The organism is Aquiflexum lacus, assembly GCF_015476655.1.
Classification (GTDB): Bacteria; Bacteroidota; Bacteroidia; order Cytophagales; family Cyclobacteriaceae; genus Aquiflexum; species Aquiflexum lacus.
On the sequence record NZ_JABFHF010000029.1, the window covers coordinates 1 to 57,671 of the forward strand.

Below are 57,671 nucleotides of genomic sequence, written 5' to 3' on the forward strand. Positions count from 1 at the left end.
GTGACATCTAGGTGGGCTGCAGACCTCTCCTGACGTCGAGGTGACAAGGCAAAGTTCTTTATAGTCTTGAATGCATTTTTCAGTTCAAGGGTATAAATCTCAAATTCTGTCATTGGTACCATAGGGAGAAATCTCTAACAATTCCGGAGAAACAGATTTCTCTCTACGTTCGAAATGACAAAGTTGAACCCTTTGACGCGATTGACCTTCTGATTGCTTCTAATATTTTCAATCCCTCTCCATATACTTTTTCAATAGGGCCCTCGACTGTTTTTGAATTTGTTTTTTCATGAGGGAAGTCCAACCCATTAGCCAACCTTTCCAACCCAAGGCCTGAGTGGCCCACATCCAAACATCAAATCTGTCCCTGTGCCTGATGATTTTACCGTCTTTGAATTCGAATGTTGCACTTATTTTGTTGACCACTTTCCTTTTGTCAGGTCCAAAAATATAAGCTGCTTCCCAAAGTGCACTTCCCTTTTCAGCATCCGCCTCTACCTGAGAATGACTGATTTTTATATTTCCTTTACTCCGTTCGATCAGCATTTTCCACATGGCTTTGGCTTCTTCTCCTTTCAATTGCCCAAAAGCCGGATCTTCAAAGACAATATCTTTATGATAATGCGATACCATCTCATCTACTTTTCCCTTTGAAAAAGCCTCATAAAAGGCAGTGATGATTCTTTTCTGATTTTGTGACATAGCCAAAAGTTACAAAATATTTAGCATCAATCTGCGCCAATCCGCGAAATCCGTGGTTAAGAATTTATTAACCACAGATTTCACGGATTCTCGCAGATAAGGTATTCAATTCTTTCTGGCTTCATTTCATCCTGAGTCCCCAACATTATTAAAATGTTCAGAAAGGGTAATGACATTGAGGTCAGTCTAATTTGGTCTCGGCAAGCTCGACCACCGAGGGGTCTTATATGGAGGGGGGAGAGTGAAAAGCGGCGAAGCCGCTTTTCACTCTCCCCCCTAATACAACCAGATTTCCGTTCCCCGAGCTTGCCGAGGGGTATTTAACATTTATGTCAATGGTAGGATCATTAACCAACTTACACTGGATATTGAAAATATTTCTTTGCGCCTTAGCGTCTCCCGAAAAAATCGGGACAGGTTTTGCGGGAACAAACCAAAAAACCTTTTAATCAAAAAACATATGATACAGTTCCTTCAGCGGTAACTCCTCCAAAATTTCCCTTTGGGAAACCCCTTCGATCTCTGCCCATTTGACCAACCTCACTTTACCGTCCGCAATCTCAATTCCTGAAATACTGTCATCACTGAAGCAGCAGCAACCTGCGTTGAAATAAGTAGGACGGTATTGTGGCAAGTCGGCATCACCCAAGGCACACTGACTGGGATGCCGCTCGATTCTGTCCTCCAATTCTTGTATCATTTCCTCGTTTCCCTGAGTTTTGGCTTCTTCCAATTGTTGTTTCAACACCTTGATATGGCTGTAAGAATGAAAAATAGGTTGGTGGGTATGGCCTGTCACCAAAATCAGGTTTTTCTGTTGCTGACTCCATTCATACATCAACCTGTTATGCAGTGTTTTTTCTTTTTTCCCAACAGCAGGAGTATTGATGTTGATGTCCAAAAAAGACTGTAATGGGCCCCAAATATAGGCTACAAACCAAATGGAGAACTTACTGCCATCGCTGCGCTTGTCACCCTGATGTCCATGGGTACAGAATACATCGATATATTCTCCGTTCTCGTACTTTACCCTAATGACGATTCCACCGTAAATGTTAATGGCTTTGTCATAAATTTCCCTGAGGTACATTTTTGAAAAGGGATCTATTTTCCAAAACAAGTCATGGTTACCATAGATTTTAAAAAAGGCTTTCCGATCAATAAATTTCTTTTCAGCCTCAAAAGTTGCTTTGTTGTGCTGCATGATGGAAAAGATATTGAACTTCCAAAACTCCTCAGAATCACCTAAATTCACATAATAAGCCCCATTTTCATTGTAATAATCGAGTGCTGCCAAGTAATTTTTCTCTGCATTCCGGAATTCATCCCTTCCTTTTCGGTTTCCCTTGTGCACATCACTCAGGATGATAAAGTTATTGGCCCGCATATCCAAGTGGTACAATGCCCCGTCGGCAGGTTTTGGATTTTGGGTAATGTCCTCATAGATTTCAGTCAGTCTCTTAAACACAAATTCCTTATCAGGAGAAGAAGATACTTTTTTGGAAAACCAGATAATAGGCTTCCGTAACACAAAAACGATAGGTGCTTTGATCCAAGCAAACAGCTTATCCAACATCAAACAGCTTGTTAAAAATGGGTATTGGGTATGGGATACAAATTATGGATTTTTATTTACTTGAACCTAATTAGGTCCAATAATTCAATAAAGAAGGTCTGTTTGAAGAATGAAGGATAAGGGATGAAGGATGAAGGTCGGGGAAAAATCAACCTTTGAGGTCTTTTTCAGACCTCGAAGGTTTTTATTGGTGCAAGAAATTTTCCCCTTGTCTGAAGATTGTACCTTTGGACCATCTAGTCAGGAGGTTCCACCCCCGCAATACTTGAGCCAGAGACTCAATACCCAAAGATCCAAAGCTACAGGCTTCGGATAACTGAAAGTTGCGACTTATAATAACCTAACAACAAGGTTCCTCCTCCATCTTGACTCTTGGTTCTAGCACTAAAATCTCTGTTTCTCGTCTCTCGCTTCTTTTGTCTCACCTCTAAATTCTCCCATTCACAAAGTACATCTTCATATTCCCTTTGTTTTTGACAGGAATTTCTCCCCGGTATTCACAATCAAAGGTTTCGGATATCAACTTATAGGTATGTTCAGATACATTGATTCTCCCTTCTTGTGAATTCTCTTCCATTCTGGCAGCAATATTGACCGTGTCACCCCAAATATCATAGGCAAACTTTCTATCACCCACTACTCCTGCTACTACGGGACCTATGTGGATGCCAATCCTAACTTCAAAACAGGCCTCAGCTCTACTTCTTTTCTCCTCGTTGTATTCTTTGACAAAATCTATGATTTCAAATGCGGAAATAATAATTCTTTCCAAATGGTCAGCGCTTGCCACAGGAATACCGCCCGCTGCCATATAGGCATCTCCGATGGTTTTGATTTTTTCCAATCCAAATTCTGTGGTAATGGAATCAAATCCTGAGAAAATTCTATCCAAATTTTTGACAAGGTCATCAGGAGTCATTTTATCAGCGATTTGGGTAAAACCCATGATATCGATAAACATCACAGAGACACTTTCATACAACCTTGCCGAAGCTTTGCCTTTTTCCAACAATTCTTGGGCAACTTCCTTGGGCAATATATTCAAGAGTAAATTTTCACTCTTGTGCTTTTCCTGTTCAAGTTGGTAAGTTCTTTCCCTAACCTGATTTTCCATGTTTTCATATAACAGCGCATTTTCAATAATGGCCCCAATCTGTCCTGCCATTAGGCGCATCAGACTTACATGTTCCTCCTTGAATGCTTCAGAGGTCTGACTGTGTGTCAGGTATATAATTCCTGAAATTTTGGATTGGTTGATAAACGGAATACAAAGCACTGATAGAATATTTCTAGCCCTGACAACCCTGTCTTCATCAAACGGCTTGGTCACAGAAGCATTGGAAATGACCAAAGGTTCCTTGGTTTTTTTGGTATAATTAAGAATCGCCTGACTCACCGCTTTGCTTTCCTGAAGCATCGTCCTCGGAAAACTGGTATGTAAACTGTGGTTGGCAGTGGTAGAAACTTCAACTACCCAATCGCCATTTCTGTTGATGATAAAATGTCCTTCCTGTGCACCTGTATTTTCCATGGCATAAGTCAGTAGCTTCTCCAAGAGGCTTTCTACCTTGATTTCTGTAATCAAGGCCTGCATGGTTTTAATCAGGGTTTTGGTATCAATCGTTGAGAGCTCTAAGGAAGAAGTAGAAGATCCCCTGCTTGTGCTTTTTTCTTTGCCTGTGGTCGGCTTTTTACCTTCCAAGTCACTCATCAGTAAATATGATTTTGAAAACGCATTCATCTCCTTGGATTTGATGATGGCACGGTTTCTATAGTATTCATATTTGGCTTTATCTGACGTCTTGATGTGATCAGAATAAATTTCGCAAAAAAGAACATCCAACTTGATATTTCCAAACTCTTCCAACATTTCAATACTTTGTTCAAAATATGGATGATTTACCTTATTAGTCGTAATCAAATCCAATTGCGCCTGTAAAAACATCCAAAGCGGCTGACAGGTCACCGGATTCAGCTTTGCACTTTCCTTTAAAACTTTGATACCATCTTTGATGAATTTGATAAGGTTTTTCCCTTTATATGAACTGTCCCCTGATTGTAAGACCAACAAGGATGCATTCAATAATCTTGAAAAATTGTAGCTATGGATAAAATAAGTCGGTACTTGATGTTTGGCATAAGACCAATAGCTTTCAAATAAATCATAGGCTTGATGGTATTTTCCATACCATAAATTGACAATGGCATTTATCCCATAATATGAATACAGGTAAACATCGTTCTTTTCTTTGATAGCAGTGGTATAATACTCGTCTTTGGTTTCATTGAATTTTCGAAGTCCGACTTCCAGATTTTGTGGTTCAACAGTCATCATCTTCAAGGCATTGAAACTTGCACTGTTGATTGCCTCCTGATTTCTGAAATTGTACTGTTTTTGAAAATTCCCGACTTCTTTTGCCTCCTGAATCAGTTTTAAGTAATCACATCCCAAGTCGAATTTTATGAGAAAGCCAAAAAGAAGGTTCCAACTGGCATATTCCATATTTCCTGCCACCACTCCTTTTTGGAAGCCTTCATGGCACATAGGAATTTTATCCCGGATATTTTCCTTGACAAAAGATGTGAAACTGATATCCACCATAATATTGGTAGCGGCATGTTTTTCTGCGCCTTTGATAGAAAGGAGTTTGAAAGACTCCTTGACCACCTGATACCCATCGACAGGCTTTTTCATGGCACCGGAAAGAATCAGGCCATAAGAAGCAAATCCCGGACTGGACTCCGGGGCACAGCCCTTCTTCAAGGTAAGTTCGATCATTTTAAATATCAATAGGGGGTAGGTATCGATATTGACAAAAAAGTACGGAGGCAAAGAAACCATCAGAACCCTAAATATGCCTTTAACTAAGTCGTCTTCCACTAAGGGCAGATTGGCAATTTGTCCAAACTTGCTTGGGGGCAAAAAAATCTGAAGCTTGATGGCCTGAAAGATTATCTGCCATTTCTTTGCCTTTTCAGGTATGCTGATTCCAGCTTCTGAAAGTGCTGTTCTTGCCATCTGTACGGCCTCTTGAGGATGGTTTCCATAATCCAATCCCCGAATCAGGTTTTCATACACAAGTAATCTTTCAGGAAGTGTATCGGCAAGGGACATTGCGGCTTTCCTGTATTCAGTTTGTCTTGGCTCATTTTTGATCAAAAATGAATATTCAAGCAATTTGACCAAGATCAGGAATTTGTCTTTTCTGCAAAGACCGTCTTTCAAACACAGCAGCGCATTTTCGGTAAATCCCAAAGCTACTTCAAACGAAGCTGCCTGTGCAGCCATCCTTCCTGCGGCCAAAAGAATCTTGCCGATTTGAAATTTATCATCTGAAGAAGGGACATGTGCAAAGCCAATTGAAAAATGCCTTGCCATATCAATTATCCCTATTTCAACATCTGTTTCCTGTTTCTTTTTTAAATAGATGAGACCTAGATTAAAATGGAACGTGCTCTTTTCTTCTTCATCAAGCAGGTCATAAACAGCCTGTTGAATCCTCGGATGGGCAAATTTAAACCGAACATCCCTATTGGATTGTTCATAGAATTCTGGAAGGTAATGGTAATCATTGCCTACAGGAAGTAGTGACATATCCTTGATCAAAGGCCAAAAATCACGGTGTATGGCAGCCGGGCTTTTACCACTTATGGATGAGACCTGTTCCAATGAAAACTCAAATCCCAAGACGGCAGCAATCTTAACCATTTTAAGCGCTTCATCATCCAAGTCTTTGATGGTGTATAAAAGCAAATCTATGATGTTGTCACTGATGTTATGATTGGCGATTTTGGCCAAATCCCATTTCCATATTTTCCGCTCATATTCAAATTGAAGGAGCTTCTGCCTGTAAAGTGATTCCAGCAATTTGGTCAATGCAAAAGCATTTCCCTTGGTTTTGCTGTAGACCAATTCTGACAATAAAGAAACTTCAAGATGTCCCATTCTTAGGGTATCACTCAGCAATTCCGACACATGTTCCTGCTTCAAAGGCGCAAGTTTGATTTCTTCGATCAACAGGTTTTCCTCACTGTGACTGGATTTGATGTCGTGGATAGTCTTGCTGAAGGGATGGAAATCAGTGGTTTCATTATCCCTGTAAGTAATCAGGATAAGCAGGTTGGAGAGAGAATAATTATTGAAGAGACTTTTCAATAATTCATAGGAAGCCTCATCAGCCCATTGAAAATCATCCAAAAAAAACACCAACGGGGTTTCTGAGGTAGCGAGACATTTGATAAAAGCATTGAAGGTATATTGTACCCGCTGTTGATTTTCAAAACCACTGAGATCTACCAATTCAGGTTGCTGGGGAAGAATATATCCCAAGTTGGGGACAAGGTCAATGATGATATTCCCAAGCCCTTTCAATTCTCGTTGAAACTTATCTGCCCAGGATTTCTGCACCTTTTCAGGCTGTGCAATCAGCCAATCTGCAAACTGTCTGAAGGCTTTGATCCAGGCAAGATAGGGAGTTTGCTTGTCCAATGCATCAAAATTTCCGCTTAGGAAAAATCCGTTTTTCAGGATGATAAACCGGTGCAGTTCAAAACAAAGCATGCTTTTCCCTGTGCCACTGTAGCCCCCAATGGTTACCAAGACTTTTTTGTTTTGGCAAGCGCGATCGAAGCTTTCTTTCAAAATCTCTATTTCCTTTTCTCTTCCGTAAAGTTTTTGGGAAATAGTCAATTTGGAGGCAACATCTGTAGTGCCCGCCTCAAAATCCGGAATGGTCCCCGATTCTTCCCAATGCTTCAAACAAATTTTGAGATCAATCAACAGTCCCTGTAAGGACTGATACCGGTCCTCTGCATTTTTGGAAAGCAATTTTAAAATAATAGCATCTATTACTTTGGGAACTGAAGTCTTGAGGGCACTAGGATATTGGGGGTAAAGTGCAAGGTGGCAATGGACCATTTCCAAAACATCCTCATTTTCAAAGGGCAATTTGCCCGTAATCATCTCATAAAAGGTCACGCCCAATGAATAAAAATCAGACCTATAATCCATCTTCCTGTTCATCCTTCCCGTCTGTTCCGGCGACATATATTCTACCGTTCCTTTGATGGTCTGTGCCTGTTCATACGAGATCTCAATGCTATTCAAAACAGAACTGAACTCAAAGTCAATCAAATGACATTGATGTTCATTGTCAAAAATGATGTTTTTGGGATTGATATCATGGTGCAAGACAAATTGTTGATGGAGATTTTGAAGTACCGTAGCAAGCTGTATAGCGGATTTCAGAAAATCCTTCAATTCCATTCCGCCTTTGGGAATCAGTTCCTTGAGTGTTTTTCCCGAAACATAATTCCGTAGCAAAACCGCATTTCCATTGTAAAGCATCATTCTGGAATCAAAATGACCCGCCTTCAGGGATGAAGAAATAAATACTTCATTGTGCAATCGGGATAAATCTCCCGAAAGGTCTTCTTTGATCAGCATTTGCTGACCGCTATCACCTTCCGCCAAATAGATCCGGCTTCTCTGATTTTCAGAGATTGTTTTCAATTGCTTTATTTCCGGAATTTCATTCATGAAAAGTGTTTGTAAATATGATCATTGAAGAAATCTTCCAAAAATTGCTTTTCTGCCTTTATGGGCAAATGGCGGATGACATCTTCATAATCGCCTTTGATCGATATGATATATTGCTGTTCACTTGGGGCTGCTTGGGGAAGCCAAGAGGTATGTAAGGTAAATCCAAAAACCAGTTTTTCATGACCCATTTTACAAATTGGGCCTTTGGCAATATCCTGGGCATCAAAAATCCAAAATTGACTGGTGAAAGACCAGGTACCACCACTCTCAATACCAACCTCCACAGGTGCAAAAAGATAACCATCCATTTCCTCCGGAATGTTTGGGTTCGGTGTTTTCCTTGGGATAAATTGTACTCCTCTGATGTAGGTTTTCGGCGCACATTGGTAGTAATCCTCAGGCTGCATCGTTTCAAGATTGATCCTCGTGACGCTAAATGGAAGTTCTTTTTTGGTCACTTCTTTGATTACATCCAAACTTAATTTTCTATGAGGATAATTTTTGTAAAGTCTATATACAAATTTGGTCAACAGGTTATTGTCCGTACCGTCGCTGACATACCATAGCTGTTTGATGGTTGGAACCACTTTTTCACTGGAAATCATATCTCTAAAAGTATACAGCACGATAGTCCAGGTATTGGGCCCCAAATTCTCTTCTTTGTATTTTCCCGGATCTTCAAAAATGACTGAGTTTTCAATCTCTAGGTCCCAAGTGTTGGTATTGATTTTCCATTTTCCAAGACGGCTGATATCCATACTCCCAACTGCAAACAAACTGTAGTATTCCGGATCTACAGGCTTACCGTCCGTCGCCCTGCGATCAAAAGTCCTCACCCATTCAGCAACACAGGTAGCGGCATTATGTACGCCATATAAGGTAATGATGCCTCCGGGATTTGCATAATCACAGGAATAGTGAATGGTTTCGAGTGGAATAGGTTTTTTGAGTTTATAAGCAGTTACTTTTTCTGCACCCTCGATGATATCCGATTTTTTGATGATATAAGTATGGGTATAGGGTTCCATCCTCACCGTAGCCAATCTTCTGATAAGCCTTTCGATCAATTTATTTCCCGGAAAAGGATTGTCAAAAAGCAGGTCCATGGCAAATTTAAAAGCGCAATCAGTAAGAATGATAAAATCCTCAGTGATTCCCATTTGGTGCATGCATTCATCGATAATCAGATTTTCTCCGGTTTGGTCTACTACATCCCATCTTTGGATGGGACCATTTCCGTCCCATTTGAAGAGGTACATAAAAACTTCTCCTTTAACTTTTTGCTCTTTAGCAGCACCTTTTTTAGGAGCGGGGAGCTTTTTAAAGAAATCATGCACTTTGGACTTGATGTGCAAATGGTCGGGATGATCAACCAATTCCTCTGCCAAGCTTTCCAAGGAGTCTTTGAATGCAGCCCTATTGGTGCGAAGCTGATGGATGGTCTGTTCCATGTGGGTAAAAGAACTCTTATCCCTGCTGTAGTTGACTGTGAATAATTCTTTGGTTACGGGGTCAAAAACCGGGTGGGCCGAAGTCTGCGTAATCCCAAATGGCCAAGGTACCATAGCCGGTTGTGCATTCATCCAGTCGGAACATTTTCCGACAGGTGTGACGATTTCAAGGGATTTTGAGTCAAGCAAAAACGGCCTGCCCACGTCATAAGTCGCAAGGAGAGAGGAATTGTTTTGCCCTTTGAACTTTACGGGCACGGTAGCGGTATTCAGTTCATTTCTGGCACCGAATACCATACTCATCCTCGTAATTCCCATATTATGAAATCCCATCAGTCCATGGTGTTTGGTACCCCATTTGGTGGCCTCATCCGCATAGTAGCAGGGAGTTTTCATCAGTTTTGTTTTGACCAAAGGGGCAGGTACATGGTTGAGATCCACCAAAATCACTATTCCGTCACCATTCATGATGGGACTGCCATGTTCGGCATTGCGAGTGTCATCAGGGTTTTTGCTGACAAAAGGCAGACCACCTGAGTTGACCGAACCCACAGGAAGGGACACATAAAACGCACCGAAAATATCATCCGGTAATGTCCCTTCTAAAATTTGAAGTTCCGCTTCAAACTCTTCCCTGCTTGTGGTCAACAAGCCCTGTCTCCCATAATCTCCATCTGCCCGTTCGGAAAAGGCAGGTAGATTGCTTTCAGGATCCTTTTTAAATGTATTTTTAATAAATTCTCTTACTTTTCTGAAAAGGTTCCTCTTTTTTTTCATCCGTTCCTTCATTTTTATTATTTAAAAATCAATTTCCACTGGTGGCATAAGACCAATTGGCTTGTACTCCTCAAATTGGCAATAATTTGGTTTATAACCTACTCAGTAAAAGCTTTTTCCTTTGGGAATGTTTTCGGGCGTTGAAAAATTTCCATCTGTGGAAATCACTACTCCATTGCGAATATTCAATGTTTACCACAGAGGACGCAGCCCTATCCGTTGTTCAAAGGTTGTACCTTCGGACCACTGAGTCAGGAGGTTCTACCTCCACTGCACTTATGTCAAAAACTCAAAACCCAATAATCCAAAGCCACAGGCTTTAAATAAATTAAGACAAGAATAATATGATAGCGCTGTTTGAGGGTTGGGAAGGCTTGGGTCTGATGGAGGTTTTTACTTTTAAATCTGTCGATCCATCCATCTTTGGAAAAGGGGTTTCAATCTTTTCGATTTACAAAATGTAAATTACAATTTGTAAATTGAGAATAGGGTTTACTTTTCAGATGGTGTATAGTCCTTCTTCTCCGGTACTACTCCCCGAACTCCTCCGATAGGGTTATCCACATCTCCCCGGTAGCGGGGAATCAGGTGGATATGGGCGTGGTGGATGGTTTGGCCAGCTATAGTGCCAATGTTGATTCCAATGTTAAAGCCGTCCGTTTTAAACTTTTTTTGAAGCAATTCTTTGACATAGTTGAGCATAAACACACAGGCAGACTGTTCGCGAAAAGTCAGATCGAAATAGTTATCCACATGCCGCTTGGGTAGGATTAGGGTATGGCCGGGACTTAGGGGTACTTGTCTGAAATGGCGAAGGCGGTAGCGGATTTTATTAAAAAGAAATTAGAATGGTGGAATCATTTTGACTTTAGCTGTTCCACCAGGTCTTCCAAAAGCTTATTCTTTTCCTGATGCATTTTTAGCAATTCTTCAAGATGGGCAATTTTAACTTTATAAGCGCTACAATCAGGTGTATCAATTGAAGTGGAAGCCTTGGAATTATTAATATTTCCGGCATCTGACAGAAGCATTTCTCCCTGCCCTGTTATTAACCAAACCGGATTGACATCAGTGAATTTGTTGGCAAAAAGTGAAACCCATTCAGATAAGATATCTTTTCCTTTTCCGATAGCTTTGGACAGGGTACCATTACTGGCTCCAATTTCCTGTTCTATGCGTCGAATACTGATATTTTTATTTTCAGCATATAAACCAATTCTATCGACGATTTTACTCATGTAGATATTTTTCTCTAAAAATTTGTTTATATAGATAATTATCTATAATGTTGTATTTTAATTGAATTAACCAAAAGTAATTAAAAAAGAAGGACAAATACAAAATAGAATTAAACCTATGCATGCTCAATTTAAAAGAGCCATGAAATTGTATTAACTGATAAAAAATAGGCTCAATTTAAAATCTTGTTCTTATAATGATTACCTACCATTTAAATAGGCACATAGAAATTTTCAAGGGATTTAACCGATTCTCAAAATTCATTTTAATTGGAAATAGCTCCTATGGCTATCTAAATGTCAAAAAGGTTAATTTCGATTGCTTCGAAGAAGTTATTAAAAAACTGCCCATTATCATCAATGATTTGGCTTTTAATGGAAAATGGGATTTAACACTTTATCAGATAACAGGCCAATATGACCTAATTGAAAAATCCAAAAACCACTTTATTCCAAAAAAAGGAAGAAGAGTATTTAAATTAGACGATCAAATTGCAACCACTTTCATGGATATTTTTGTTAACTTTTCAATTATTCATTTAGCCTTGTGCAACAAAGAAATAAAAACAAATATCGTCCCTGGTGAATCATCCTATTTCATCGAATTATCAGAAAATTATTTGACGATTCATTTAGAGGAGAATATCCATCAGAAGTCAATAAGCTTAAAAATATTTAATGGAGATCAAGACAAATTATTCGACAGTTACAGGTATTGATCCAATTGTTCCCGAAATTATTTACTTGGACAACAACGCCACCACCCCACTTGATCCAAGGGTATTAAAGGCCAAGATGCCGTTTTTAACCGAAAATTATGCTAATGCTGCCTCCACGCATAAATTTGGGGTTTCTGCACACGAGGCGGTTAAACAAGCTAGGCAACAAGTGGCTGACCTGATCGGTGCAGATACACATGAAATCATTTTTACCTCAGGTGCAACGGAAGCAATCAATCTTGCCATTAAAGGAGTTGCAGAAGCCTATTCTAATAGAGGAAAACATATTGTTACTGTTTCGACTGAACATTCGGCTGTCTTGGATACTTGTAAATATTTGGAAACAAAAGGATATGAAGTGACATATCTCCCTGTCCAATCAGATGGTTTGCTTAATTTGGAAGTAGTAAAGTCAGCAATCAGAACAGATACGATTCTGGTATCTGTGATGCATGTCAATAATGAAACGGGTGTCATTCAAGATATCAAAGCAATTTCTCAATTAGCCCATGAGAAAGGAGTCATTTTTATGTCAGATGCTACACAGTCGGTTGGAAAAATTCCGGTAAATGTGGATGATTTGGGAATAGACTTGATGACTTTTTCAGGCCACAAGATTTACGGTCCGAAGGGAGTTGGGGCTCTCTATATTCGCCAAAGACAAAATCGAATCAAAATACCGGCACTCTTGCATGGTGGTGGTCATGAAAGAGGATTAAGAAGTGGTACACTGAATGTTCCTGGAATTGTGGGATTGGGGAAAGCTTGTGAATTGGCTGGTAAGGAAATGGATGATAGTGCTGAAAGAATTCGTGAAATGCGGGATTTCTTAGAAAATGAACTCTTGAAAATCGAAGGAACCTGGATCAATGGGAATCGAGAAAATAGGCTTTATAACGTGACCAATATAGGTTTTGAAGGAGTGGATAGCGAAGCCTTGATTATGGGATTAAGCAATCCTGAATCGGACGAACCTATGATTGTGGTCAGTAATGGATCGGCTTGTACAGCTGCTAGTATTGATCCATCGCACGTGTTGATTGCGATGGGATTGGATGAGGTTAGGGCGTTTAATTGTATCAGATTTTCTTTAGGTAAAAGCATTTCAAAAGAAATACTAGGTTCGGTAAAGTTAATCTTGTTTTGTAGAATCGAACATTTAAAGTCGATGGCAAGCTAAATTATATAGTTATTCAAGAAGTTTTTATTTCGAGTAGGGTATTATTTGAGGTATAGATAAGAATAAATCACTTTGAGAAATTCTCTCTTGCTCTAATCTGAAATTATTCATCTTGAGAAAATCGAAAGCTTCCTTTTCTTTTTTTGTAAGATTTGGGAGTAAGGAAATATTTGAAAGAGTTCCTTTTGTAACAAATTCCCTATACTTTTCTAAAATGTTAATATCCATCAAGAAAGACTGTGTTTGAGGGAAATAACTCCGTACCTGTGATAACATTTGAAATCCCTGAACATCTAAATCACTCCAATAAAATATCTCCTTCTGCTGAAACCAATCAATTATTTTCAGTGATTCAACGGCGTAACCTTGACCCCAAACTGCAATGGAATTGGGTAGTTGTGGGAAGGTTAGAAAATTCATTTTGTTTTCAATAATATAAACCTTAGCGCAGTCTATAGGATTTTTTGAGAATTGCTCAATTGGAACCGATAGGTCATCATATTGTTGAATTTTCCAACAATTCCGGTCTAGTGGACGAAACCTGACCAAAGGCTGATCAAATTTTAGGCTATATCGTTTTTCAAATTGGTTCTCTGAAGATACTATTGCATCCGGAATAAGTTCATCTAGCAACAACCTCAAAACGGCTCTATTCTCTTCAATGAATTTAGTGTGTACGGTTATAGGCAACTCTCTTATATAATATTTGCTTGGTTCGAAACTATGGAGAAACCATTGACAAACTTTAAGTAGTTCAGGCCAAATATCTGAATTATCGATTATTGCCTTTGGGTTTTGCTTTACCCATGAATCAAGCAGATGGAGTTCGGACTTAATGAAATTAAAATTTTCCATCATCATTCGATACTCCTTTTCCTTATTTAGAAATTTCAGGTAATCCAGCTGGCTTTCAAATTTGATGGATTTAGGTATATCCTGTATTCCATGGAGTCGGGTTTTCACAGGCTCAGAAATCACTGAGTAGCCAAATCCTCTCCTTTCCTTCGAAGCACTAAAGACCTCCGCAATTTCCTTACTCATCTGAATAAAATCCTTTGAAAGTGCTTTATCGGATCGTATGGCAAGGGGGAAACAGTTTTCACCTTTCAATGAAGACACAAGGACCTCCAGATATTTCGCCTCAGACTTTTTTCGTATTTCACCTGCCGTTATCATACCTACACTGCCGATTGTAAATATTGCTCCCTTTGCTCTTGAAGTTTCTTGATAGGCATATCATATACCACCGAGTGTCGGTTGTCTTTTCTCTGTACAAAATGTACCCTGGCTATGTAAGGCTCAACAATGGCCACTTCTTCCGCTTTGGCTGGAGATACAACCATCACTTGGAGGTGAAGTTGTTTACACAGTTCCATTAGGAATTGGGCTTTTTCATCGTCTTGCTTACTGAAAGCTTCATCTACACAAATGAACCGGAATGAATTGGTATTGAGGCCTTCGCTATGTATTCCGAATTGATAAGCTATAGCAGAACCAAGAATTGTATAAGTCAACTGAGCCCCTTCGCCTCCTGAGAGCTTGGCAGTTCCCGTGAAACTCCTAAAAACCTTTGTTGGATCCTCTCTATGATGTGCAACTGCTTTGAATTTTAACCAATTTCGAACATCCAATACTTCTTTTCTGAGACTTTCATCCTCAGTCAAGCGGTCAAGAAGGGATCTGATCTTATTGAAGCTTTCTTCTAATATTCGGTCATCCTTTGAGCGCTCAAATTCTACCAAATTTGGTTTCCATTCATTTAGACGAAGCCTAAATTCTTTCACCTTAGGGGAATAGTCTTTTTCTACATGGAGCTTGATGAAGGTTGGAGGATTATTATTGAAATTGATCTTTTCTAAAGATTTGTTCAAAGTCTCGATATTTTCCTCAATATCCTCTTCCTGCCTTTCCAGCCAGGTTTGGAAGTCAGACATTTTGGTAATCATTTCTTCATTCAGGTACTTCTTGAATTGTTGTTTGTATTCAGCCAATTCCTCCTTTTCAATCCTCTCCAATAAAGCAACGTACTCCTCAACAAACTCGGCACTATCACTAAGCCTATGGGTGTCCGAATTCCAATCACTGAACTTTTCTACGATCTCCTTTTCAGGATTCTTGAAGAGCCTCATTAGGCCTTCAGCGGCACTTTCTATTTTGCGAATGTCATCTCTTAGTCGTTCGATATCCTGATTGATTTCACCAATGATTTTACCTCTGACTTTTTCTATTGAGTCAATGTCACACTCAATCTCAGCCGTAAAATGTGCTTCAAAAGCAACTAATTTTTCACTTGTTTTAAGACCGGAATAACGGTCAATCACCTCCCTGGCCTCTCTCAATTTTTGCTGTTGAATATTTAATTGTGAATCAATTTGGTTGATCTCCTTCTCCAAATTTCTTATTACTTCCTGCTTGGCTTTGATTGTCTTAACGATCTCTTCTCGTTGTTTTTTGAGGGTGTTTACCCTATCATTGGTCTTTTCAAGCTCTTCTATCCTCAGCTTGTTCTCCTGAATTTCAGCGGATAAAGACCACCAATCTATTTTTTTGAATGCTTTAAAATCAATGAAACGAGTTAGGTCTTCAGCTACCCTTCGACCCCTTGTCTGATGTGCTTTTATTGCTTTCCACCTGTTATCAATTGCATTGATCTTGTCATTCAGCTGGGCTGCTTCTTCTTTTAAGACGGCTATTTTCTCTTTATTATCCCATCCGAGAACATACTGCTGGCGACTTCTAACTTCTGGCCGATCGTCCTTTTCATGTCGGCTGGCATTTTTGGTTAGCCCCTCCCTGGTTATTGCCCTTTCTGCCAACCGAAACGACTCAAGATCATCGACACATAAATAATTGAACTTTGAACTGATCTCATTCTTAATCCACTCTGTGTATTCGGATGATTTGAAGTCCAACTTGTTGGTCAGCTCCTTTTCATCATGCTGCTGGAAGATACGAGGGGCTACTTCTTTTTTGCTGAATTTATGATAGATGACCCTACCTCTTAAATCATGCTCTTTGACATACTGGTTGACTTGTTGGTAATATTCTTCAGGGACTATAAGCCTTAAGGCAAAATTGTGAAGTAATCGCTCAATGGCCGATTCCCATTCCCGGGCTTCCTCCCGAACTTTTATCAGTTCACCGACAAACGGAATTTCGTTTTCAGTTGCCCCAATAGATTCAAGAATTTCGTTTCTTATGCGAGCCGGATGGCCGGTGATATTGTTCTTTTGTGATCTCAACACGCTCAGTTCGTTGGAGAGGTCATCAAACTTTACTTTTGTATCATCTGATTCCTTTCGAGTCTGAAAAAGCTTTTCCTCATTTTGATCCAATATTTCAGCCGTCCTTTTCTTTTTATCGATAGCGAGCTTTCTCTGATCATTGAATAATTCCTGTGACTGAGGGCTCGGCTGAAATTCCAGGTTTTCGGCCAACTGATTGTAAAGATTCAAGTCTTTTTCTCTGTCAGACTTTTCTTGTTCGAACCGTTTATTGTCTTTTTCCAAATCACGGATTTGCCGACCAACCTCATCAGATTCAATTTGTACGTCAAGCTTTATCCGTTTATGATCCAATTCTTCTACCTCATCGCTCAAAATTTCACATTTTTCCTCATTTTCCAGTCTTTGCTCATTTATGGAAGCAATAAATTTCTGAATCAGAGCATCTTGATTTTTGGCAAACCAAAGTGGGGCTGTCTGTTTGAAACTTTCTTTATGGATCAAGTCTACTTTCAGTGTTGTTAACCTGATGGATTTATCCCTGATTGGGGTTAACAATTCAATTTGCTTATGGGCTTTTTCAATAGCTCGATGAGCATCGTTGAGTGTTTTGAAATAACTTTTGATCTTCTGAAACTCCTCTTCTGACTCCCGTTCTTCAAGCATTTGAACCCGAACAAATTCGTCCAGATTACCCAATACTTTGAGACCTATAGTTTTATTGAAAAGCGTTTGAGCTTTCTCCGATCTCATTCCAAAGGCCTTGCGCATCCAGCGGCCATACTCACCAGAGCTATCGGTAAATAATAGAAACTCTTTGCTACCTTCTTTAGGGTATTTTTGCTTCAATCTCTTTTTCCACTCCCCACTGCTGTCAAAAGGCATAAAGTCATCTTTTATGGAAAGTTTCTTAAAAGCGATAACAAAGTTTCGCTTCAACTCACTTCCCGAGAACCACCGTGCCTGAGCTAGGGTCACGTATTGGGATTCATTTTGAAAGACCGCCACTAATACCGATTGTGCCTTTGATTTGTCACCCCTTAGCTTTTTCACTTCTCGTGTATTGGTATCTGCGTTTTCAGTTTCCCCAAATTCGCCAAGCAAATAGGTCTCCTCGGTCCGCTCACCTTTTTCACCTGCGGTCTGATTGTAAGCTCGTGCCCTACGCTCAGGCAGTAACAAGGTCAGGAGACCATCCACCAAAGTTGTTTTTCCGGAACCATTACCTCCTGTAAGCAGAGAGGTTTCACCTCCTGGCTCGATGGAGAAAATGTCCTTATCAAATGTTCCCCAGTTCCATACTTCAAAAGCATGGAGGCGAAAGCCGGATTGGCTCGGTTTGGTGCTAAACAGACTTAAGTTCATCTTCCAGTTGTTGTTTAAACTTAGACAGCTCGTCTGTAGTAACCCTAGCTTTCAGGATCCGCTTCACTTCGTATCTATATTCATCAGTAGATGTCCTGTCTTTGTGCACCAACTTCAAAAAGCCCATCTTTACGCAATCTTCTAAGTGGCGATTGAGCTCTTTGATAAACTTTAATTCATTGGTTTTCTCTTTGAAAAACATCTCCATTCGATCCCTGAATTCTTTAGGAGTAATGTACAAATTGGCGGTCTCCAGATCGCTCGATTCAAATTCAAGCAGCCACTCTCTTAGCAATACACAAACCAATGTAAGGTCGTAAGTCAGAGGCATTCTACGAATTAATCCGATAGTGGTTCCTGATTCATCGAGTTCGATCTGTTTTAGATAGGCATACCCGTCTCTTTTATCAATGACCACCTCAAGAGCTATTCTTTCAAAGTATTGAGTGAGTTCGACCTGGTACTGAAGTACCTCATTCCAAACTTCTTGCTGGTCTTCAAAAACAGGGCCCTGTAGAAGCTTTACAGCTGACTTGGCGTAGGGAGCAATATTTCGATTTTGGTGTTGCATTTACTATCTGGTAAAAATAATTTGCGGCAAGTCAAGGTACTTTCCTTCCGTTAGGTTGAACAGGATGGTTTCACGAACATTCTCATTGATGAAGAATCTGTTGTTGGCATTTATGAGGGTGATGTAAGCCAAGAGTTCTGCCAAGCCTTTATTGAGCCCCTTTTCTCGCACTACTTCCTGAAGTGAAACCTGCGATCTTGACTGAAGTAAGTCGTGTATGTTGGCAAGTAATTGCTTCTTGTCAATCAAGTCGGCATTGTAAATTTTTGATAGATCCTCCAGGTCTTCCATTGCAAGTTGAGCCCGCTCTGCCTTCATGACAAATGAATTGTTTTCCGGCCTTTCCCCAAGCTTGCGCTCCAAGGGGAGGTAGATTTCCGGATTGCCCTGCATGTCGAGATAATACTCCTTAGATGAGGGGTAATTGACCAACTGGATGGCAAGCTGCCGGATTCCGGACATGAGTTCTTTTGCCTTTCGCGATTCAAACTGCTCTTTAGCCACAATCTCTCTACTTAGTTTGTCAGCAAGTACCCCGTTTTTATCCAACACTTTACGGGCTGCCAGGTGCAAAAGTGATTTTAGCTTTCTTAGTGAGCGGGAAGAAATCTCGATACCACGATCTTCCAGCACATCGTACACTTCTTTGGTAAGTTTCTGGAAATCTGACTGACTTGCATCGTCCAGCATGAATTGCCAAAAGGCATAAAAGCTTTTGCCCTGATCAGTACTGCGCAGTTCGTTCAGCGCATCAAAGGTTTCTGATAAAAGCTTCCCCTTGGAGAGTTCGGCTTGTTGCTGCCGCTCATAAATCTTGCGGGTGATTTCCTTAAAGTTGTCCTCCACTTCCTTGAAATCCCCGATTAATTCATTTGCTATACGGTTTACTTCTTCATATCGGGACTTGATCTGGTAATCTTCATAAGTATTCACATACCCATCAATCTTGATTTTCCGGATTTCTTCCTCAATCGCCCGCTTTCTTCGTTCCAGTTCTGTCAACCTCTTTTCACTGTCCGGATTGGCATTTTCTATGATGTCCCTAAGTTTGGTAAAGATGTCCTTGAACTTGGATTCTGTCCCTACAAATTCCTTTTCCTTTAACAACTCAAATACCTGAAAAGCCTTTTCCACATGTTTGGACAAAAAGACCAAGGGCTCTTTTCGGACATCATCCATCATGTTGCGGAGGTAATTAGCGTCAATCCATCGATCGATATACAGTTTGGCCTTTTCATCAAAAGCCAAAATGAGCCTGTCGGATTTGACCTCGTCATCATCCTCCAAGTATTCGATTTCCTCAAGAAAGTCAGCTAATCTTTGCACCAAAAGCTGGTATTGGATAGAGATTTGTTCACCTAACTTGTATTCTCGATATAGGAATGTAATAATCAAAGGCAGATTTTTGGCTCGCAATAATTTCAAGGTTACTGCTGAATCAACAAGAGATCGAACTTTCAATATGGAGGTGAAGGATTCTAGCATAGAAAATTAATTCTTGAAAACATTATTTCTATGCCACAAAAAATTCTCCTTTAATGGATAAAATCTTTTAGATATTGGTAATCTTATTTCTTGACCCTCAAAATCTCTTATCCTATAATTTGATTCACTCTCTACAAAACTATTTGATACAATTACCTTATAGTTATCATCAATCCCAATTAATCCTCTATCAAAGGCCCTATGCAAATTTGGACACAAAGCAATTCCGTTTACTACGGTATCATTATAACTTTCACTAAATGGAACAATATGACATGCATCAATCATAGATATATCTATAGTTGCATCAATTTTCAAACCTGAAATGCAGCATGTATCATTGTAGATTTTGGGAATTTCCCTTTTGAAAAGACTACCCCTTAAAAAAATTTCTTCATCATTCTTTTCTAAAATCAATTTCCTAATTTCTTCACGATAATCTTCCGATGATTCATTAAATATTTTTTTTTCAAGTGAATCAAAATGTTTTCTTTGAACATATAATGAATCTACAAATTCATCTTTGGTATCAGGAAAAAATTCATGAAGAATAAATTGCTGCAAGATTAAATTTGACTCTGGATTTGACATCAAATCAACTAAATCCTGATCAATAATCGCGCATTCAATTACCATGTTTAGGTTGGCAAAAGTCTTCATTGAGTTTGGAAAAAGTAGAATGTTTTCAAAGCCTTGCTTAGGAACTAGTTTCCAGAACTTATCCCCGCTCAGGTGATAAAAAGGTAAAGCAAACCTGCAATCATGATTAGATTTTACTAATAAACTCCAATTGGTTTTGAATAAAGAAACTAATTCCGGACTTATATGTATTCTTTTTTCAAAATTAATTCCTTGTTGAAAAGTTTGTAATAAGGAAAGAAGAAGAATCGGCTTATGAGGAGCTGAACCTTTAGATCGGTCAATTCTTAGTTTTTTAAAAATTTTGAGATATTTTGACAAAACAACATCCATTTCAAAAAGTAATATAGGTGGTAAATATTTAATTCATTTTTAATTGATTAATATATTGTTCAAGTCTTCTATTCAAATCAGCTTGTAAGCCTCTTTTTCTGATCATTAATGTTTTTGTTTTTTGTAGGGCCAGGCTATCCCTGATAAAATTCAGGTCTTTGGGTTCCTCAGTACAGGATTTTGCCAAAAGTTCTTCTTCTTCTTTCAGCTTTTCGATTTGACGGCTCATATCAATTTTATTTTTAAAAACTAAATTATAAATATCCGACACTTTTGTGTCGAAAAAGCAATCTCTAAACCAATGGTACTGTATCAATACCAATTCTTGTTGGGTAATCAATTCAACACCTTCTGTTTCCTGAATATGTTTTTGAGCCCAAAGAATTCTTCTCAATATTTCTGCTCTGGTCTCAAATAAATATGGGCCCCAAACACCCTCTTTTAAATCTCCGTTTCTCCTTCTTGGATCCCTGTATTTCTCAGGATTATCACGAGTTTCAACCAAAAAATCCCTGATTTCAGAAAGTGGCAACATCCATTCTTCACCATTGTCTATTAGCCCTTCCATGGATTTATCCTTATTGACAACAGTACATGTCCAACATCCAAATCGGCTATTTCCACAACTAGGTGTTGTTTCATCAATTACCAATGGACAATCTCCTGCGTTGGCGTTTCTATAAAGTGTCACCAATTCCTTATGTGTTCCTCCCCATGGTGGTGGGACTTGATTCAAATATTGCCAAAGTTCATTTGTAGTTACATCCTTTATCGGAGCATAAACAACAGCATTTGGAAGTTGATGTTTTCTAAGCCTCTGACCCTTTATTTCATGTTTTTTGATTGATCTAGCCCTATTTCCACTTTCTGCACTCCTAGTCCCCAATAAAATTATCGCTTCACCAGCCTCGTTTATTTTCTCTGTAATAAATCGAGTTGTTGGATTAATTTTTAGCCTTTCTGTACACCACCTGACAAACCTATTTGGAGCAGGATAACCCAACCCAATAAGCCGAACCCAAAAACTATCTTCCATTCTAGGCATAGTTTCATGCACTGTTAAAGGAATCTGTTGGTCTTTTGCAGCAATTTGGATTTTGTTTAGGGTAGTCTTAATGAACTTTACCATCCTTGGATTCTCGACCATTGTATCATTACAGACCACATAAATCCTTCTTGTTAAAAGTATAGGCTCAACTTTTTTGAGAGCCTTCCACACCACTTGAAGCAGCATAGTACTGTCTTTCCCTCCACTAAATCCAATTATCCATGGTCTTGGGTTTTCATCGTACAAATACTGATCAATTATTTCGTTTTCTAAATGGCGGAGATCTAAAGACATGTTTTTTAAAAAGATTTCAATTTTTACTTATTGCCAAAATAACAATTTATTAATGATATTAACAGTGAATTTTACTGCAATTATATTTAAAATCTGAGATAAAATGGAAATTCAAAGAGTTGGGTAGTAATTGAGGTAAAATAGGCTGCAAAAATATTTCACATACCTCTTCGATTCCAACAACTAATTTTCACTTCCCCTCCAATTGGCCTCCGTTGATAACAATAAACCAAAGAAAGCAGAATAAAAACACTTCCTACAAGCAGGGCTATTCCTAAAGTATTCAAGTTGGCAGGTACGGATGTTACCAATTTCAGGTTTACCCTGTTGTCCAAAGACTCTGACTTAGTGACGCCTGAGTCTGGAGTTTCCAAAAAGAAAAAGGATAATCGTGTCGACGCAATACTTGGTACTCAACCTCACCTTTCCCCATTTCCTTCCTTCCTCCCAAAAACTACCTCAGGCAACACCACCAAGGCCTCCTTCCCGGTTTCGGAATCAGTCCAATAAACCATCCAATTGACGCTGACTTTTTGTAACAGGTAATCTTTATTAGCCAGGCGCTCTATGGTTTTTTGGAAAGCGAAGGAAAATCTCAGAATGGGATGTCCTTGGGTATCGAGGCATTCCTGACCGTTGTACCTGAGTTTATCACCCGGCCTTAGTCGGGAAATTTCCCGCTGCCGGCTATGGGAAAAACTCAAAAAGACATCCTTGTGCGTAAGCTGCATGACCAAAGTGTCGGTATCTTCAAACCGGTTGGTTTCTTCTTTGTAATTCATTTTGGACACTTTCAGGTTGTCCAAATACTGTCCCTGATAATGAATGGACAGGAAGTTTTTGGCCCTTGTCATCCCCACGTACAGCAAGCGTTTTTCCTTTTCCTCCTTGACCTGTCTCTGTTGCAGCATCAAAAATACCTGATCAAACTCCCGGCCCTTGGCCTTGTGAATAGTGGAAACCAAAACACTTTCGGAAGACTGCCTGTAAAAATCCTCTATGCGGGACTCAGAGATGTAAGTTTCCAGATCACTTTTGAATCTGACTTTGGGATATATCTTTTCAAAATCAACCAACATATTACAGATCCATTCAAAAGTGGTACTTCCTCCAAATTCCTTTTTCAAGACCTCTTTAGCATACTTCCATTTTTCCTCTAATATGGTGTATTCCCCGGGCTGCAATTTAAGGGCTTTGAAAAATGTCCGCACTTCGTACAGTTGCAAGAGGTTGAAAAGATCGTTGCTTTGGACAAGACTTGCCGGAAGTCCGCGTTGCAACAGCAAACTGACCACTTTAAAGGCTTCTTCATTGGTTTTGGTCAGTACCCCGACTGTGCCTATCAGGTCCGTGGATAAAATCTACTCCACCAAAGGCCTGACCATAAAATCTCCCACATGCTTGGTCAATCGGAGTTCCCCCGGACTTTGGTCCTTGGCCATGATGGGCGTATGCTTCAGCCTATGGTCAATGGTTTCCACCCATTGGTTGGTGAAGTCCACGAGATTGCCCTTGCTTCGGAAGTTTTCCACCAATTCGTACTTTATGGCCTTTTTTTCCGTGATGAACTTTTCAAGATAAACAGAACTTGAACCGCGAAACTCATAAATGTTTTGATCATCATCACCCACTGAGATGACCCGCATTTCCTCGTTTTGATCCATCAGGGCTTCCACCAAGGCATATTCCTCGGCACTCATGTCCTGAGCTTCATCGATGACCAAAACCGTCTTGGTGATTTCCTTGATTTCGGCTTTGTTTTCACGGATGAGTACGGTGGCCTGTGCGATGATTTCATCGGATTTTTCAAGTGTTCCCATTTTTCCCAAAAGGTCAAAGCAGTAGGAATGAAAGGTTTTGATATCCACATAAAGAGCCGCATTCCCGATCAGGTCCATCAGTCGTTTTTTAAATTCCGTTGCCGCCGCCCGGGAAAAAGTAAGCATCAACAATTGTTCCTGCTTGACATCTTCCATCAGTAATAAAGCCGCTAATTTGTGGACAAGTATGCGGGTCTTGCCGCTGCCCGGACCCGCTGCCACCACGATAGACTTGGAATCCTTGTCCTTGATGATTTTCAATTGGGCAGGTGAAAGTTCCCCAAATAGTTGCTTGAATTTGGCAGGGGTAATGTTCTGAGAGATTTCCTTTTGTCTGTCGCCTTTAAAATACTTGTTGAGGAACGCAGGATAATTCATCTGAAAGTAATCCTCTACAAAGCGCAAAGCGTCCTGATAGTCGGCTATCATCTTTTTGGCATATTCCCCTACGATATGGATCTGCTGCACCTTGTTTTCGTAGAACTTCTCCAACTTCTGATAGTCTTCCTGCTTGTAGCGGGAGCGGGTATCTTCGGTAGTTCTTTCCACGGTCAGTCTGTTATACAGGACGAGGAATCCACCTTCGATTTTGAGAGACTCAATGCGGGAAAGGTAGAAAAGGGCATCCTCCACCTCAGCCGATGAACAGGTTTTTACAAAAAGATTAGAAGAAAACTCAAAAGCCACTTTCAGTTCCTGTACAGAAAAATCCACCGACATCTCTCCGGAAAAAAGCGGCAGTTCTTTATCAGGTGAATCTGCATGTTCAAAAAGGTATTGGATGATAAATTTCGAAATTTCATGCCTTTGACGAAATTTCTCCTTCAGTTCATCCAAAGGAAGGTTCAACTTCAGTTCCACATGGTTTTTGGAGGTTTTGGAAAATCTTTTGCTCACCCAGTTTTTGATGCTCCAATAGTTGAAGACCGAGCGGATACGGGCAGGAGTGACTCCCTGCAATCCCTCCAATTCAGCGGAATCATTTAGGGCTTTGAGGTTATACACTTCTGCCCTTTGGGAAAGCTGTGGAAGGAGGAAATTTTCCAAGCGTCCAAAGGAATCCACGATTTCCAGGGAGCGGTTTACATTTTCAGATTTCCGGACGTAGGCTTTCAGGTCTTTGGCATCGGCCAGTATTTTTTCCTCCCTGAGCAATTGGATGATTTCGATCACATCTTCCCTGACCATGCCCAAATGGTCTGCGATGTAATCGACACGGGCTTCCGCTTCTTCATCTTGGGCTTTTTTTCGGCTTTTGGAAGAAAACAACTTTTTGATAATCCGGACTGCTTTTTCTTTTTGCTTTTCAGAAAATATTGTGGACAATTCAATTTTGGATATGGCTTCTTGGGCAGTTTTGGTCTGAATGCTGCTGGCAAAAATCTTGGGCATATTTTGCCCCCTTTTAAGGTATCCCGCATCTTCCAATGCAGCGATGGCCGTGGTCACCCGGGTTTCCAGATCCATAATGGAATCATCCCAACCTGCTTTTCTGGCAATCTCCAAAGCAGAATTGGAAACCTGTTTACGGTATCGTGTCAGTTCCTTGATGGCTTTCCACACCTGCTGGATTTCCTTGATGGTGAGCTTGGTCTGATTGAGTAGTATAAAATGTTTGCTCAGGTCTTCTTCGTCAAACAATACAAAGCAATCTGCTTCAATGTTTTCATCACGGCCTGCCCGGCCTGCTTCCTGTACATAGTTTTCAAGCGAATCAGAAATCTCATAGTGAACGACAAGCCCCACGTCCTTTTTGTCCACGCCCATGCCAAAGGCAGAAGTAGCTACCATGATGTCCACTTCGCCGGCAATGAAAGCATTCTGGTTTTCGGTCTTTTCCGACTTGTCCATTTTCCCATGATAGGCCCGGGCCTGGAATCCATCTTTGTTCAATCTTTCTGCCAGTAAAAAGGCCCGCCGGGTCCTGGAGACATAGATGATACTGGGACATTGCTTTTCCTCCAACAAGTCACGGAGAGCGGCAAATTTTTCTTCCTCTTTGTTTCTTTCTACCACCTCAAATTTCAGGTTGGTCCGGGAAACTGTGGAGCGGTATATTTCAAGGTTGAGAGATAGTTTTTCCTTAAAATAGCTTCGGATATCTTCAATTACTTTTTGTTTGGCAGTGGCCGTAAAGCAGGAAACGGGAATGGGATCCTGCAATCTTTTCCTTTTTTCGAGCGAACGGATAAAATCAGCGATATACAGGTAATCAATTCTGAAATCCTGTCCCCAAGAAGAGAAACAATGTGCCTCATCGATGACAAAGCGGTTGATTTTTCTGCCCAATAAAAGCCGTTCAATGGAATTGGAGCGCAGGGATTCAGGAGAAATATACAGCAGGGAGGCCGAACCGTCCTCCACTCTTTCAAAGGACTTGGCCCTTTCAATGGGGTCCAAGAGGCCATTTATGGTAACCGCTTCGGTGATGCCCAAAGTTTCGAGGTTATCCACCTGATCTTTCATCAGGGACTGCAAGGGGGAAATGACCACCGTCAGTGCCATTTCGTTTCTTCCCGCCATCATCGCGGGCAATTGGAAAGTGATAGACTTCCCACCTCCTGTGGGAAAAATAGCCAAAAGGGATTTTCCATCCACGGCAGCTTGCACTGCCTTTTCCTGCAATGGTTCACCGCCATAAGACCTGAATTGGTCAAAACCAAAAATCTGTTGCAATCCCACATGGATATCATGCTTTTCATTGCAAAAGGTACAACCCTGTAAACAGGGTCGGCCCCTAAGCAGAGTCATCAAGCGGTCTGTTTCAGGAAATTGCCGAAGAACCCAAGGAGGAGTAATGCTGTAGCGGTCGCCACTGTGGATAAGTGACAAGGCATAGGCCAATGGAAGGGGTTTTTCATTTACCAACTTTCCCAAATCTGCATGGGTGCAGAGCATTCCTTCAAATCTTTCCCAGATCATTTGCGCAGGGTTATCCACAGACTTCTTGAAATCCAGGAATTCAAAAAAACCTTTAAAGGCATCTATATGATGTAGAAGGGCATAAAAAATATCCTGAACACCTGGATTTAAAGACCTGAATGCACTGAGTTCGTCAAAAAACAGGGCTTTGGCTTTTAGGGCATCATTAAATGGATTATTGATGCTGTCAGACTGAAGCTTGTCATCCTTGACCAGATGGTGGTAGGGTTGTTTGGGGAAAAGCAGGGGTGATAGGTAAAGGGTATCGATGAATTTGGGAAATTTAATACCTATCCTTTCAAAATAAATGATGTCATGTCCAAAAATATTGTGGCCGCAAACGAATCCCGTACCTTTAATAAATTTCAGAAATTCATTCAGATTTTGGGAATGGAACGAATTTCCATTGGCATTAACTGCCCCAAAATCCAATATCTTGCCACTATTGGGTTCAACTTCAATATCTATGAAATTAATCTTATTTATTGATTCACTCATTCATGTAAATTGAATTACAGTTTGTTAATGGATAGATGCAGTCAATGCGCACAATAATATCTATTTTAGTTGAGAACTTCACCAATATAATCCATAACCATGAACAGAATCCCATTTGGTCTTCTTATTATTTTAATCCTCTCCTGCACCAAAACCCAAACCGATATGAATTACAAACAAGATGCCTTTATAGAAATCTTTGACCAAAAGATATTGGAAATCCTGGACCCGGAAGCCAAACTGGAAATCTTATCCACAGGCCATGCCTGGACTGAGGGGCCGCTTTGGTTGGAGGAGACCCAAACTTTGATCTTTACCGATATCCCCAATAATGCCATCTATCAGGTAAAGGATGGGGAAAGCAGTATTTATATCAAACCTTCGGGCTACACCGGAGAAACCCAAAGAGGCGGGGAAGTCGGTGCCAATGGCCTGACTCTGGACCCTCAGGGCAGGTTGGTCATGTGCCAACATGGGGACCGCAGAATGGCGAGGATGGACAGTCCCTTGGACCAACCTCAATCAAAATTTATGACCCTTGTGGATAACTATCAAGGAAAAAGGCTCAACAGTCCTAATGATGTGGTATTTGACAAGGCCGGAAATATGTACTTCACAGACCCCCCTTATGGCCTGGAGTTCAATATGGATGACCCGGCCAAGGAGTTGGATTTTCAGGGAATCTATTGTCTGAAAACGGATGGGGAATTACTGCTTTTGGACAGCATTTCCCGGCCGAATGGTCTGGCATTTAGTCCGGATGAAAAATATTTCTATCTGGCCAATTCCGATCCTGACCAAGCTGTTTGGTTCAAGTATGAAGTTGGAGAAAACGGACTTATCCACAACCGTAGCCTTTTCTTCGACGCCACTTCCTATGTGGGCAAAGAAGGTTACAAGGGATTGCCCGATGGGATGAAGGTCCACAGTTCGGGGACTATCTTTGCCACCGGTCCGGGAGGGGTGTGGATATTTGATGCAGCAGGGAAACCCCTGGCAAGAATCGCCACCGGAGAGGCTACCTCAAACTGTGCGTTTTCCACAGATGAAAAAACCTTTTTTATGACGGCCGATAGTTATGTGTTGAAGGTTAATTTGAAATGAGGGGTAGATGGGAGATGTGAGACATGAGATATGAGACAAAAGACGCAAGACATAAGACATTAAAACTATCGGTCGGAAAATAGACTCCTCTAAACAATAACCATCGGGATCGGAGTTGAGGATTTCAAGGCTTATAAATACCAAGAGTTTCAGGAATTGCTTGACAAAAATGGCATTGATTTTATCCTCTTGGTGACAGAAAAATTATTCATCCAAAGAGAACAAATCGCCAATGTAAACAGCATCAAGTTTATCTTTTTGAAAGAGGTGTAAATATGCCAATTTGGGTTTCGTTTGGATATCAAGGTAGTTTTCCAGGAAAGCTGGCTAAAGGGATTCTTAAAGATTTGAAAAAAGAAGGTTTTTTGTAATCCGTTATCCGAAGCTTGTAGCTTTGGATTATTGAGTTTAGAGCTTTTGGCTCTAGTTTTTGCTTCCCCGATACTCGGGATCGGCTTTGTCTCTCCAATAAAAACATCGGAGCAGTCCTCCTTAGCTATTACCTCTCAGTTCTATCCTTCTCTTTAGCAAAAAAACCTTCGGGGTCAAAAAAAGACCCCAAAGGTTTAGTCTTCTAATTTACGCTCACATTCACCACATTGTCATCGGGTATTCTGTCAATAAGCTTGTTGTAGGGGTCAATTCCTGCTTTCACAGGAATACCCCCCTGAACTTTGATCTGAAGCTTGGTTTCTCCTGGAGCAATTTTATGTTTTTGAATGTAGAGTGGATTGGTCCGGTTACGGCCGTTCTCATCTTTATCCTCTTTGGCAAAAATCCCAATGTCCAAGTAATCCCCATCATAAATTGCCGGTGTTTCCCGACCGAGACTGTCCGCGTACAATTTCTGAGATGAAACCATCAAGGTGACCAAGTACTCCTCCTCCCCGGTCTTTTCAGCCGTGGTCTCTATCACTTTATTTTCATAAAGGGTAATTTTGTTCCAAGTATCTTCCAGAAAATAATGCAATGAATCAGGGGTGTGTTGGGTCAAATGCCTGAGTAAATCAGAACTGCCTGCAAAAGGAGGCGTTTCTTTCAACCCAAACTCTGCTACAAAACCTTTCAAAGCCGAATCTATAGCCTCATCCCCAATATAATCTCTCAATGCATAAAGCACCAAAGCACCTTTTTGATACCATATATATCCGCGGTCTGCATTGATAAAGACATTTTCTTTTTTACTTTCAAACGAACGGCCCGTGAGATACCTATCCAACTCATCTTTAAGAAAGCGCTTCATATTATCCTTGCCATAAGCCCTTTCGGTCAAAATCAAAGCAGAATATTCAGCCAAAGCTTCTGAAATCAAATTTGAGCCCCTGGTATAATTAGGTGCAATCTGATGTCCCCACCACTGATGGGCCAACTCATGGGCAGTTACAAAATACACATAATCAAAGCTGTTTGGGTCGCTGAAATCGGCAACCCAACCGAAACTTTCAGAAAAAGGAACGGTATTGGGAAAAGACTGGGCAAAGCCTGCATAACGGGGAAATTCCAAAATCCGCATTTGCCGGAACTGGAAAGGACTGTATTTTTCTGAAAAATATACCAGCCCATCTTTATATGCTGCCAAACCTCTGTCGAGGTTATAGGTATGCCTCGGATGGTGATAAATTTCAATAGCTACTTTTTGTCCATCCGGTAACGCTACTTCATCCAACAGCACTTCATAATCTGCTGATACTATAGAAAAGAAATACTGTATAGGGGTGTCCTGTATGAAATGGAAATACCTTCTATCGTTTTCTGTCCATTCCTTTTGCAGATATCCCGGCACTACTGCAATTTGATCAGGAGAAGTACTTACCACTGCTTCAAAATTTACAAAGTCCGCATCCTGCGAAAACAGCAGATTTCTCAATCCAAATGGATCATCATGTTTTGGAAGATCTGTATCCTTCGGCCCTAAATCATATTTTCTTCTGGTTTCATCCGAACTCAGTTCCAAGGATTCATTATAGCCGAAGCTTGGCAAAAATGCACTGGTAAAGGTCCCATTGTGGACAAGGTCTCTTCCATATCCGGAATTGGGAAAACCTTCATTCACCAAATTGGCCAAAACCTGAATCTGCAAGGTGTCCCCAGGCTGCATGGTCTGAGGCAAGGGAAGGATTTTATACCAATGCTTCTGCTCAAATTTATTTAAAATATCAAATTTTCGCTTGTCGTAACTCAAAGGAAATCTATAGTCCAATACCTTTCCATCATGTAATATTTCAAAATTGGAAAGTGAATTGGAATGCATGTGCAAGGAATCAATAGGACTGTCCGTTTTGTTCACAATCGTCAGGTCCAATTTGAAATCCGCTTTCCTTTCTTCCGGATATACATCAGCAGTGAGAAAAACCGAGACTACTTTAGGCTGTGGTATAAACTGATAATGCTTCAATTGTTTCTCGTAATCAGCCCTTCTTTTTTCACCCTCCCGGATAGTCAGGTAGCCATTATCATACACTACTGATTGATAAATGTAAGCGCCTGAACCTATTGTAATTAAAAGAAAAACCAAAGACAGTTTGACTACAGGAGAACTCAGACGCTGTTTTGCAATTTTCCACCTACTGGAAAAATTTGTCTCAGAACCACGGGTAAAGAAGATGCTGAAAAACAAGACCAAAAACAGACCAAAAGCTGTCCAATACAGGTTAAACCAAAATAAGGATTTGCCAAAATGACCTAAGCCATTCATATCCGACCAAATAAAACTTGGTTTGTAAGAAAACTTAAACATGGTAAAATTGACCTTGGCCAAATCCAATACCAGGCCAATCACTACCCACACCGCAATGCTTGCAGCATGACCGGCAAATTTATTATTGAATATCAGGTGTACCACAAAAACCAACATCACCATTTGGAGGTAATCCGGATAGGTGATCAACAAGCTATCTATCAGATAAATATCAAAGTCAAACATAAAATATCCCTTCAATATTTGGACTATAACTCCTACCGGAATGGGAATAATGGCTAAAATGAAAGTAACAGCAGCCATTGCCAAAAACTTGGAAGTCAACATCACACCATCTTTGACCGGAAAGGTATCACTGATAATCGCATAGCCCGAGGATTGACTCCTGTGGATGGATTCTCCGGTAAAGAAAACGATGATGATAAATACAAAAAGGTTGTAGTCAAAGCCTTTGAACTCCATCAGAAAACTGGTAACCGGAAAATTAGATACACTGTAAAGCGTATTGCCAACCCAGAAATCCAATGCCAGGAAGATGCCACCGCCAAGTAAAATAGATCTGAAATAAATATCTTTTAGGATATTACTTACTTCTATTTTACTTAAGGCCACTAAACTTAACCACTGATATTTCCGGGAAAAATCAGGGAAAACCCTGACTTGGGAAGGTGCTTGATACTCCTCCTCTTTTTCTGATTTTTTAGCGCCTTTAATTCTTTCCTGAAAGAAATAAGTAAAACTAAACTTCCAATAAGCTGCCACAAAAAACAGCAATCCCGCCAAAGACCAAATCACTCTATTCAACAACAGGTTGCCCTGAAGCGGTAGTATAAATGTATTTTGCTCGAAAGGAGTCAGATATCTCGTTTCGTAATTGAAGGTATTCAGGGCAAAAGGGTCTAGCAGCTGAACCAGGTCTTTGTTTTCTATATCCTGTGCCAAAAAACTGGAAAACAAATAAGCAATAAACAATACAATTCCTCCGGAATAAATGGATTTGATATTTCGTGTAAAAATAATCAGGGCAAAGAAAAGCGTTCCGGCAATCCACATATTGGGCAGCACCAAAATCAGCCAAGGTTGTATATAATTGATCAAAACATGCGGCCCATAGCGCCCAGCTTCTGTCCAACCTGTGGCAGCACCTATCAGACTACCGAAATACATTCCGAACATGACGCCTGTGGTAATAAACAGGAGTACTACAAAAGAACCCCAAAACCGGCCCATAAAATACGCCGACTTAGTAAGGGGGTAACTGAACATAAATGTTCCAGTTTTGTGTTCCAAGTCTCTATAAATGGGAACACCCATAATGGCTGATGCCAGTAAAACTCCAAAAATCGAAATGATAGATTGAAGTGAGGCTATCACATAAGGAGAATTATGATAGACTTTTTCAGAAGCAGGAGTAAAGCCTCCCCCAAACAACAAAATTGCAATGGCAAATAACATCCCGAAATAGGCATAAGTCGCCGGCCTGGAAAACCTATACCGGATTTCAAATTTGAAAATATTCCAAAAATCCTGCATGGCTTACAAAGTTATAGGGTCCACTTTTTGAGAAATGTAACTGAAATACACGTCCTCCAGGTTGGTGACTGTCGGCACAAAACCACTTCCGGGTTCTGTTTCGCTTTTTATCCTTAAACTTAATTTCCCCTCTTTCAATTGGGTAGAAATTACATCAAACTGACCTTTATATTGAGAGAGGTCTTCCTTAGCGATACTCTTTTGATAAATCTGTCCTTCCAATTCGCTGATTCCATCAGAGGGCTTTCCTTGCATAAGCACTTCTCCGAGGCAAATAATTGCCATTTGAGAACAGAGCGTACTTACATCCTCCACAATGTGTGTGGATAAAATGACAATGGTATTTTCTCCCAATTCGCTCAGCAAGTTGTAAAACCGGTTCCTTTCTGAAGGATCCAATCCTGCCGTTGGTTCATCCACGATAATCAGCGAAGGATTTCCTGCCAATGCCTGTGCAATTCCAAATCTTTGCCTCATCCCTCCGGAAAAGGTACCCAAGGCCTTTTTTCTATCCTTATATAAGTTGACCTTGTTCAAAAGCGAATTGACGAGGTCTTTTCTTTCAGACTTATTGATTACGCCCTTCATTTGAGCTATATGGTCCAACATGACCTCAGCTGTTATTCTTGGATATAGACCAAAATCCTGCGGGAGGTAGCCCAGTTTTTCACGAAGACTTTGTTTGTCATGTAAGACATCGAGGTCGTCCAAGAATACAGATCCTGAGTCTGCGTCCTGCAGGGTAGCGATGGTTCGCATCAAGGTAGATTTGCCGGCCCCATTTGGCCCTAAAAGACCAAACATCCCCTGATGGATGTGTAAGGAAATGTCGTTGAGCGCCTTCACTCCATTAGGATAGGTCTTGGAAAGATTTTGAATTATAAGTTCCATATTGAATAAGGTGTGGTGAATATTTTCAAATTAAGGTTCAAAATAAGGTGTAAAAAATTAAATCTATATAATTTATCCGTTTAAAATCCATTTAACAATAAATAATTTTGCTAATGATTCAAAAACGGACATTTTTAATTTTTGTCCTTTTAGCTTAAATCGTAATTCACAATGACCCGCAGGCAAAAAAACACCCTCCAAGGAATTTGACCTTGGAGGGTGTATGAGTTGTTTTTAAGTCTTACGTCTTAAACCTTAAACCTATTGTCTATTCCGGTTTTCCGAAGCTTGTAGCTTCGGATCATTGAGTTTAGAGCCTCTGGCTCTAGTTTTTGCTTTCCCGATCGGGACAGGACTTTGGTTCTTAACTCAAGCCTTTAATAACAAAAAAACCTTCGGGGTCTAAAAAAGACCCCAAAGGTTTAGCGGTTTTTAAGTCTTGCGTCTTCCTTCTTAAATCTTACGTCTATGGTCTATTCTTCACATACTTATCCAACCAGGCATTCATCTCCCAAAGCGTATGCAAAATGGATTCTTTGGCGGCATAGCCGTGACTTTCATGAGGTAAGAAAACCAAACGTGTGGTCGCACCATGACCTTTCAGGGCATTGTAATAGCGCTCAGATTGAATGGGGAAAGTACCGGAGTTATTGTCTGCTTCACCGTGGATCAACAATATTGGTGTTTTGACTTTATTGGCATTCATAAATGGCGACATGGTATTATAGACATCCGGCGCCTCCCAATAGGATCTTTGCTCATACTGAAAACCAAAAGGCGTCAATGTACGGTTGTAAGCACCGCTTCTGGCAATACCGGCCGCAAATAAGTCTGAATAAGAAAGCAGGTTGGCAGTCATAAAGGCGCCATAAGAATGCCCTCCTACAGCTATTTTACTTCTATCCCCAACGCCGGCACCAACAATATAATCAATGGCTGCCTCTGCATTGGCTACCAATTGCTCCACAAAAAAGTCATTCGGTTCTTCATCTCCTTCGCCTACTATGGGCATTTCGGTTTGGTCCATAATAGCATAACCTTGGGTTACCCAATAAATCGGAGAGCCCCAACTCAATCTGGTAAACTGATACTTGGAACCCCTTACCTGTGCAGCATCTGCAGCAGATTTGTATTCTCTGGGATAAGCCCACATCAAAACGGGCAATCTTCCGTCTTTGGCAGGGTCATATCCTTCGGGAGTATACAACGTAGCAGACAAATCCAATCCATCTTTTCTTTTGTATTTCACCAAGGATTTATTGATGCCTTTAAGAGACTCGTAAGGATGGACAAAATCAGTAATTTGCCTTGGTGCAATTCGCTTACGGGTATTGACAATCCAGTAATTTGGCTGTAAGTCAGTGCTTTCTTTGAGGGTTACAAATTCTGTGGCGTCTGCATTCAACACTTTGACCACCCTTTCAAAGTAAGGGGCCTGACTTTTCCAAAGGATTTTTTCGGTTTTGGTTTTGGTATTGTAGGCCGAAAGATAAGGCATGTCACCATCAGGGCCTCCTCCTGAGGAAGTCATGTAAACATCATCTCCTTTTCTTAAAATAACGTTTCTCCCTAAATCATTGACTGTAAATACCGGACTTCCAGGATCATTGTAGCGATCATCCGAGGATCTTTCAATAATCACCGTCCCCTTGTCATTAGGATTGGAAGGATCAATTCTATGAACACGAACCTGCCTTGTTGCTGACCAACTCTCATTCAGCAAGGCAAAATTATCATCTGACCAATAGATGCCTCTATAGCGGTAAGCAATGCCAGCCAATTTACTAGGAGTTGAAGTAAAAGGCGCATCTTGCATGTAGATGATTTCTCTTTCATCTATTTTGACTTTTGGATCTCCTCCATCTTGGGCTTCTACCCAATAGAGCGTTGCAGGTTTATCGGCTCTCCAATTGATAGATCTTGGTCCCGTGACTGTGGCATCAAAGCCTGTAGGTCTTACCTCGTCCAAAGGAATTTGGGCCAAAGTTTTCACTTTATCACCATTGATATCCCAAATCTCCACATCATAAGGAAAACGGGAAACAGGTACCAAATAAGAAAATGGCTTTTGGATAAGATCCACCATGATATATTTGCCATCGGGTGAAAGGTCAACTGATTTGATCATACCTGGATTTCCTACCGCCTGCTTATTGCCTTGAAGGTCAATCAGCATCAATTGAGAGTCCATGAAATACGCCAATAAAGCTTCATCATGAGGATTACTCAACAAATCCTGATAGGTTCTCGACGGTGCAGCATTACCGGATGTTTCTTGGATAATCGGCCCCGAAGGAGCTAAAGGTGCTATGGGCAACGGACCTCTTTTGGGGTTTATAGCTTTCAGTAAAATCTTATTGTCAGGAGTCCAGAAAATAGCAGATCCATAAGTGGCATTGACAATTTCATCTGTCAACTTTTTAGCCTCATAGGTAGTCAAATCCACGACCCAAAGGCTGATTCCTGTATTCGTGGTATTGGTAACTGCTGCATATTTTTCGTCTTTGGAAAGAGAAATACCACCTAGTTTAGGGTTATTTGGAAGGCCTTTGATGGCCTGTTGTTGAGCGGTTTTGGTGTCTTTTACAATGACATTGTAAAAACTCCCTGATCTTGAAGGACCATTTGTTGCAGGATTGATCCTGATTCCTCCTATTCGAAGCTCAGGCTGTGCCAAATCTTCTATGGAGGGTTTGTCCGCTCTTTCCAAAAGCAGCATTAAATCACCGGAACGGCTAAAACTGACTGTTGGGGTCAAAGGTGCATCAACCAAATCAGCGATTGCCTTTGGAGGAGTCTGATAAGGAAGGGCTACCTGTGCCTGTGCAATGCCTACCAAAAAAACGAAGCAAATGACCGGGCAAATAAATTTATTCAATATTTTGATCATAAGAATTTTATTAAGCTTAGTTGTTAAACAAATTAGTTCAACTTGTCTTAATATAATTGATTTTTGGGGTGTTTGGTTTTTTAAAGATGATGGGTGGTTATTAACCTAGGAGATAGGCAAGGAAAAGTTTAAAAGTAATCTTGAATATTTTTGCTGGATTAATTGTGCCATGGGTTCTCTTTGTCTTTTAGAACGAAGGGAGAAATCTAAAACCTAAGGGAGTATAGACCTCTTCCGCCATGGCGGACAAGACCTGTGGTACCAATGACAGAATTTGAGATTTATACCCTTGAACTGAAAAATGCATTCAAGACTATAAAGAACTTTGCCTTGTCACCTCGACGTCAGGAGAGGTCTGCAGCCCGCCTTGATGTCATTTTCCTTTCTGTAAATGCGAAATTTTAATTACTACCATTGACAGAATTTCGGAGCAGCCCAATGTCATTCCCTATTTTGAACATTTACAAAATGTTGGAAACTCGAGGTGACAAGGCAAAGTCTTTTTCAATAGCCACCATTCACTTGATAGAATGCTTTTATCTGTTCAGGTAAGCTACAAAAAAAGGAACCCTTTTGAGGCTCCTATTTAATTTTTTTAAAACACAAACAATTATTTTCCTACTCCACCAATGGATATCATCGCGCATCTAAACCCAATGTGATTGGTAGCGGAATCCTGATGGATAAATCTTCTTGTACCTGGAGCAAGCCAATAAGCCATGTCTCTCCAAGATCCTCCTTTATAAACTCTGTATTCGTCAGTAATCAATGTGGTACCATAAGTTTCTTCTTCATCGTAGATACCATCTTTCCTCAAGGGATTGAGGTCATCAAAATCCTGGTAAGAAAGAGGTCTGTAAACATCCTGAACCCACTCATTGACATTTCCGGCCATATGGTAAAGACCAAAATCATTTGGTGGAAAATCATAAACGTTAGTTGGGAGGATTTCTCCGTCATTGGAATTGCTACCTGCAATACCTGCGTAATCACCTCGTCCTCTCTTGAAGTTGGCCAAGAAATCACCCTGCTTACCTTTTCTTTTAACATTGTAAGGATTCCTTACACCCCTGCCATCCCATGGATAGATTCTTCCGTATTCCTGATTTTCATCCATATACTGTGTACCAATCATGGCTTTAGCAGCATATTCCCATTCTGCTTCACTTGGAAGTCTGTATTCCGCAAAGGCAACACCTCTTTCTATCAACTGATTTTTAGTAAAAGAACTGTCAATTTCATTTCTTTCACGGATAAGGTCAGAGACAAATTCGGTCCTCCATTTGGCATATACATTAGCTTGTGTCCATGAAACACCTGCTACAGGATAAAAATTGAAACCAGGAAATCTGAAGTAATATGTGTCATATACATCATTGTAAGATAATGCACCTGCCCATACACCTTCCTGCGGTTCCAATTTCTGGATGGAATCGGCACTCACCTTTTTCTTCATATAGAAAAGAAATTCACGGTAATCATTGTTAGTGATTTCAGTCTCATCCATAAAGAAGGAAGCGATGGTGACAGTTCTTTCAGCATTATCCCTGAAAGCCATGACATCTTGTTCCTGAGAACCTAAGACGGCACGTCCACCTTGTATGTATTTGAGGTTGGGTCCGATCTCCTGCTTGGCTAATCTGGTTACCAAAAATTGAGTACTGTCATTTGAAGCGTCGAAGCTATATTCAGCACCTGTGGTAGGGCTGGCCTTGCCCGGCTTGGCGGCAGTCCTTCTGCCGTAGCCTGGAGTTTTGTTACAGGAACTAAGGAATGCTCCTGCGATGATCAATGCAGAAGCTAAAATCAAGCCTGTTTTGTTATTTCTAAAAACCATAGTATTAAAGTGTTTTTATGCACAAATAGAACGCTAATATATAATCATTAATATCTTAACACAATTATTTTTTTTGTACCATCCTTTGTAGAAAATGGGATTTTTGCGTGATTGTTGGAAATAATACAAATATTTTGAGAGGAAAAACAAATAAGCTTTGATTAAAAATTTTCAAAATTTATGAATTTTTCATCCCCATGAGCCATTTTTTTGCTTTTTCGATCGTATTTACCTCATTGATTATGAGAATTAAGCGGTTCCTCGCCTCTTTGATTTTACAATATTTCCCTTGCTTTTGTATAAACGCTAAGATCTTGCCAAAGGTATCTGACTTGAAATACTTTTCTTTCTCAGAGGGAAGAAAGTAACATTTCATGATGCCATTTTTGATCACTAATTTCTCAAATCCCAAGTCTTCTGCTATCCATCTCAGCCTGACCGTTTCGAACAGGTCATCTACTGTATCAGGAATCGGGCCAAAACGATCTCTGATAGACTGTATGTAGGTAAGAAGTTCAGATTCCTTTTTAATATTATCCAATTTGGCATATAGACCCAATCTTTCTGAAATATTGCTTACGTATGTTTCCGGTATCAATAGTTCCAAGTCTGTCTCAATCACACAATCCTGCACCAAAACCTTTACCTTTTCTTTTAAATCTACTTCGAAGAGTTCAGCAAATTCATTTTCCTTTAATTCCTGCACCGCTTCATCAAGGATCTTATGGTACATTTCAAAACCTAAGTCAGTAATAAAACCACTCTGCTCAGCTCCAAGAAGATTGCCGGCACCACGGATATCCAAATCTCTCATGGCCACTTTGAAACCATCCCCCAAATCTGAAAACTCCTCCAAGGTCTGCAGCCTCTTCCTGGCTTCCGCTGTAAGTCCCGAAGTAGGAGTTGTCAATAGATAGCAAAAAGCCTTTTTATTACTCCTTCCCACCCGGCCCCGCATCTGATGCAAGTCGCTTAAGCCAAACATGTGGGCACGATTGATAATAATGGTATTGGCATTGGGAATATCCAATCCTGACTCAATGATGTTAGTGGAAACAAGTACGTCAAATTCTCCTTCGATGAATTTTACCATGATGTTTTCCAGTTTTTTTCCATCCATTTGCCCATGGGCCGATGCTACTCTTGCATCAGGTACCAATCTCAGGATCAAATTGGCGATGGCGTCGATTTCCCCTACGCGGTTATGTACAAAAAAGACCTGTCCGCCACGGCGAAGCTCAAATGCAATCGCATCTCTTATCACTTCTTCCCGGAAAGTATGTATTTCAGTGGTAACAGGCTGACGGTTAGGTGGAGGAGTTGCAATGACAGATAAATCCCGCGCACCCATCAAAGAAAAATGAAGGGTTCTTGGAATAGGCGTGGCCGTCAAAGTCAATACATCTACATTGACCTTCATTTCCTTTAGCTGATCTTTTACTTTTACGCCAAATTTTTGCTCTTCATCAATGACGAGCAATCCAAGATTTTTGAATTTGATATCTTTATTCACAATCCTATGCGTTCCTATAAGGATATCAATTTCTCCTGTGGTGACCTGTTGGGTGATTTCTTTGATTTCTTTTGGAGTACGAAACCTGTTGATATATTCCACCTTTACAGGAAATCCTGTAAGTCTTTCCTTGAAAGTCTGATAATGCTGCATGGCCAATATCGTCGTAGGCACCAATACTGCCACCTGCTTTCTGTCATTCAATGCTTTGAATGCCGCTCTGATAGCAACCTCTGTTTTTCCAAATCCCACATCTCCACAGACCAATCGGTCCATTGGATAGCTTTTTTCCATATCCGCTTTGACATCAGCAGTTGCCAATGCCTGATCCGGGGTATCCTCAAAAACAAAAGAACTCTCAAGTTCCACCTGTAGGACAGAATCAGAAGAAAACTGAAATCCCGGTGCACCTTTTCTTTTGGCATATAAGGCTATCAGGTCTTTGGCTATGTCTTTGACTTTTCCTTTGACTTTTCTCTTCTTATTTTCCCATTCAGGAGATCCAAGTTTGGACATAGAAGGCATGGTTCCTTCCTGCCCTGAATATTTGGAAATCTTGTGCAGGGAATGAATATTTACAAATAGTAGGTCATCATCCCTAAATATCAGTCTGACTGCTTCTTGGTTTTTACCATGGACATCTACTTTTTCCAGACCTGCAAATCTGCCTACGCCATAATCCACATGAACAATAAAATCTCCCGGATGTAAGGTCTTCAATTCCCTTAGGGTAAGAGCTTTGGATTTGCTTGCCTTGGATTTTGTCTTGTAGCGATGGAATCTTTCAAATATCTGATGGTCAGTATAGCAGGCTATCTCATGATTTTTGTCCACAAAGCCCTCTCTGAGACCGATACGCAAGGACTGCACCCTCAGTGTGGGGTCCAATTCGTTAAAAATATTTTCAAGACGCTGTATCTGTTTATCACTTTCCGAACATACAATGTTCAGCCAACCTATTTTTTCATTATCTACCAGATTTTCTACCAAAAGGTCAAAATTCTTGTTGAAAGATGGTTGTGGCTTGGAGTTGAAATTAAATATTTGAGCGTTTTTAAAGTAAAACTTATGACCAAATTCAAGTTGACCGAATTTGGCTGCATACTCTAAAAATGCTGCCTGCCCATCAAAAAGATCTTCCGGTTTGAGGAGTAGCTTTTCATTGGCAGTGCGGCCGACAATTTGGTCAAATTGACTGTGGGCTTTTTGAAAGTACTCTTCCATGATATCCAGTGTAAACTGGAAATCCTTGAACCAAATCAAGGTATTGGCAGGGAGAAATTCCAAAAAAGACTGCCTCTGTTCCTGTAAAAGTTTGGTCTGAATATTTGGAATGATACTGATATGGTCAATATTTTCCAAAGAAAGTTGGGTTTCAGGATCAAAAGTCCTGATGGACTCTATCTCCTTGCCAAATAGTTCCAACCTGAAAGGAAGATCATTGGCATAGGAAAAGATATCCAAAATACCTCCACGAATGGCGAATTGACCCGGTTCAAAAACAAAATCCGTCTTCTCAAAATCATAGGTACTGAGCAATTCGGCAATAAACTCCAAATCAACTTTTTCCCCAACAGCCGCAAGAAAAGTATTATCCCTCAAGGATCTTTTGTTGATGACTTTTTCATACAATGCTTCGGCATAGGTAATGATGATGGGGCTTTCTCTTTCCTGAACCAAAATCCTATTAAGTACTTCTGCCCTTTGAAGCACATTTGCATTTTCTATTTCATCAAACTGATAAGGTCTTTTATAACTTGAAGGAAAGTAATAGGTCATATTTTCACCCAACAGTTCCTGAATATCATTGTTGAGGTATGCCGCTTCCTCTTTATCATGCGCCACGATCAAGTGGCAGCCTTTAATAATATTAAAAATTGAAGAGAAAACCACCATGTCCAAACTGCCCGAAAGCCCTTTGAACTGATAGTTTCCAGATCTTTTGTTCAAAATGGTCTCTGCCAAGGTCTGAACAAAAGGATCGTTTTGATATAATGAAAGAAATGAATTTTTTTCCAAAATGGGTCGGGTAGGAATATTAGGGGGCTAAGTTATGAAATTGATTTTTAATCTGCTTTCAAAAGGCTTTTATGAAATTGTAATCACTTAGGCTGAACCTAAGAGACTTTAAAATGTTTAAGTTATAGTACTTGAAAAATCAAATGGAAAAAACCAAAGAAACCTGGTTTCAGAGAATAGAAAATATGCATCCTTATCAGACCCTGCTTTATCTGGGCATGTTTGGAAGTGGTCTCATTTTTCTTTTTATGACGGTAGCATTTCTGTCTTCGGATACCTCCGTGATGGAAGGTGTCAAATTTAAAATGCCAAAATCATTTATTTTAAGCTCTTTGATCATTCTTATCAGTGGATATACCGTCAGCAAAATGATGTTGCATTTTAGGGAAGAAGATGTAACCAAACTTAAGAATAGCTTGTTATTGACCTTTTTTCTTGGGATAATCTTCACAGGGCTGCAGTTTATGGGTTGGAGAGAACTCGGTAATATGGGTGTTGACTTCACAGGATTGCCCAGTGGGAGTTTTTTATATGTCTTGAGCGGCATCCACATATTTCACTTGGTAGGAGCGATGAGCTTTGCGATCATTATGGTATATCAATATAGCAGGGTAGAAAAAGACGAAGTGAAGCATTTGATCCTGCTGACCAATCCATTTGAAAAAATGCGAATCCAACTTTTTACAACCTATTGGCATTTTATGGATGTGATCTGGTTGACGCTCTTTTTAATTTTTGTACTTACCTTTTAGAAAATAAAACTAATTTCAGTCCCAGATTGAAATATTAACGAATAAACCAAAAATAGATATGGCAGAAAACAAATTTGAAATCGATATTGATCCAGATTGGATCAAAAAATACCTTGGCCGAATCGTTTTGGGTTTCTTGGTGTTGGTGGCGGCAGTTACAAGTACCAAAACGGTAGGTCCGGAAGAGGAGGGGGTTGTCATTCAACTTGGCAAATACAACAGAACAGTGGATCCCGGTCTAAGTTTTATTTTACCTTTTGGCTTGGAGTCTATGTATAAGATTCCTGTGCAGCGTCAATTAAAGCAGGAATTTGGATTCCGCACCACGCAGGCTTCCCAACGAAGTGAATATTCCGGTGGAAATTATGGCGATGAAAGCATGATGCTCACCGGGGACCTCAACCTCACAGATGTGGAATGGGTGGTACAATATAGAATTGTGGATTCATACAGGTATTTATTTAGGGTAAGAAATGCTGAAAAAACACTCAGAGATATGTCAGAGGCATCCATGCGAAAAATAGTGGGTGACAGGACAGTCAATGAAGTTCTTACCGTAGGCAGGCAGGAAGTTGCTTCGAGTGTAGAAGTTTTGTTACAACAGTTATGTGATGAATATGAAAACGGCATACGCATAGATCAGGTCGTGCTACAAGACGTCAATCCTCCGGAGCCAGTCAAACCTTCTTTCAATGCTGTAAATGAGGCACAACAAGAAAGAGAGACCCTCATTAATCAGGCTGAAGCTGAATACAACCGGGTTATTCCAAGGGCACGGGGCGAGGCACTTGAAACCATACAGTTGGCAGAGGCATATGCCCTGAACAGGGTAAACAGGGCAAAAGGGGAATCAGACAGATTTAATTCATTGTTTGAAGCATATATCAAAGCCCCTGAGGTTACCAAGCAGAGAATTTACTTGGAAACAATGGAAAAAATATTGCCAAATATCGGTAATAAAATTATTGTCGACGAAAAAGGTAACAATGTGTTACCCTTGCTGAATATAGATAGAGCTAAAGCCATCAACCCATGAGAACGAAAAGAATAATTTTAATAAGTTTGGTTGCAATTACCGTTTTGGTATTGACCAATAGCATATATATCCTGGACGAGACCCAACAAGCGATTGTAACCCAATTCGGTAGACCTGTAGGAGACCCAAGGACAGAACCAGGATTGAATTTCAAAATTCCATTTTTGAATAAAGTGCAGTTCTTTGACAAAAGATACCTGGAGTGGGATGGGAATAAAAACCAAGTGCCTACCAAAGACAAAAAGTTTATCTTTGTCGACACCTATGCCAGATGGGAAATCACCAATCCTTTGCAGTTTTTCATCCGATTGCGGGATGAGCGATCGGCCCAATCCAGGCTGGATGACATTTTGGATGGAGAGACCAGAAACGCCATTGCAAGCCATGATTTATTGGACATCGTACGTTCTTCAAACAGAGACCCTGAAATCACAGAAGCTTTTATGGAAGAAATAGAAAAATTGGATGATATCTCGGTAGGAAGGGCTATAATTGAAAAAATAGTTCTAGAAAAAGCCAATGAGAGAACCTCTGATTTAGGAGTCCGCATTTTGGATTTTAAATTCAAGAGGATGAATTATGTGGATGAGGTAAGGGACAGGGTTTACGACAGAATGATTTCTGAAAGAAACAGGATTGCAGATCAGTTCAGATCAGAAGGTCAGGGTGAAGCCAGAAAAATTGAAGGAGACAAAGAGAGAGACCTTGCCGAAATCCAGTCAAATGCATTCAGAGAAGCAGAAGAAATCAAAGGACGCGCTGATGCCGAAGCCACGGATATCTATGCTTCTGCATACAACAAAAACCGCACAGCAGTCGACCTTTACAAATTCTTAAGGACGATGGAGAGTTTCGAAAAATCAATGGATGAGAATACAAGCATTATTTTGTCCTCAGACAGTGAGTTTTTCAAATACCTCAAAAAATTAAATTAGGACAAATTAACTGATTGAAAGATATAATTTAAAGTCTCTTAGGTTTTTATGGTTAAGGACAATGTTTGGATATACAATTTGTCTTTGCCTTTCAAAAAACTTAAGAGACTTTTTATTAAACATTGAACAAGCCTAACCAAAATTAACCTGACATGAAAATCAATATAGAGACTCCTGTTGAACAGGACTACCTAAAAGTAAAAGAAGGTTTCAATGAAAGCTTGTTTACAAAATTAAGTCCGCCTTTTCCACCTGTGAAGCTTTTACGCTTTGATGGTTCTAAGAAGGGGGATTTAGTCACGCTTGAACTCAACTTTATTTTTTTCAAGCAAAAATGGACGAGTGAGATTACAGAGGACAAGACTACCGATCAGGAATTCTATTTTGTGGACAAAGGAGTGGCGCTTCCATTTTTTTTAAAAGAGTGGCAACACAAACACCGAATCATCAAATCAGAAAAGGGTAGCATCATCCGGGATGAAATCACATTTAAAAGTGGTTTTTTTCTTTTGTCCATGCTCTTATATCCTGCTCTTTTTGTTCAATTTATGTACAGAAAGCCAATCTATAAAAAAATTTTCGGGGGTTGAGTAATCCTTATTTTATAAAGCTTTATAAATATAAAAGCGTCAGTTTATATAAGTGTGAGGTTTTCACAATTCTGAATCTGACAATCACCATACAGCACTAGAGAGTGGCTGCTGATGGCAGATTGGAATTCCTTACCCATTGCCTCCTTGATCAAATTAATTCTTTCATCAGAAAATTCCCTGATTTTTCTGCATTGGTTACATACATGATGGTCATGGTGCTTGTAGGTTAACGCTTGTTCGTATAGGGCAACCTTATCTTTGAACTGATGCTTCACAGCCAAACCACATTCAACCAAGAGATCTAAAGTATTATAGATGGTAGCCCGGCTGATGGTATACCCTTTGTTTCGCATCAGTAAAAACAAGCCTTCAACATCTATATGTTCGTCCTGAGGCAAGGCATATAACTCATCGATTACGGAATACCTTTCCGGTGTTTTTCTACTTCCCTGTCTGATAAGAAAGTTCTCAAAAATTTTCTTTGCTTTTTCTACTATTGCCTTTTCTGCCATATCAAATGATTCTAAAAAATAAAGATGGGGTATTTTTTAGATTTTTTCAATAAATAGATAGGTGAAGGACATTATAACTATCTAATTTGATTTGAATCCAAACAATTTTTTCCTGCTACTAAATTTTGGTCAAATCAAATCAATAGATTGAAACTATTGATCAGGAAATAATATTTATGATTATATTAATGCCAAAACCCAAAATTAACAGGATTACACATGTTGCAAAAAAAATTCTTTTCCCTTTTCCTTTTTTTGTTGGCAGCAATACCAACCCTCTTTGGGCAGGTTCCTGGATTTTATATGAAGGAAGAAAGCAGGAAAAAAGAAATCCCTTTTTTGGTCTCCAATAATCTGATCATATTACCTGTTTCTATCAATGAAAGTCCTCCTGTAAATTTTCTTTTGGATACAGGCGTCAAAACCAATATTCTATTCAGTAAAACTTTGGGGGATTTAATTGGGCTTAATTATACTCGAAAGCTAGACCTAGTGGGTGCTGACGGACAGACTGTATTGACAGCTTCCGTTTCTCCGACCAACCACCTTGATTTGGGGCCAATTGAGGGGATTTTTCAAACAATACTTGTTTTGGATGAGGATTTTTTGGAATTGGAACGGGTAATCGGAGTGCCCGTGTATGGAGTGATCGGTTTTGAGTTTTTTAAGTACAACCCAGTAAAGATTGATTATGATGAGGGGGTTATATCATTTTACCGATCAGATGCATTCAAAAGGAAACCCTTCGGATTTAGAAAATTACCGATCAAAATTGAAAACAGCAAACCATATATTCAAGCAAAAGTCAAACAAAACGCCGTGGCTGAATTGGAGGTAAAACTCTTGATAGACACAGGTGCCAATCATGGTCTATTGTTGAACAGAGAGACTTCAGATCAGATTATTTTACCAAAAGAACATCTTGAAAGTGACCTTGGAAGATCATTGGGAGGTGATCTGTATGGGTTTGTGGCAAGAACTCGTAGGATAAAATTAAGTAATCTGAAGTTCAGTAACCTCATTACTTCATTTCCTGATGAGACAGAATTCAGTTATGTTATTAAAGACAGCGGGAGACAAGGAAGTCTTGGTTCTGAATTATTGGGAAGGATGAATATCATTCTCGATTATGCAAGGGAAAAGATCTATATCAAAAAAGGTTCAACTTTTCATGAACCATTTGAATATGATATGAGCGGAATAACGGCACGTGTAATACCTGGTGAAGAAAAAAGATTTTATATTTCTGAAGTAAGAGAAAGTTCACCTGCTTACCAGGCCGGTGCCCGGGCAAATGACGAATTTGTAAGTATCAATACTATTCCGTTGGATTTTTGGGAGCTATCGGACTTAATCAAAATTTTTAGGTCTGAAGAAGGTCGAGAAATAACACTTATCTTGAAAAGGTATATTGACGAAAATCCTGAAAATTTTGAATTAAAAGAAGTAAAATTCAAACTCAAAAGACAGATTTAGTCTTTTTTTGGTAGCTTTAAAGCATCTATTAGTCTTGGTTTCTAAGTAACGCCAATTTGTCCAATCTTAATCATAATAAAACAATTACCTGAATTAATCTTGCTTGTATCTCTATCCGGTTATGATTTAGTTTTTAAAACCTAAGCGGTTTTCCTAATCGAGGAAATATGACATGTTAGGAATAAGATATATTCCAAGTATAGTATATTTGGGAATAGTATTATCAAACAAAATCAAAAATCAGCAAAAGCCATATATGTATTTCATTTATTTAAATGATGTCTGAAAGCCCAAAAGATTCATTAAAAAATATATTGTTTACGTACAAAAGGTATGAAGACGGCAAATACGAACTGCTCTATATTTCTTCAGAAGTACGATCAATATTAGATAAAGGCGAAAAATTTTACGAAGAAGCATTTTTTGAAAAAATTTTCCCGACAATTCCCAATCCATTCTTTGAATACTTGTTTCAAATTATGGGAAGCGGGGATAAGATTTCCTGCCCTCTGGTATGGAAGAAAAAATATTTCAGATTTGTCCAACTTGAAGGGTATGTCATTGCACAAGAAGACCGATCCTATTTAATCAATGTTCTGATATCTCCATCTTCCCCTGTCGAAAACATCAAATTTTCATGGTTAATGGACAATACCAAAGACAAAGTATTTTTGGGATTGGAGGGGGGAAATAATCTCAATACCATTCAAGATTGGAAGAATTATTTTATTTCCAAATTCGATTTTCTCGATAAAGATGATTTTTCGGAATTCGCACATAGAGAAGAATCCGAAATCCTGACGATATTCCCTGAGCATTTATACCTAACCAAACAGCAGCTTTCCAAAAATTTTATTTTACTTCAATTAGTATATGGATCATCGGGGGAGTATGATACCGAAAAGAAAAACAACCTGATTTACTATGAATATGATCTTGAGGAAGACTATTTTATATTTTCAGGAGGTTTAAAAAAAATACTTGGATATCCCTCTCATTTCTTTTCTAGATTAAAAGGTAAAGATTGGATCAACCTGATACATCCCGAAGACAGACATTATTTTGATTCAGGTTTTGAGCATTATTCCAAGTTAGTCTATAGAATTCTGCATAGTGAAGGCCATTTTATATACGTACAGGATGAGAACAAAAATTTTGCAGAAGAACGAGGTAATAAAAAATTGGTCCTTGGAATTATAACTGATATCACCGCCCTCAAAGAGATCGAAAAAGACCTATTGGAACACAAAACGGTTCTCGATGAATTAACAGGTGTGGTACCCGGAATGGTTTATTTATTGAAATCCTTTCCTGATGGAAGCCGTAAATTCATTTTTGTAAGTGAGGGTAGCTACAGTTTGTTTGAACTTGATGCATTTGCAATCATGGAGGATGACATGAACCTCCAAAATTTGATCCATCCGGATGATCTTGAAAATGTCATTAAAGCAGATAAAGAAGCTTTTATTAAGGATCAAAAGTTTGAGTCCTATTTTCGGATAATTACGCCTTCAGGCAACATCAAATGGATCTATGGCGCTTCTAACAGATTAAAAAAGTATAAAAATGATTCTATTTGGGCAGGGTTTTTTGTGGATTTTACCTATACCAAACAAAAGGAGACTGAATCTTTCCTGAATCTAAGCAAGTATAAAACACTTTTTGAGGAAAATCCACTACCTATTTTCCAGTATGATAAAAACGGGTTTATACAAGATGTAAACAAAATGTTCCTGGAAAAAATAGAAGTTAAGAATAGGGACGCATTGATTGGCAAAAACATTTTTGAACTCATAAAGGACCATCCCATAATCGAAGCTTATAAGGACAGTATCGATATGGGTTATGGTTACTATGAAGGGCCTTATATCAGTTTCTTCAACAATAAACTTTTTCATTTGAGGGTTAATGCCAAATCTGTGGATGATGGAAGAATTTTTCAGGCCATTTTGGAGGATATCGGCGAGGAGCAATATGTTTCAAACATCCTTTCAAGCCTAACTGAAAGAACTTCCAAATACAGTGGGCAGGCTTTTTTCGATGAACTTACAGCATATTTGTCAGAAAAACTCCAAATGTCTTACTGCTTCATTGCTGAAATCAATGATAAAAACAAAACAGCCAATACCCTTTCATTTTATAAGCGTGGATTGAAGGTGGAGAATTTCAGTTATAAACTTGAGAGTACTCCATGTGAACACTGTTTGAATGTCAATGCTCCTTACATCATCCAAAGCGACGCTTTCCAAAAGTTTCCCAATGATAAGGTTTTACTAGAGAAGAAAATTTCCACCTATTTAGGTATTCCTATTACCGATATGGAAAATAACCGATTGGGAATTTTGGTCTTGATGGATGAAAAATCACAACCATATAGTGCTGGATTATCAGGTTTGTTGAGGGTACTTTCAGACAGAATAGGCGCCGAATTAAGTAGGATTTACTTTGAAAAAAGACTCATTTCCTCAGAATTACTATTTAGAAGTATTGCAGAAAATTTTCCTAAAGGCATCATTGCTGTCTTGGACAGGGAGTTTAATTATGTCTATACCGACGGCAAAGGCTATCAATCTCTTGGTATTGACCCCAATAATCTGATCGGTACTTCCTATTTGCTTACTCATGAGCCTAAAGAAGCTAAACTTGTAAAAGCTTACTTTAAAAAAGTACTCAAAGGAGAATCTGTAGTGTTTGAGACAATGAAAGGCAAGCAATACTTATTGAAAAATGGAGTCCCTTTGATCAATAGTTCTGGGCAGATAGATAGAATTCTATTGGTTTCACAGAATATTACCGAAATCAAAACAGCTGAATCGGAAAGAGAACAGTTGATAAGGGATCTAAAATCACAAAATGAAGAATTACAGCGTTTTGCCTATATCATTTCCCACAATCTCCGTGCGCCTATTGTAAATATTTCTTCACTTTTGGACCTGTATAATATTGCTGATCCCTCAGACTTTGAAAATAGAGAAGTCATAGATAATCTAAAAATATCTACTGATATCCTGCACAGTACATTGGAGGACTTGATCGAAGTGGTTTCCATCAAGAAAAATAAACTTCCAAAAATAGAACAGATAAGTTTTATAAAGTTGATTAAAAATCTTGAAAAAAGCCTTTCCAAGCAATTCAAAGAGTCCGATACAAAAATCCAAAGTGATTTTTCTGCGGCACCAAACATCAATTATATTTACTCCCATCTGGAAAATTTTCTGATCAACCTGACCACCAACGCCATTAAATACCGACATCCGGAAAGAAATCCGATCATTCAAATTAAAACCTATCTTCAAAAAGAGTATACGGTTATTGAGTTCAGGGACAATGGTATTGGAATAGACTTAGAAAGGTACAAAGACCGGCTTTTTGGATTGTATCAAAGATTTCATTCTCATGTAGACGGAAAAGGACTCGGCTTATATCTCGTAAGAGAGCAAATCCGTGCACATGATGGTAACTTAGAAATTGAAAGCACAGTTGGTGAGGGAACAACATTCTATATTTATCTCAATAACTTAAAGTCCTACCATCCCGTAGAAAACTAAGAAAAATTGCAAATAATAATAACAGGCTAATTCTCTTGTATTATTCTACCTTTGCATTGGCAATTAATAAAACCTTAAAATATGAAAAAAGCATTAATCCCAATACTCATCATTGCTGTAGTAGGAATATTCGTGTATACCAAAGCAGTGGGGGTGTACAATATGTTTGTGCAAAATGAAGAAACCATCAATGGACAGTGGGCAGAAGTAGAAACCCAATACCAAAGAAGGGCGGACCTCATTCCCAATTTGGTCAATACAGTCAAAGGATATGCGGATTTTGAGCAGGAAACCTTAACCGGCGTAATTGAAGCCCGATCCAAAGCAACATCCATCAATCTGAATGCCGATAACCTTACACCTGAAAATATTGCACAATTCCAACAGGCCCAAGATCAGTTGAGCGGAGCACTCAGTCGACTTCTAGTCACGGTAGAAAGGTATCCTGACCTGAAAGCCAATCAAAACTTTTTGGAACTTCAGGCCCAACTGGAAGGGACAGAAAACCGTATAGCAGTAGCAAGAAGAAATTTCAACCAATCCGTACAATCCTATAATTCCAACTTAAGAACATTCCCAAACAACATCTTTGCAGGTTGGTATGGATTTGAAAGAAAGGGATATTTCGAGGCAGCTCAGGGTGCAGAAACAGCCCCATCAGTTCAATTTTAGCAATTATGGCAGAAAAATTATTTTCTCAGGAAGACAGAGATAGGCTCATTGCTGCCATTCAAGCAGCTGAACGCGAAACATCCGGAGAAATACAGGTTCATATTGAAAATCATTGCTCAGGAGATGTCATGGACCGGGCAGCAGAGGTCTTTGAAACCCTAAAAATGCATCAAACGCAAGATAGGAATGCTGTATTGTTCTATTTGGCTGTAGAAGATCATAGATTTGCCATTCTTGGAGACAGCGGAATCAATCATGCCGTTCCAACTGACTTCTGGGAAAATATCAAGGATAGCATGCTACTTGAATTTAAAAAAGGTGCTTTTACTGAAGGCCTGAGAATTGGTATAGAAATGTGCGGACTGCAATTAAAAGCTCATTTCCCTTATGAACAAAAAGGTGATATCAATGAACTTCCTGATGAAATCTCTTTTGGATAAAAACATAATGGTCTATAAATTACAATTACTCTTAACTCTCCTTTTTCTACAATTATTGATCCTGCCGCTTTTTGGACAAGACGATTTCCCTCCGGTCCCTAGCCCTCCCAAATTGGTCAACGACTTTTCAAATACCTTATCCTCAGATGAAGTTTTGAAATTAGAGCAAAAATTAGTGGCTTATAATGACAGTACTTCCACCCAAGTCACTATTGTCATGGTCCGCTCAATAGGACCTTATGATATCAGCGACTACGCCTTCCAATTAGGAGATAGGTGGGGCATAGGTCAAAAAGACCTTGACAACGGCATTTTGATCCTGGCAGCAATGAATGATAGGAAGGTTTTCATTGCGACGGGCTATGGTATGGAGGGAGTCATACCGGATATTTTGGCCAAAAGAATTGTTGACCAATTAATCGTCCCAAATTTTAGGATGGAATCCTATTATGCCGGATTAGACAAATCTACTGATATGATTTTTAAATTGGCTTCCGGTGAGTATAAGGCAGAAGAAATGGCCTCATCAGGTGAACACGGAGGTGCACTCATATTCTTTTTAATCATCATCTTCTTGTTTGTTATCTTACCCTTAATTAGAAACAAAAAAGACAACAATAACCATATGGGGGGTAAAGGAGGCGGAATAGACTTATTTACCACCATCATGCTCGCCAATATGCTCAAAGGTGGAAGTAGAGGAAAATTTGGAGATTTTTCATCAGGAAGAGGTTCCTTTGGTGGAGGCGGTGGATTTGGAGGCTTCGGTGGAGGATCATTCGGAGGTGGTGGTGCAGGAGGCAGTTGGTGATTTATGCGTACTTCATCAAAAGATTGAGGTACTTTCTATCCAGTATTTTTTAGACTTTACCAGCGGCAATTACCGCTAAATCCACCGTCTTGACTTTTTGGCCATAAAGCATATTGGCACAGGAAACCAAAGTCGCTCCTGTAGTCATTACATCATCTACCAATAAAATGCGTTTTCCTTCTAACTGACTATCCTTTCTAATTTCAAAAACTTCAGCCACATTTTCAATCCTTTCAATTCTGGATTTCTTCGTCTGTGTTTCTGTAAACTGTATTCTTTCCAAGGAAATATTAACCGGAATATCCAAAGATTCAGAAAGACCTTTGGCAAATTGTTCGCTTTGATTATAACCTCTTCTCTTTTGTTTCAAGGGATGCAAAGGAACCGGAGTTATCTCATCCCAATTATTCTGAAAGTTATTTGAACGTAATATTGACCCGTAGATTTTTCCCAACTCTACCCCTATCTCAGGTTTGTTTTTATATTTCAATTGATGCAGCAAACTTTGACTGACGCCTTTTTTTGTAAACCTCAAAAATGACATCACTAGATTGGGTTGAGTAAGGCCCATGATCTTAGTGACAAGCTCATTGTTATAAGGCCTGAGGTGATAATTGGTAATGGGTAAGTTTGCTATACAAATTTTACAAAGCTGATTCTCAAAGTCAAAGAGACTTCTTTTACAGAGACAGCAGGTCTTTGGGAAGACCAATGCCAAAAAATCTTCAAAAATTGGGAAACGCATTTGCAAAATGGCTTGTTAGAACTGATTGAGAATAAATACCTGTTATATTTGCAGGTTAACTAAAACCTCCATAAAATTTAATGAATTTAATAGAAGAATTCAATAGCTACAGAAGCCAAATGAACGAAAAAATCATGGCGGCTGACAACAAAGTCATCAAACGTTTTTTCAATTTGGACACCAATACCTATGCGGAAGGAGCTGTAGATGTCAAGACAAAAGAAATGATTGGATTGGCTTGCTCGATGGTTTTGCGCTGTGACGACTGCATCAAATATCATTTGGGGAAATCCTATGAAGCTGGATTGAGCAAAGAGGAGGTTTTCGAAGTATTTTCCATTGCAACCATTATAGGAGGATCTATTGTGATACCACATTTAAGAAGAGCTGCAGAATATTGGGAATTATTAGAAGAAGAAAAAAATACAAATGCTTAAAAAAGATCTTGATCTGGAAAAAAGATGGGGCAAACTCCTACTGGGAATTAATGACCTTGTAGGCAAAAAACCTTCTGACCTAAATGGGGTTTTGTTCCTGATTGGCGTTCAGGAGTTGGGTCAGGGAAATAAAAACTTTTCCAAAGAACAAAAGCAAGACCTCATGCATATTGCTATATGCAAAGTTTTAAGTTTGGCTGGATTCTATGAGTTGGATTATATTGACCAAGATGGGTGGCCACACTGGAAATTGATAAAAAAACTTCCGCATTTCAATATGTTGGAACAGGAAAAACTATTGAAAATACAAGTGCTGGAATATTTTGAACAGGAATTTCAAATTGAAATCAAATAAATAGAAGACACAAATTAAAGCATCCTAGATCAATGAAAATCGTATCCTATAATGTTAATGGCATCCGAGCAGCACTAAACAAAGGGTTTTTGGATTGGCTAAAGGCTACAAACCCTGACATCATAGGATTACAGGAAGTAAAAGCTGAACTAAACCAAATAGACAGCTCAATATTTGAAGACCTGGGATACCACATATATTGGTTACCGGCGGTAAAAAAAGGATACAGTGGCGTTGCAATTCTAAGTAAAACAAAACCCAAACATGTAGAATATGGAGTAGGATTATCCAACTATGATAACGAAGGGAGAATCTTAAGAGCAGACTTTGATTCATTTTCATTTATATCTGCTTATTTTCCATCAGGAACTACCGGAGATATCAGACAAGACTTCAAATATCAATTCTTGGATGATATTTATGGATATTCACAGGATTTGATTCAAAAAATTCCTAATTTGATTCTGAGTGGAGATTATAATATATGCCATAAACCAATAGACATCCATAATCCCGTTTCAAACAAAAATTCATCAGGATTTTTGCCTGAAGAAAGAGCCTGGATGGATAAATTTACTGAATCAGGGTTTGAGGATAGTTTTAGGTTATTCAATCAGGACCCACATCATTACACTTGGTGGAGTTATAGGGCAGGATCTAGGGGTAAAAATTTGGGTTGGCGAATTGACTACCATATGGCCACTTTGCCAATGAAAAAACGGATCAAAAAATCAATCATATTACCTGAAGCATATCATTCAGATCATTGTCCCATATTAATGGAGATTGATAATTGAATAATATAAGTATTAAACAAATTAGCCATAAAAGATTCATGAAATCTATAAAAATTTCAATCCCTTCTCTCATTGAGAATATAAAAATCATAGAAAGCTTTATTGACAATGCACGGGAAAAATTCTCTATCAACGAGGATATTTATGGAAACATTATGATTTCTGTAACAGAATGCGTCACCAACGCTATTGTACATGGCAACAGTTTGGATGGTTCAAAAAAAGTAGATCTTGAATTACACCTCGATGACAATCAAGTAAAATTTGTGATCAAAGATGAAGGAACAGGTTTTGACTATGACCATTTAGAAGATCCAACATCCACGGAAAATCTTGAAAAAGCTGGTGGAAGAGGCATTTTCATCATGAAGCATTTATCAGATGAAGTAAAATTCGAAGATTTGGGAAGAAAAACAATTTTAACCTTTTACATGTAAATGGCAATACAATTTTTTGAAGAAGACATCAAATTTTCTCTAAAGGAAAAAAACAAGCATAAAAGATGGCTAAAAGTCATCGCAGAAAAACAAGGGTACCGAATATTAGATCTCAATTATATTTTCTGTTCAGATGAATATCTGTACAAAATCAATTTGGAATATCTAAATCACAATACTTATACAGACATCATTACATTTGATAATTCTGAAGAAAAAAACACCATTGAAGGCGATATCTTTATCAGCATTGAGAGAATTAAAGAAAATGCTGAAAAATTAAATAATGCCATAAATATAGAAATTCTAAGAGTCATGAGTCACGGACTAATGCATTTGATGGGATACAAAGACAAAAGTAAAGAAGACAAAAAGCTAATGAACGAAATGGAAGATAATTCCATTTTACTCTATCAACAATTTAATGTTTCACGTGGAACAGATCAAAATTAATATAGCTTCCACAAGAGAAATGTTTCACGTGAAACACTAACAAAAAAATTAATTATGTTTCCAATATACGATGTGATCGTGGTAGGGGCAGGACATGCAGGCTGTGAAGCTGCGCACGCTGCCGCAATGATGGGTTCAAAGGTGCTGCTCTGCACCATGAACATGAATACGATTGCCCAAATGTCCTGTAATCCTGCAATGGGTGGTGTGGCGAAAGGACAAATCGTCCGGGAAATTGATGCACTTGGGGGCTTATCCGGAATCATATCAGATAAGTCAATGATTCAATTCCGTATGCTGAACAGATCAAAAGGTCCTGCCATGTGGTCCCCAAGATCACAAAACGACAGAATGAGGTTTGCAGAGGAATGGAGATTGGCGCTAGAACATACTCCAAATGTTGACTTTTGGCAAGAAATGATCAGTGGACTTGTTATAAAAAACAACAGAGTTTGTGGTGTCAAAACAGGAATAGGTCTAGAAATACAAAGCAAAAGTGTTGTGCTTACAAATGGAACGTTCCTAAATGGCATCATACATATAGGAGAAAAACAATTTGGTGGGGGTAGGACCGGTGAAGCGGCGGCTAAAGGCATAACAGAACAGTTGGTTCAATTGGGCTTTGAGGCAGGAAGAATGAAAACAGGAACACCTCCCAGAGTTGACGGAAGGTCTTTGGATTATTCGAAAATGGAAATCCAATATGGAAATGAAAATCCGGAAAAATTCTCATATTCAGACGAAACCAAGCCTCTTACAAAGCAAAGAACCTGTTGGATTACCTATACCAATAAAGAGGTGCACAAAACATTAGAGACAGGATTTGATCGTTCACCTATGTTTAATGGTAGAATACAAGGACTTGGGCCTAGGTATTGCCCATCTATTGAAGATAAGATCAATCGATTTGCAGAAAGAGAGAGGCATCAAATTTTTGTCGAACCCGAAGGGTGGAATACAGTAGAAATCTATGTAAACGGCTTCTCAACTTCTCTTCCTGAAGATGTACAATATGCAGCATTGCGAAAAATTGAAGGTTTCGAAAATGCAAAAATGTTCAGACCAGGCTATGCCATAGAATACGATTTCTTTCCACCGACACAATTGAAATTAACATTAGAAACTCAATTGATAGAAAATCTTTTCTTCGCCGGTCAAATCAACGGGACTACCGGATATGAAGAAGCCGCATCTCAAGGATTGATAGCAGGCATTAACGCATCAAGAAAAATAGCAGAATATGAGCCTTTCTTGTTGAAGCGGTCTGATGCATATATAGGTGTACTTATTGATGACTTGATCAATAAAGGTACAGAAGAACCCTATAGAATGTTTACTTCAAGGGCAGAGTTTAGACTACTGTTAAGACAAGACAACGCGGATCTAAGGCTTACTCAGATGGGACATCAAATTGGCTTAGCAAATGATTCAAGGCTTGAAAAAATGCTCGACAAGAAATCTGACACCGCCAAATTGGTCAATGATTTAAAACAGAAAAAGCTTTCTCCCGATATCATCAATGAAGGGTTAGAAGGGTATGAAACTGCAACAATCAAAGAGAAAGTCTCCATAGAAAAGCTGCTGAAAAGACCTCAGTTAGGCCTTAATCAAATAATGGAACTAGATCAAGAATTAAAACTATACCTCTCAAAATATAAAAAAGAGGTATTGGAACAAGCAGAAATTCAGATCAAGTATGAAAGCTATATTGAGAAGGAACAACAAATGGTCGAAAAACTCAATAATATGGAGAATTATAGAATTCCTATCAGTTTTGATTATTTGTCTATACCGGCACTTTCA

The 57,671-nt window shown here is 39.3% G+C and carries 39 protein-coding genes (1 of these 39 running past the window's edge); 18 read left to right on the forward strand and 21 right to left on the reverse strand.

Annotated elements, in window-relative coordinates; translation table 11 throughout:
* Window positions 1–228: 228 nt before the first annotated feature.
* From HMJ38_RS20275 to HMJ38_RS20300, 6 genes are all read right to left on the reverse strand, one after another.
* A complete protein-coding gene (locus HMJ38_RS20275; protein WP_194976270.1) occupies window positions 229–702 on the reverse strand; it encodes a nuclear transport factor 2 family protein in 474 nt (157 codons plus the stop codon).
* Between the two features lie 445 nt (window positions 703–1,147).
* The gene (locus tag HMJ38_RS20280) at window positions 1,148–2,278 is read right to left on the reverse strand and encodes a metallophosphoesterase (RefSeq protein ID WP_194976271.1); all 1,131 of its coding nucleotides are present in this window, start codon (window positions 2,276–2,278) and stop codon (window positions 1,148–1,150) included.
* A gap of 427 nt (window positions 2,279–2,705) precedes the next feature.
* Entirely contained in the window at window positions 2,706–7,817 is a 5,112-nt protein-coding gene (locus tag HMJ38_RS20285; protein WP_194976272.1) for an adenylate/guanylate cyclase domain-containing protein, read from the reverse strand.
* Window positions 7,814–10,048 carry a carotenoid oxygenase family protein gene (locus HMJ38_RS20290; protein ID WP_194976273.1) on the reverse strand — a complete coding sequence of 745 codons (2,235 nt, stop codon included), beginning with the start codon at window positions 10,046–10,048 and terminating at the stop codon, window positions 7,814–7,816. Before HMJ38_RS20290 ends, HMJ38_RS20285 begins: the two co-directional genes overlap by 4 nt.
* A gap of 492 nt (window positions 10,049–10,540) precedes the next feature.
* Window positions 10,541–10,801 (reverse strand): HIT family protein, encoded by a 261-nt coding sequence (locus tag HMJ38_RS20295; RefSeq protein ID WP_317174576.1) that lies wholly within the window; start codon window positions 10,799–10,801, stop codon window positions 10,541–10,543.
* A gap of 104 nt (window positions 10,802–10,905) precedes the next feature.
* Window positions 10,906–11,286, reverse strand: a complete 381-nt coding sequence (locus tag HMJ38_RS20300; RefSeq protein ID WP_194976274.1) for a hypothetical protein — start codon at window positions 11,284–11,286, stop codon at window positions 10,906–10,908.
* A gap of 197 nt (window positions 11,287–11,483) precedes the next feature.
* Between HMJ38_RS20300 and HMJ38_RS20305 the strand changes: the two genes are divergently transcribed.
* Together HMJ38_RS20305 and HMJ38_RS20310 are read left to right on the forward strand one after the other, a co-directional pair.
* Window positions 11,484–12,005, forward strand: a complete 522-nt coding sequence (locus tag HMJ38_RS20305; protein WP_194976275.1) for a hypothetical protein — start codon at window positions 11,484–11,486, stop codon at window positions 12,003–12,005.
* Window positions 11,965–13,185: a cysteine desulfurase family protein gene (locus HMJ38_RS20310; protein ID WP_194976276.1), complete on the forward strand. Its 1,221-nt coding sequence runs from the start codon at window positions 11,965–11,967 to the stop codon at window positions 13,183–13,185. Before HMJ38_RS20305 ends, HMJ38_RS20310 begins: the two co-directional genes overlap by 41 nt.
* Before the next feature lie 24 nt (window positions 13,186–13,209).
* Here the strand turns inward: HMJ38_RS20310 and HMJ38_RS20315 are convergent, their stop codons facing one another.
* The 8 genes from HMJ38_RS20315 to HMJ38_RS20345 form a co-directional block, all read right to left on the reverse strand.
* Window positions 13,210–14,361, reverse strand: a complete 1,152-nt coding sequence (locus HMJ38_RS20315) for a Wadjet anti-phage system protein JetD domain-containing protein (RefSeq protein WP_194976277.1) — start codon at window positions 14,359–14,361, stop codon at window positions 13,210–13,212.
* A 2-nt stretch (window positions 14,362–14,363) separates the two neighbouring features.
* Window positions 14,364–17,774: an ATP-binding protein gene (locus HMJ38_RS20320; RefSeq protein ID WP_194976278.1), complete on the reverse strand. Its 3,411-nt coding sequence runs from the start codon at window positions 17,772–17,774 to the stop codon at window positions 14,364–14,366.
* Entirely contained in the window at window positions 17,755–18,345 is a 591-nt protein-coding gene (locus HMJ38_RS20325; protein ID WP_194976279.1) for a DUF4194 domain-containing protein, read from the reverse strand. The genes HMJ38_RS20320 and HMJ38_RS20325 overlap by 20 nt, the downstream gene beginning before the upstream one ends.
* A gap of 3 nt (window positions 18,346–18,348) precedes the next feature.
* On the reverse strand, window positions 18,349–19,830 hold the full coding sequence (locus HMJ38_RS20330; RefSeq protein WP_194976280.1) for a DUF3375 domain-containing protein: 1,482 nt from the start codon (window positions 19,828–19,830) through the stop codon (window positions 18,349–18,351).
* Between the two features lie 6 nt (window positions 19,831–19,836).
* Window positions 19,837–20,790 carry an HNH endonuclease gene (locus HMJ38_RS20335; protein WP_228780170.1) on the reverse strand — a complete coding sequence of 318 codons (954 nt, stop codon included), beginning with the start codon at window positions 20,788–20,790 and terminating at the stop codon, window positions 19,837–19,839.
* A gap of 40 nt (window positions 20,791–20,830) precedes the next feature.
* On the reverse strand, window positions 20,831–22,144 hold the full coding sequence (gene dndC, locus HMJ38_RS20340; RefSeq protein WP_194976282.1) for a DNA phosphorothioation system sulfurtransferase DndC: 1,314 nt from the start codon (window positions 22,142–22,144) through the stop codon (window positions 20,831–20,833).
* A 419-nt stretch (window positions 22,145–22,563) separates the two neighbouring features.
* Entirely contained in the window at window positions 22,564–23,430 is an 867-nt protein-coding gene (locus HMJ38_RS25390; RefSeq protein WP_228780171.1) for a 3'-5' exonuclease, read from the reverse strand.
* A gap of 75 nt (window positions 23,431–23,505) precedes the next feature.
* Window positions 23,506–27,384 carry a RecQ family ATP-dependent DNA helicase gene (locus HMJ38_RS20345; RefSeq protein ID WP_228780172.1) on the reverse strand — a complete coding sequence of 1,293 codons (3,879 nt, stop codon included), beginning with the start codon at window positions 27,382–27,384 and terminating at the stop codon, window positions 23,506–23,508.
* Window positions 27,385–27,549: 165 nt separating this feature from the next.
* On the opposite strand from HMJ38_RS20345, the gene HMJ38_RS20350 reads away from it, so the two are divergent.
* Entirely contained in the window at window positions 27,550–28,488 is a 939-nt protein-coding gene (locus HMJ38_RS20350; protein ID WP_228780173.1) for an SMP-30/gluconolactonase/LRE family protein, read from the forward strand.
* 574 nt (window positions 28,489–29,062) lie between these two features.
* Here the strand turns inward: HMJ38_RS20350 and HMJ38_RS20355 are convergent.
* The 5 genes from HMJ38_RS20355 to mfd all read right to left on the reverse strand — a co-directional run bounded on the left by HMJ38_RS20355 (window position 29,063) and on the right by mfd (window position 41,869).
* Window positions 29,063–32,719 (reverse strand): ABC transporter permease/M1 family aminopeptidase, encoded by a 3,657-nt coding sequence (locus tag HMJ38_RS20355; RefSeq protein WP_194976284.1) that lies wholly within the window; start codon window positions 32,717–32,719, stop codon window positions 29,063–29,065.
* A 3-nt stretch (window positions 32,720–32,722) separates the two neighbouring features.
* Window positions 32,723–33,610 (reverse strand): ABC transporter ATP-binding protein, encoded by an 888-nt coding sequence (locus tag HMJ38_RS20360; protein WP_194976285.1) that lies wholly within the window; start codon window positions 33,608–33,610, stop codon window positions 32,723–32,725.
* 466 nt (window positions 33,611–34,076) lie between these two features.
* Window positions 34,077–36,500, reverse strand: a complete 2,424-nt coding sequence (locus HMJ38_RS20365) for an alpha/beta hydrolase family protein (RefSeq protein ID WP_194976286.1) — start codon at window positions 36,498–36,500, stop codon at window positions 34,077–34,079.
* A 610-nt stretch (window positions 36,501–37,110) separates the two neighbouring features.
* Window positions 37,111–38,337, reverse strand: a complete 1,227-nt coding sequence (gene gldJ / locus HMJ38_RS20370; protein ID WP_194976287.1) for a gliding motility lipoprotein GldJ — start codon at window positions 38,335–38,337, stop codon at window positions 37,111–37,113.
* Window positions 38,338–38,515: 178 nt separating this feature from the next.
* Complete coding sequence (mfd, locus tag HMJ38_RS20375) at window positions 38,516–41,869, reverse strand: transcription-repair coupling factor (RefSeq protein ID WP_194976288.1); 3,354 nt, start codon at window positions 41,867–41,869, stop codon at window positions 38,516–38,518.
* Between the two features lie 143 nt (window positions 41,870–42,012).
* Between mfd and HMJ38_RS20380 the strand changes: the two genes are divergently transcribed.
* The 4 genes from HMJ38_RS20380 (at window position 42,013) to HMJ38_RS20395 (ending at window position 45,182) form a co-directional block, all read left to right on the forward strand.
* Window positions 42,013–42,621: a cytochrome c oxidase subunit 3 gene (locus tag HMJ38_RS20380; protein ID WP_194976289.1), complete on the forward strand. Its 609-nt coding sequence runs from the start codon at window positions 42,013–42,015 to the stop codon at window positions 42,619–42,621.
* A 58-nt stretch (window positions 42,622–42,679) separates the two neighbouring features.
* Entirely contained in the window at window positions 42,680–43,657 is a 978-nt protein-coding gene (hflK, locus tag HMJ38_RS20385) for an FtsH protease activity modulator HflK (protein WP_194976290.1), read from the forward strand.
* Window positions 43,654–44,592: a protease modulator HflC gene (gene hflC / locus HMJ38_RS20390; protein WP_194976291.1), complete on the forward strand. Its 939-nt coding sequence runs from the start codon at window positions 43,654–43,656 to the stop codon at window positions 44,590–44,592. The genes hflK and hflC overlap by 4 nt, the downstream gene beginning before the upstream one ends.
* A gap of 152 nt (window positions 44,593–44,744) precedes the next feature.
* Window positions 44,745–45,182: an SRPBCC family protein gene (locus tag HMJ38_RS20395; RefSeq protein ID WP_194976292.1), complete on the forward strand. Its 438-nt coding sequence runs from the start codon at window positions 44,745–44,747 to the stop codon at window positions 45,180–45,182.
* Window positions 45,183–45,226: 44 nt separating this feature from the next.
* On the opposite strand, the gene HMJ38_RS20400 is transcribed toward HMJ38_RS20395, so the two are convergent.
* A complete protein-coding gene (locus HMJ38_RS20400) occupies window positions 45,227–45,697 on the reverse strand; it encodes a Fur family transcriptional regulator (protein WP_194976293.1) in 471 nt (156 codons plus the stop codon).
* A gap of 219 nt (window positions 45,698–45,916) precedes the next feature.
* Here HMJ38_RS20400 and HMJ38_RS20405 point away from each other — a divergent pair, with 219 nt between their 5' ends.
* From HMJ38_RS20405 to HMJ38_RS20425, 5 genes are all read left to right on the forward strand, one after another.
* Entirely contained in the window at window positions 45,917–47,173 is a 1,257-nt protein-coding gene (locus HMJ38_RS20405) for an aspartyl protease family protein (RefSeq protein ID WP_194976294.1), read from the forward strand.
* Window positions 47,174–47,487: 314 nt separating this feature from the next.
* Window positions 47,488–50,721: a PAS domain S-box protein gene (locus tag HMJ38_RS20410; protein ID WP_228780174.1), complete on the forward strand. Its 3,234-nt coding sequence runs from the start codon at window positions 47,488–47,490 to the stop codon at window positions 50,719–50,721.
* Window positions 50,722–50,802: 81 nt separating this feature from the next.
* Window positions 50,803–51,393, forward strand: a complete 591-nt coding sequence (locus HMJ38_RS20415) for a LemA family protein (protein ID WP_194976295.1) — start codon at window positions 50,803–50,805, stop codon at window positions 51,391–51,393.
* A 5-nt stretch (window positions 51,394–51,398) separates the two neighbouring features.
* On the forward strand, window positions 51,399–51,833 hold the full coding sequence (locus HMJ38_RS20420) for a TPM domain-containing protein (RefSeq protein WP_194976296.1): 435 nt from the start codon (window positions 51,399–51,401) through the stop codon (window positions 51,831–51,833).
* Entirely contained in the window at window positions 51,802–52,644 is an 843-nt protein-coding gene (locus tag HMJ38_RS20425; RefSeq protein ID WP_228780175.1) for a TPM domain-containing protein, read from the forward strand. The genes HMJ38_RS20420 and HMJ38_RS20425 overlap by 32 nt, the downstream gene beginning before the upstream one ends.
* A 49-nt stretch (window positions 52,645–52,693) precedes the next feature.
* Here the strand turns inward: HMJ38_RS20425 and HMJ38_RS20430 are convergent, their stop codons facing one another.
* Window positions 52,694–53,389, reverse strand: coding sequence for a ComF family protein (locus HMJ38_RS20430; RefSeq protein ID WP_194976297.1), 696 nt, complete (start codon window positions 53,387–53,389; stop codon window positions 52,694–52,696).
* 80 nt (window positions 53,390–53,469) lie between these two features.
* Between HMJ38_RS20430 and HMJ38_RS20435 the strand changes: the two genes are divergently transcribed.
* The 6 genes in view from HMJ38_RS20435 to mnmG are tightly spaced (at most 54 nt apart) and all read left to right on the forward strand, a layout consistent with a single transcriptional unit that may run on beyond the window.
* Entirely contained in the window at window positions 53,470–53,826 is a 357-nt protein-coding gene (locus HMJ38_RS20435; protein ID WP_194976298.1) for a carboxymuconolactone decarboxylase family protein, read from the forward strand.
* On the forward strand, window positions 53,819–54,181 hold the full coding sequence (locus tag HMJ38_RS20440; RefSeq protein ID WP_194976299.1) for a hypothetical protein: 363 nt from the start codon (window positions 53,819–53,821) through the stop codon (window positions 54,179–54,181). The genes HMJ38_RS20435 and HMJ38_RS20440 overlap by 8 nt, the downstream gene beginning before the upstream one ends.
* A gap of 32 nt (window positions 54,182–54,213) precedes the next feature.
* Complete coding sequence (locus HMJ38_RS20445) at window positions 54,214–54,978, forward strand: exodeoxyribonuclease III (RefSeq protein ID WP_194976300.1); 765 nt, start codon at window positions 54,214–54,216, stop codon at window positions 54,976–54,978.
* A gap of 38 nt (window positions 54,979–55,016) precedes the next feature.
* Window positions 55,017–55,415 (forward strand): ATP-binding protein, encoded by a 399-nt coding sequence (locus tag HMJ38_RS20450; RefSeq protein WP_194976301.1) that lies wholly within the window; start codon window positions 55,017–55,019, stop codon window positions 55,413–55,415.
* Window positions 55,416–55,868 carry an rRNA maturation RNase YbeY gene (gene ybeY, locus HMJ38_RS20455; protein WP_194976302.1) on the forward strand — a complete coding sequence of 151 codons (453 nt, stop codon included), beginning with the start codon at window positions 55,416–55,418 and terminating at the stop codon, window positions 55,866–55,868. It begins immediately after the preceding gene.
* A 54-nt stretch (window positions 55,869–55,922) separates the two neighbouring features.
* Window positions 55,923–57,671 carry the 5' portion of a tRNA uridine-5-carboxymethylaminomethyl(34) synthesis enzyme MnmG gene (gene mnmG / locus HMJ38_RS20460; RefSeq protein ID WP_194976303.1) on the forward strand. 117 nt of this gene lie beyond the right edge of the window, so 1,749 of the gene's 1,866 nt are visible here — the first part of the coding sequence; the start codon lies at window positions 55,923–55,925; its stop codon lies beyond the right edge, outside the window.

Bases quoted from the DNA above. Each gene is read 5' to 3' on its own strand.
- HMJ38_RS20275 (WP_194976270.1), bottom strand. From the start codon at position 702: ATGTCACAAAATCAGAAAAGAATCATCACTGCCTTTTATGAGGCTTTT.
- HMJ38_RS20280 (WP_194976271.1), bottom strand. From the start codon at position 2,278: ATGTTGGATAAGCTGTTTGCTTGGATCAAAGCACCTATCGTTTTTGTG.
- HMJ38_RS20285 (WP_194976272.1), bottom strand. From the start codon at position 7,817: ATGAATGAAATTCCGGAAATAAAGCAATTGAAAACAATCTCTGAAAAT.
- HMJ38_RS20290 (WP_194976273.1), bottom strand. From the start codon at position 10,048: ATGAAAAAAAAGAGGAACCTTTTCAGAAAAGTAAGAGAATTTATTAAA.
- HMJ38_RS20300 (WP_194976274.1), bottom strand. From the start codon at position 11,286: ATGAGTAAAATCGTCGATAGAATTGGTTTATATGCTGAAAATAAAAAT.
- HMJ38_RS20305 (WP_194976275.1), top strand. From the start codon at position 11,484: ATGATTACCTACCATTTAAATAGGCACATAGAAATTTTCAAGGGATTT.
- HMJ38_RS20310 (WP_194976276.1), top strand. From the start codon at position 11,965: ATGGAGATCAAGACAAATTATTCGACAGTTACAGGTATTGATCCAATT.
- HMJ38_RS20315 (WP_194976277.1), bottom strand. From the start codon at position 14,361: ATGATAACGGCAGGTGAAATACGAAAAAAGTCTGAGGCGAAATATCTG.
- HMJ38_RS20320 (WP_194976278.1), bottom strand. From the start codon at position 17,774: ATGAACTTAAGTCTGTTTAGCACCAAACCGAGCCAATCCGGCTTTCGC.
- HMJ38_RS20325 (WP_194976279.1), bottom strand. From the start codon at position 18,345: ATGCAACACCAAAATCGAAATATTGCTCCCTACGCCAAGTCAGCTGTA.
- HMJ38_RS20330 (WP_194976280.1), bottom strand. From the start codon at position 19,830: ATGCTAGAATCCTTCACCTCCATATTGAAAGTTCGATCTCTTGTTGAT.
- dndC (WP_194976282.1), bottom strand. From the start codon at position 22,144: ATGTCTTTAGATCTCCGCCATTTAGAAAACGAAATAATTGATCAGTAT.
- HMJ38_RS20345 (WP_228780172.1), bottom strand. From the start codon at position 27,384: ATGAGTGAATCAATAAATAAGATTAATTTCATAGATATTGAAGTTGAA.
- HMJ38_RS20350 (WP_228780173.1), top strand. From the start codon at position 27,550: ATGAATTACAAACAAGATGCCTTTATAGAAATCTTTGACCAAAAGATA.
- HMJ38_RS20355 (WP_194976284.1), bottom strand. From the start codon at position 32,719: ATGCAGGATTTTTGGAATATTTTCAAATTTGAAATCCGGTATAGGTTT.
- HMJ38_RS20360 (WP_194976285.1), bottom strand. From the start codon at position 33,610: ATGGAACTTATAATTCAAAATCTTTCCAAGACCTATCCTAATGGAGTG.
- HMJ38_RS20365 (WP_194976286.1), bottom strand. From the start codon at position 36,500: ATGATCAAAATATTGAATAAATTTATTTGCCCGGTCATTTGCTTCGTT.
- gldJ (WP_194976287.1), bottom strand. From the start codon at position 38,337: ATGGTTTTTAGAAATAACAAAACAGGCTTGATTTTAGCTTCTGCATTG.
- HMJ38_RS20380 (WP_194976289.1), top strand. From the start codon at position 42,013: ATGGAAAAAACCAAAGAAACCTGGTTTCAGAGAATAGAAAATATGCAT.
- hflK (WP_194976290.1), top strand. From the start codon at position 42,680: ATGGCAGAAAACAAATTTGAAATCGATATTGATCCAGATTGGATCAAA.
- hflC (WP_194976291.1), top strand. From the start codon at position 43,654: ATGAGAACGAAAAGAATAATTTTAATAAGTTTGGTTGCAATTACCGTT.
- HMJ38_RS20395 (WP_194976292.1), top strand. From the start codon at position 44,745: ATGAAAATCAATATAGAGACTCCTGTTGAACAGGACTACCTAAAAGTA.
- HMJ38_RS20400 (WP_194976293.1), bottom strand. From the start codon at position 45,697: ATGGCAGAAAAGGCAATAGTAGAAAAAGCAAAGAAAATTTTTGAGAAC.
- HMJ38_RS20405 (WP_194976294.1), top strand. From the start codon at position 45,917: ATGTTGCAAAAAAAATTCTTTTCCCTTTTCCTTTTTTTGTTGGCAGCA.
- HMJ38_RS20415 (WP_194976295.1), top strand. From the start codon at position 50,803: ATGAAAAAAGCATTAATCCCAATACTCATCATTGCTGTAGTAGGAATA.
- HMJ38_RS20420 (WP_194976296.1), top strand. From the start codon at position 51,399: ATGGCAGAAAAATTATTTTCTCAGGAAGACAGAGATAGGCTCATTGCT.
- HMJ38_RS20425 (WP_228780175.1), top strand. From the start codon at position 51,802: ATGAACTTCCTGATGAAATCTCTTTTGGATAAAAACATAATGGTCTAT.
- HMJ38_RS20430 (WP_194976297.1), bottom strand. From the start codon at position 53,389: ATGCGTTTCCCAATTTTTGAAGATTTTTTGGCATTGGTCTTCCCAAAG.
- HMJ38_RS20435 (WP_194976298.1), top strand. From the start codon at position 53,470: ATGAATTTAATAGAAGAATTCAATAGCTACAGAAGCCAAATGAACGAA.
- HMJ38_RS20440 (WP_194976299.1), top strand. From the start codon at position 53,819: ATGCTTAAAAAAGATCTTGATCTGGAAAAAAGATGGGGCAAACTCCTA.
- HMJ38_RS20445 (WP_194976300.1), top strand. From the start codon at position 54,214: ATGAAAATCGTATCCTATAATGTTAATGGCATCCGAGCAGCACTAAAC.
- HMJ38_RS20450 (WP_194976301.1), top strand. From the start codon at position 55,017: ATGAAATCTATAAAAATTTCAATCCCTTCTCTCATTGAGAATATAAAA.
- ybeY (WP_194976302.1), top strand. From the start codon at position 55,416: ATGGCAATACAATTTTTTGAAGAAGACATCAAATTTTCTCTAAAGGAA.